Here is a 49,110-nt window from a genome sequence, read left to right on the forward strand (position 1 = left end):
AGGAAAAACACCTCAAGTAATGATAACGGCAGTCTCACGAGAGCTATCCGGTTTTCTTTGGGCAGCGATGAATCTAGTAGCTTAGAGTTAGAATAATGTTTCATCAAATGGTTTTATTCGTTAGAGAAGATGTACGATAAAGGAGGAATACTTGTTGACTCAGTGTTGAAGCAAATTTGAATTTCAAATTTGACCTTCGTTTTTAGACTAAGAACAGCTCCCGATGTATAGATTATCCTGCGGTATCCAACCCGCGAATATCAGTCTGATCAATCGTCGCGAATGCTTTTCTCTAACGAGTTAAACTATTTGATGATAAAAATGCGAAAAAATATTTACGGCTCGGTTGGGTGCGCCATATCAGAGTTTGTCCCAAAACCTCGAAGGAAAATTTGCGGGAGTTCCCACGTTTCAAGTGGTTAGGCTTTAGCGGTTAAGAATTCCTAGATTTTACGAATGAGTTCAAATTTTACGGTGGTCTTCCCTTCTAACCCTTAACAAACTAATCACTAGTACCTTACAACGGGAGAGGCCTATGAAAATAGGACTCACGAGCGTAATCGTTCAAGATCCGATTGCGGCTTTTCGATTTTATACGGAAGTCCTGGGTTTTCAAAAAAACTTTTTATCCCCGAAGCCAATTTAGCGATCATCGTATCTTTCGGAGTGAAGGACATTCATAAAGAATACGAACGTCTCAAAAATTTGGGAGTTGTTTTCAGAAAGGAACCCGCAAAATCCGAGACGGGAATCGAAACGGTCTTCGAAGATACTTGCGGAAATTTGATTCAGATTTATCAACTCGCTTAGATCGTCTATAAAATCCCAGGAATTGAAAAATATAAGAGTTAGGTTTTAGGAATTGGAATTTTACGGTAAAACACAAGAGGAAAAAAATGAAAACGTATATCGCAATGTTGAGAGGAATCAACGTAAGCGGACAGAAAAAAATCCTGATGAAAGACCTTTCCTCTCTCTTTATATCCCTGGGATTTACAAACGTAAAAACGTATATCCAAAGCGGAAACGTTTTGTTTCAGAGTAAAAATAAGAATGTGGAAGAACTCATTCTATCCATTGAGAAAAAAATCTTGGAGGTTTTCGGTTTCGAGGCGGCTGTGTTCATCAGAACCAAAGAAGAATTGAAATCCGTCCTTGGATCCAATCCTTTTCCTAAAAAAGATCCGAGCAGAATCTACGTTTCCTTTTTGAACGAATCCAAAAAAAATCCGGATATGACCGAAATCGAATCTGCAAAAGTAAAAGGGGAAGAATTGATCGTTCGGAACAGGGAAATCTATTTCTTTTCTCCGAAGGGTTACGGCGCCACAAAACTATCGAACAATTTTTTAGAAAAAAAACTGAATGTGGCGGCCACCACGAGAAACTGGAAAACGGTGGTTACGTTATGCGCTTTGGCGGATGAGCCGACAACAAAGTGATCCATTCAGGATCTTTAAAATACCGGAAATATTGCGAATTTACGGATGATATCTCCGTTGGAGGATGGAGCCGGTCAAATCGGAAGAGCATTTCCGATCGGTTGTTCCAAACTGTTCGTATTTTGAGATCGAATTCTATCCGGGTCTTGAGAATCTTTTCTATTTTTTGACATCATAATCCGTATGTTTTACTCGTAATATTTTCGACGTTTCCGGTCTCGCGTTCAAAAATATCGAATAAATGAATATTCTAAATTTATAACATTCTAATTTTAGTCGAAAATTCCCAGGTCCATTTTGGCGTCTTCGCTCGCCATTTCTCTCGGGTCCCATTTCGGAACCCATACGATTTCAACTTCCGCGTCGGTAATTCCTTCCACTCGAAGCGTGTGATCCTTGACCTGCTGTTTCATCTGAGGTCCGGCGGGACAGGCCATGGAAGTATAGGTCATATCGATCTTCGCTTTGGTTCCTTCGACCTTGATTCTATAAATGAGCCCGAGTTCGGCGATGGAGATTCCGATTTCGGGATCTTCCACTTTCTTGACTTCTTCGTAAATCCGTTCTTCCAATATGTTTGTCGGCGCCTCTAACATTTCCGTGCTCCTCCTTTGATCTCTTTCTTTACTTTCTCGATTATAAAACTCTTACGGGCTTTCGCAAGAATCTTACGGCCTCAATATTTCCGTAAAAGAAACTTCCGTTTACGAATGTGTTGTAAAGGCAGATTTATTTCTTCCTAAAACTTTTGCGGGAACTCCCGCGTTTTATGTCCCACGATCCGAATCTTTCCCCGCGGTAGGGATCAAAGCGGGGTCGACCCACTGCAAATTCGGAAAAAGTTTTTTCAACAGAGCGAACTCAGTGGGTAGACCGGAGCTGCGAGCCCGGTCCGCGCAGCGGAACCGCCCGAAATTTGTGGGAACTCCTATCCATTCGAAGCGTGGTAGTTCCCACAAAATTCTATTCAATTACGGTAAAATCCCGCTACTTTTCGATTCGAGAGAGCGCCCTTTCCAGAGTATTCCACGGAAGAACCGCACATTTGATCCTCGCCGGTATTTTCTTCACCGATTCCATCGATTCCAGATCCTCCAACTCTTCGCCGAATTTCGGGTCCTGGTTTTCCAGAAACATATTCTTAAAACGAGAAAGTATATTCGCCGCTTCGGAAACCGTTTTTCCATGAATCGACTCCGCCATCATGGAGCCGGAGGCTTGAGAAATAGAACATCCCTTTCCCGTTACACGAACGTCCGCGATTTTATCTCCGTCGAGATTGATCGTCAGTTCGAGCTCGTCCCCGCAGAGAGGATTGATCCCGTGTTCCGACAGATCCGCGGGTTCGAGTTTGCCTCGAAATCTCGGATTTTGATAGTGATCCAGTATGACTTCTTTATAAAGACTATCGCTTAAGGACACGGGAGAAAATCTCCTTTACCTTAATTAGACCCTCGATCAATCGATCGATGTCGCCTTTCGTATTGTAAAGGTAGAGACTCGCGCGGCAAGTTCCCGGTATGTTCTTAAACGCCATAAAAGGTTGAGCGCAATGATGTCCGACCCGAATCGCAATTCCCTCTTCGTCCAGAATTGTTCCGACGTCGTGCGGATGTACTCCCGGAAAGTTGAAGGAAATCACTCCTCCCCGTTTGGATAGATCCCTCGTTCCGTAGAGTTCCAATCCGCCGAAATCATCCAATCGATCGAGTGCGTAAGCGAGAAGTTCCACTTCGTGATTTCTAATTTCCTGCATTCCAATCGTTTCGAGATATTCGATCGCAGACTCGAAACCGATCACTCCCGCGATGTTAGGAGTTCCCGCTTCGAGTTTGGAAGGAAGTTCCGCATACGTGGAGCTTTCCTTATAAACCTGAGCGATCATATCTCCTCCGCCCATCCAAGGAGGCATCTCTTCTAAAATTTCTTCTTTCGCGTAAAGAACCCCGACTCCGGTGGGACCAAGCATCTTATGCGCGGAAAATACGTAGAAATCATAATCCATTTCCTTCATATTCACCGGGAGATGACAGACCCCCTGAGCCCCGTCCACAAGAACCTTAGCCCCTACTTCTTTCGCCCTTTTTTGAATCGGTCCAAGATCGTGGATGGTTCCGGTCACGTTGGACATCTGAGCAACGGCGACTAACTTTGTCTTAGTCGTAATGATCTCATCCAAATTAGTAAGATCTAAAGTGCTGTCTTCGTTCAAAGGAATGAATTTAAATACCGCTTTTTTTTCCTGAGCCAACATCTGCCAAGGTACGATGTTGGAATGGTGTTCGAGTTCGTTCAAAACGATCTCGTCCCCTTCTTTGACTTGAGTCCTTCCCCAAGTCTGAGCGACTAAGTTGATCGACTCGGTCGCGTTTCTCGTAAAGATACAAACCTTCGCGCACTGGGCTCCGATAAATCGGGAAAGATGAATTCTACTGAGTTCGTATTTTTCCGTGGCTTTTTGAGAAAGATAATAAATCCCACGATGTATGTTTGCGTTTTCTTCTCTATAATACTTTTCGATTCTATCGATGACCGTAAAAGGTTTTTGAGAACTAGCCGCGCTGTCCAAAAAGACGAGCGGTTTTCCGTTCATCATCGTTCCCAAAATCGGGAAATCGGTTCTGATTCTTTCGGCTGAGAAGCTCATATATGTCAATCCTCCAAGTCCACTTCGACGGAGTCACCTACGATTCTCACGGGATAAACCGGGAGATCTTCCACGGCGGGCATACAAAGAGCCTTTCCGGTTTTGACGGAAAACTGCGCCTCGTGCCTCGGGCAGGTGATTACGTCCCCGCACAATTTTCCTTCGGAAATGGCTTCTCCGTCGTGTGTACAGACGTCTTCGAATGCGTAAAGGAACCCATCCAAACTCGTGATCCCAATTCGATTATATCGCGTTTCAATTACTTTGACCTTCCCGTTTTCGATTTCGGAAAGATTTGCGAGTTTACGAAAGCTCATACCGGACCCTCCACCTTACGGGCGATGAGTTCGAACAGTTCTTCTCGGATGGAATCCGATTCGATTTCTCCGATCACTTGACCTAAAAATCCGTCCACGATCATCCTTCTCGCCTCGTCCTCGTCGATTCCTCTCGACGCTAGATAAAACAACTGCTCTTCGTCGATCTCTCCGACCGTTGCCCCGTGCTCACACTTTACGTTTTCTGCATATACTTCCAGCTTTGGAATCGACTCCGCCCTTGCAAAACGACCCAAAAGAAGGTTGTTGTTGATCTGAATCGCATTCACGTGTTTGCAAGTGTTCGGAATATGAAGATTTCCCGTAAAGATATGATGCGCCTTATCTTTCAGCGCGCTTCGATAAAGAATGGAACTTTCGGTATTACTTTCCCTATGAACGATCTTCACTTCCGAATCCTGAAATTCCCTTTCGGACATCGGAGCCAAACCGATCACTCTCGCTCTCGCTCCTTTTCCGGAAAGTTCTACGTTCAAAAGATTTTTGCCCTTGTAACCGCCGGGAGTGATCTTTGCTATTTTTACGTCCGAGTCTTCTTTTTGATCGGAGAATAAATTCTGAAAATGAAATACGGAAGAACCGAAGGACTCGATTCCCACATAAGAAACTCCGGATCCGGCTCCCGTGTAAATCGCGGTAAGGCCTTGGAAGAGTTTGAAGTCTTTCTCTTCCGGACATTCGTAACGTTCGGCGATAAACGCCTTGCTGTGATTTCCGATTTTTACGACAAGGATAGGGAGAATTTTATTTCCCTTCTCAAGCCGAAACTTGATTTCGATTTCTTCCCTGAGAATGAGATCGTTTTCCACTTCGAGATAAATTCCGTGGGTGAAGTTGGAAAGGCTGTAAAGAGTAAACCATTCTTCATTCCGTTTTTGGAATATACTTTCGAGGTCGTTTAAAAAGGATTCGAGTTCTTTTCCCGAAAGGGATTCCGCCCTTTGGAGTTTGACGCCGTTGGGAACCTTGCAAGAAACCGCGTCGGCGCCGGGGGATTCGGTAAATTCTTCCGGATGAAAATTAGAAAGAGGGATTTTTCTCCAGGATTCGTTTTCCGATCCCGGAATTTTCAGAGTTCTGAATTTTGCAAAGACCTTGGCGCGGAAATCCTTCAGAGCCTGGGGTTCCTTTCTTTGAGAAATCAATTTCTCAAATTGAGTTTCCAAGGACACTTGTTGTTTAGTCTCCGGATTCTGCAAGGATCCAGTCATATCCTTTCTCTTCCAATTCCAGCGCGAGTTCTCTGGTTCCGGTTTTTAAAATTTTTCCTTTTGCAAATACGTGTACGAAATCGGGCGTTATGTAGTTTAGCATTCTTTGATAGTGTGTGATGAGAAGAATGGAACGTTCGGGAGTTTTATTTCTGCTGATTCCTTCGCTTACGATTCGAAGCGCGTCGATATCCAATCCGGAATCCGTTTCGTCCAATACGGCAAGTTTGGGTTTGAGTAGACTCATCTGGAGAATTTCGTTTCGTTTTTTTTCCCCCCCTGAAAATCCGTCGTTCACATAACGAGAAATAAACGATTCCGGAATGTCGAGCGCAGCCATGGATTCTTTGAGCTCTTTTCTAAATTCTTTGACCGGTAGTTCCTTTCCTCTTACGGATTTTACGATGGTCTTTAAAAAATTTCCGATCGTAACTCCGGGAATGCTCGTAGGATATTGAAAGCAGAGAAAAATCCCGAGTCTGGCTCGTTCGTCCGTCGGTAGATTTAAAATGGATTTTCCCTCGAATAGAATATCTCCCGACAATACTTGGTATTTCGGATGACCCATAATGACGTTGGAAAGCGTGCTTTTTCCGGACCCGTTCGGCCCCATGATGGCGTGAACTTCTCCGGGTCGAATCGTGAGATTGACTCCTTTTACGATTTCTTTGATTTCTCCGGAATCCCCGACTTGAATTCCCGCCCGGAGATCCTGGATTTTTAAAATCTCGGCCACAAAAGCACCTTTGTCAGTGAATATTTGAGATTGCGATTCTTTTCCGAACGACTACAAAGTTATTTGTTATCTTTCAGTCCCAAGGTCGGCTTTCGACCGGAAAACCGTCCCAGATTCTTTCCTCTCACCCCTATTCTACCAGTGTTTTTTTTTGTAAGGAGAGATCAATAGCAAAGGGAGTTCCCGCGTTTCAATAGAAAAAGGACAAAGCATTTCCCGAACCGGACTCTAAAACCGATCCATTCACAAATTTGAATCTTGACGATCCATTTCTTTTCTTCTAAAATCTTTACGGAGCGAAAAGTATGAAAAATAAATGGGTAGTAGTCGCAAATCGGTCCGAAGCAAAAATTTTCGAGTATAAAGGATCTCGGAAAGGCCTGGAACTACTGGAAAGTATCGAAAATCCAAAAGGCAGAATGAAAAATCGAGAATTGATCCTCGGTTCTTCCGGTCGTGGAAAACACGAAAAGGCGCAAAGAACCGCTTTTGACACGGAGTCCGTTCAGGAACCGAAACGAAGAGTTGCGGAATCTTTTGCCGGCCAAATTTCGGACGTAATCTCTCAAGGGCGGAAGTCCAATCGTTTTCTCAGTCTTGTTCTCATTTCAGAACCCGGATTTCTCGGAATGCTCTTGGATAAGATGGATCGAAAATCCCAGTCCATGATTTTTCATAAGATGGGAAAGGATATCCCTACGATGAACAATCGAGCGATCCTCTCCCACCTTCGAGGAGTTCTCATATAGAATATTCTTACCAAAGATCCATACATAGTCGTCCCATAAGCATTTTCTTGAAATGGGACTTAATCTGTGGGAACTCCCATTCTAATGGATAGTGATCAGGAAATAGTCATAACCTTACCCACAAGTACGTGGATCTCAAGATAAATCTGTCGGAATTACGACAAATCTTCTGTGAAACTTACGCCCTGCAACGCGATCCGTAGAGAGCGTTGCATTGAGTTTCCCCTAATTTTGGGTGGTGGGGCGAATAAACTCTATTTCGCTCTCTACGGGTCGCGAAATTGGTGGAAAGGCTCGGGAGGCTTTTCTCTATCAGAAAATCATACTTTTTGCAATTAAAAAGCTCCATTCTTGTCGGAACACTTGAAAAATGTGCGTTTTTGATCCTTCTTATTCCAAAAACCTTCTTAACTTGTGGGTAAGGTTATGGGAAATAGTGGATAGGTGTTTTGTTATAAAAGCAAGAACTCCCGAATTACGGAAAAACACCCTATCCACTGACCCCTATCCACTGACTCCTAGTACCCTGACATCTGACCTCCTATTCACTGATTCCTAGTACCCTGACATCTGACCTCCTATTCACTGATTCCTAGTACCCTGACATCTGACCTCCTATCCACTGATTCCTAGTACCCTGACATCTGACCCCTATCCACTGATTCCTAGTACCCTGACATCTGACCCCTATTCACTGATTCCTAAAACGTGGAATTGATTCTGCAAAGAATCGGACCATTTCCTTAGGAAAGAAATAGACAGAATCCTCCTCTTTCAATTATTTAGAGCTTGTCCAAAATCACAAAAATGTGGGAACTCCCATTCTAGTGGATAGTGATTAGGAAATAGTGGATAGGTGTTTTGTTGTAAAAGCAAGAACTCCCGAATTACAGAAAAACATCCTGACATCTGACCCCTATTCACCTGATTCCTAAAACGTGGGAACTCCCATTCTAGTGGATAGTGATCAGGAAAAAGTGGATAGGTGTTTTGTTGTAAAAGCAAGAACTCCCGCGTTTTCTTTTTGGATTTTTGGAAAAGCTCTAAATTTTTTGATTTCATATTCAATCAATTGAATATTCGGAGATTCGAATGGCCAAAGCACAATACGTCCTCTCCATCGACAGCGGGGGAAGCGGAATACGCGCGTTTTTACTGGATCGAAAAGGTAAAATCGTAGAAAGACAATATGAAAAAACCCCTCCGAACATTCCGATTGCGGGAGCCTTGGAACACGATCCGGAAGTATTATGGAAAGCCCTTCTATCCCTTTTGAAAAAAATCCAAAAGGATCAACAAGTCGTAAAAGAAATCGCCGCATTAGGAATTTGTAATCAACGAGGTTCGTTTCTTCTTTGGGAAAAATCCACGGGTAAACCCCTAACTCCTTTGATCAGTTGGGCGGATGTTCGTTCTCATAAAACGGCCGAAGCCATGAATCGGAATCCGATCTGGCAAATCATTCGTTTTGTTTCCACGATTGTCGGAAGATTGACCAATCATCCGATGATGATCGCCACTTCCATGCTCAAATTTACCACCGATCACGCCACTTGCCGATTGAAATGGGTTTTAGACGAAAATCCGGAACTGAAACAAAGATGCAAAAAGGGAGAAGTCCTTTTCGGCACATTGGACACTTGGTTCATTTATAAACTTAACGGAGGCAAACGACATCTTACCGATTCGTCTAACGCGGTCGCAACGGGGATGTTCAATCCTTTTCAGTTGATCTGGAATCAACCGATCCTTACGATTTTCGGCATTCCTTCCAATCTGTTTCCGGAAGTAAAGGACAGTAACGGAGACTTCGGTCATTGTTTGCCCGAGTTTCTCGGAGGACATTCGATCCCGATTCGAGCATCGATCGGCGATCAGATGGCCGCTCTTTTCGGTCATTGTTGTTTTGAACCGGGCGAGGTCAAAATCTCCCAAGGATCCGGAGCCTTTGTGGATATCAACATCGGTCCCAAGGCGAAACTTTCCAGACGCGGTCTATTCCCTATGATCGCTTGGAGAATCGACGGTAAAACCACGTACATGTTGGAAGGTTACGTTGCGACCGCCGGAACTCTCATCGACTGGTTGGGTAAGGGAATCGGACTTTCGGATACGCCGAAGGTTTTGAACGAACTTGCGGCTCAAGCGGACGATACGGAAGGAGTTGTTTTTATTCCGACTCCAACGGGCGCTCGTTTTCCTTACTTCAATCCTCGCGCAAAAGCTTCCGTGATCGGTCTATCCCTTGCTTCTCATAGAAGACACGTCGCGAGAGCCGTTCTGGAAGGGATCTCTCTCAGTCTTTATGAAATCTTGGAAGGAATCCAACAGGATACAAAGGTCAAAATCAAGGAGATCAAAGTGGACGGAGGAGTTTCTCAGTCCGATATTCTGCTTCAATGCCTTTCGAATTTTTCGGACGTAAGAGTGGATCGCGCTCCCGAACCGGATATGACCGCGACGGGTGCGGCCTATCTCGCGGGTTTATCCGTCGGCTTTTGGAAGAACTTAGAAGAATTGAAAAGTTTACAGAAAGGTTATAAGTCTTTCGAGCCCAAGATGGACTCGGCCCAAAGAGTTCAAAAGATTGAACGATGGAAGAAGGCGGTTGCCGCCACTCTTTCCATCGAATGAAGAGTTATTATCCGAACTTACGTTAAGAAGAATAACGCGAGTTCGGTGTAAAAAAATTTGGGCGAATCCCTCGCCGGTATTATCTTACGGGAAAAACCGGCGAGGGACCGCGCTTGAACTCAATGTTGCTCCTGCGGTCGCAACATAATGCTCCAATCGCTTTCGCGTGGGTTATACCGAACAACTTAAGGGACCGCTAAAAACCCGCATTTTTTGAAAATCTCTATTAGAGCTTGTCCCAAAACTTGAAAATGTGGGAACTCCTACGTTTTTAAACGAACGGTAAACTCCGTGCCGTTATGGATAAAATCGGAAAGATTTTAACCCCTAAAATCTGATCCTTATAACGTGGGAACTCCAGCAAATTTTCACTGGAGGTTTTGGGACAAGCTCTTAGAATGTTTTAGAAGGCGTTTTGCGCTGATTCAAATATCGAAACGAAAGTTTTTAGAGGTTCTCTGAAGAATAAAAAAACTTTCGCCTCATTTCGAGGAACCCTTCGAGGATTTTTTAGAGCGGATTTGAATGCCCAACGTTTTTAAACTCGCCTGCATCGCGTCTCTAAAACCGGGATATAAATTCAAAACATTAAAAAAATCCTCCTTACTGAGCGTATAAAGTTCGGAGATCCCGACCGAACGAACCGTCGCCGATCTTCTTTCTTCCGTAACCAAGGCCAATTCTCCGAAAAACTTTCCCTCGGAAAGAACGGCGATGACTTCCGAATCGTTTTTAGAAAGAATCTCGACCGACCCTTCGGTTAGGATATAAAGATTATCGCCTATATCCCCTTTTCGGAATAGGATGTCCCCCGGAAGAAAGATATGATGTTTTAAGGAAAACACGAGAGTTGTAACGAGAGCGGCCTCCGCACCTTTCAAAAAGGGAACCTTTTCGAGCAATTCCCGATGCAGATGAATTTTGACTTCTCTTTGTAAAGAAAGAGGGAGATCGCTTAAAAGTTCCTTCTCGTTTTCGCCGAGCCCCCTTTCCATGATATACATGTAATAGTCTCGGATTTTTCTTCGGATGAAATAGGGCAGATTCCTCGCCTTTAGATAAGAATCCACTTGAGACATTCGTTTGAGCTGAGCCGCGCGGACTAAATCAAGATTTCCTAATATACTCGCGATGTTACCGATGACAGTCGCGTAAACCGCGGCCCCCAACATCATCACGAGAATGACGTAAATCCTTTGATTGGTGGTTACGGGTAAAACGTCTCCGTAACCCACCGTTGCCAGAGTCATCACCGACCAATAAAGAGCTTTGACGTATTCGTCCCAACCGGTTTTTGCGGAGTCGAGTTCGTCCATATACAACCAACCCACGGCGCACCAGTGAGCGACGACGCTGATCCAAAATCCGAGTAGGACCAATCGTAACACTCCGGGTGCGGGTTTGAAAGCGAGGTTGAGTCTGTGTAATATCGCGGGAACTCTAACGACCTTTACGATTCGAGTGATTCCGAAAAAAAGAAATAAATACGGATGATAAGAAAGATCCATTCCTAAAATTTTCTGAGCCGCAAGTTCAAACGGAAACGCGGCGATAAAATCGAAAAAGAACCAAGTCTTGAGATAACGGAGAATATTTTCCCTTCGGATATAAACCCGTTTACCTTTTACGAACTCCGGCGAAAAGATATAAAACAGGATGTCTCCGAAGTAAAGAAAATCCACGAGAATATAAAGACCGTTTACCGCAAATCCCTGTTCGTACGACAAAACGATCCTCAAGGGAGATTCAACGGATGCGTAAAGAATACATACGAAAATTACGATGTCCCAAAGGATTCGCATTCGACTGTCCGGATGAAACAGACTCATTCGGTTCGCTCCATTTTTTTGGAAAAGAGAATATCCTATCTCGAAGTTTTAGAAAGAATTTATTTTTTAGTTTGTGCTAAAACGGCGGAACCGAACGGATTTTGATTTTTTAAACCGAAAACTTTTCCATCAGACGTTTAATCTTATCCGATTGTTCGTCGATCAGTTTTGCACCCGAGTTGATTTCCTGAGAACCCGAAGAAATCAAACCCGCGCCCTGTAAAAGATCCTGAATCGAATGAGTGATGGAACTGTATGCGCTTTTATTTTCCAAAGAAGAATGTTCCAAATTCGTAATATTCGAAGCGATCTCGTGCATCTTGCGTGTATAAAGATTCAAACCCGATTCCTGAGTTCTCATGTCCTCCAGCAGATGCATGCTAAAACGCGCCATGTTGGAGGCATTCTCCTGGATCATCGTAAAAAAATCCGAAAATTGACGCATCTCACCGTTTCCGGATTCGATACTCGCTCTCGTAAATTCGATCAGATCCGTAATCTCTCTTGTGTTTCTCATCGTATGATCGGCGAGTTGCGAGATCTCGTCCGCGACGATCGAAAATCCCCTACCCTGTTCTCCGGCTCTCGCGGCCTCGATCGCAGCGTTGAGAGCAAGCATGTTCGTGCGGGTGGAAATATCTCCGATCTTCACGAGAGATTCGTTGATCTTTTGAACGGTACGTTTCACTTCTAAAAACGATTTCTGAACCCCGTCCACCTTCTCCCTTCCTTTCAACGCGGTTTCGGAGGATTCTTTCGCCTTCAACGTCAAAGAGTTCAAAGACTCGGTCACCGTAATCAAGGAGGAAAGATTTTTCTGGATTTCCTTTTCCAAGTTTCGAAGATGTTCGGCGGAAGTAAGGATGATGGAAGTATTCGTCTCCGCTAACAGACTCAGACGATCGATATGATCGGCCACTTTCTGGGAATCGTCCGCCTGGGTTTCCGAAGTGGAAATAAATTCTTTCGAAACCTTGTAAAATTCCTTGCTCGCCTTTTGGGAATTCTCGACCGAAATTCTAGCTTCGACGATGATTTCTCGAAGGGACGTTTCCATCTTTTTTAAGAATTCCAAAAGTTCTCCCATTTCGTCAAAACGATCGATCTCGATCCGATTGTTCAAATTTCCGTTTTGAATTTCGGACGCAAAGTGAATCGCCTTTTTGAGAGGAAACATCACGGATCGGATGATGGATCTGGAAAATAAAATTCCCGCGATCAAAGAAAGAAAAGAAAGAGCGCAGATCATATATAAGGAAAACGTAAGTTGGGATTCCGCGATATCCTCGCTCTTGCGGGAATGGGAGGCTTCTAATTCGATCAAAACCTTGATCGTTTTTCGAAGGGAAGCGTTCAAAGGATTGATTCCGCGGACGTACAAAATCTGAGCTTCTTGCCTTTTATTTTCCTTACCCAAAAGATGAATCGTTTCCGCGTATTGGGAAAGATTCTCCAACCCCTCTTCGAAAATTTTCAAGTTTTCAAGTTCGTTCGCTTCCAAAGAAAATTCCCGAAACTTCGCGTTATTCTTCTTTATTTCATCCAAAAGGGTACGCACTTTCTTGTATTCCTCTTCGGAAAGAAGCGCGTCGATCGTGGATACTTTGGAGGAAAGAGTCAGCTCCGCAAGAATCAACTTTTCCAAAGTCAAGTTCATCAATTGAAATTTAGGTTGCGAATTTTCGATCATCGATCGAATCGTTTTCCGATACACGAAAGTATTATAAACTATCAGAGCGGAAGAAAGGATAAATACACCGATGATGGCTCCGAAGCTGAAGCGCAATCTTGTTTTAATACTGATATTACCGAGTAGATTCACTGTCTAAATTTGCGGAAACGTCTTGCCGACTATTTTGATTTCGAAAGAAAATTGATGTAAGAGATCACGTCCTTGATTTGTTCTTCGGACAATTCTTCCTTCCAGGGAGGCATAAACGGGGAACGATTTACGCCGATTCCCCCTTTTTTGATAATTTCTTCCTTTTGTACGTCGGTCAGCTTAGTGATCGTAAGATTTGCCGGAGGTGGAACCTTTCCCGTAGCGAGGCGGCCTTTTCCGTCCGCGGCCTCTCCGTGACAAAGTACACAATAAGTGCGGAACACGATACTTCCCCGAACCGCGGATTTTTCCATGGAATCGAGAGCCGTCAAAGAAAACGCAGACGCCGAAAAAAGAAAAAGAATTATAAATTTTGAATATTCTTTCATTATTGTACGTCTATCGTCATTTTCATTTCGGGATGTATCGCACACTGAACGGTGATCTTACCGGACTTTTCGAACTTTACCTTTTGCGTTTTTCCCTGAGAATACGAACCTAAATCGAAAATTTTTGCGGGAGACAGAGAATAGACGTTGTGATAAAAAGTGTCGTAATTGGGAAAACTCACCACGTCTCCGACCTTGATTTTTAAGGATTCCACCGTAAAACCCTTATTCTTTTGACCCACTTCGTGTTCCGCCGCCGAAACGTTTCCGCCGCAAAAAACGAGAAAAATAAAAACCGCCACAAACCGAATTAACATTCAATACTCCTAATTTATGAATTTATGATAAACTTATCTCGGAAATTCCGGAATTGTAATCGGGACCATTTTGCCGCTTAAGGATCTCATAAACTCGACGAGATCCGTCTTTTCCTGAGCGGAAAGTTTGAGAGCGGCCATGTTCGGATCCAAGTTGTTTTTTTCGTCCCCACCACGATCGTAATGTTCGACGACTTCTTCCAAAGTTGCGTAACTTCCGTCGTGCATATACGGGCCCGTTAAAGCGACATCCCGCAAACCCGGAGTTTTGAAAGCCCCTTTCATGGATTTTACCGGCACGATTTTAAATCTTCCGACTTCCTTGGAGGAGTTTTTCAAACCGATATTGTGAAATCCGTTGTCCGAAAAACGTTCGCCTTGATGACACGCGGAACAATTCGCTTTTCCGTTAAAAACGGAAAAACCCCTCTGCGCCGATTCCGAAATCGCGGTTTTATCCCCTTTTTTCCAACGATCAAACGAAGATTCCGTAGAAAGGATCGTTCTTTCAAAACTCGCGATGGCCTTTCCGATCGTTACCGCGTTTATGTCCTCGTTCGGGTACGCCTTGGAGAACAATTCCTTGTATCCGCGAATATTCTTTAATTCTAATATAAGTTCGTCCATCTCCTGATTCATTTCGTCGGGAGACGAAATCGGACCCAACGCCTGCGCTTCCAGATCGTCCGCTCTTCCGTCCCAGAACATTTTATTTCCGTACGCTCCGTTGAGAATCGTGGGAGTATTTTTTCCCAAAACCTTCATATTGTGTCCGATCGCGGTTTTCAACCCATCCCCCCAAGCGAGACCGGGATTATGGCAAGTGGCGCAACTGATCCAATTGGAACCGGAAAGAATCGGATCGAAAAATAATGTTTTTCCCAGCAGGATTCGCTCCGGAGTCGGAGAATTATCGGGAGGAAAAGGATAGGCGATCGTTTCTACCTTTTTCGTTTCACTTTCCTTACGAACGAGTTCTTTGTTTTCGTCCTTACAGGATGAAATGGAAAATAAGTTGAAAATTAAAAATACAATCCAAAGAATTCGAAACAAATCGGCCCCCTTTTATACGTTTCCACTTTTATCAATTTACAATATTCTAATAGTCCCCGCTTATCCACTTAGTTTATAACTTAAAATATTAATTATTATAATCCGAGGCTTGTAAAACGAATATCGTGCAAATTTATGACCGAACGATTAGGAAAAAACTTATTTTTAACGGTATCCATTGGAATTCTAAAAATCGAGTATTAGGGTTCAGTGGTTAGAATTCAGGGTTCAGGGGGATTTTCCTAACAGAGCAATTAGACTTTATCAAAGGTTAATTTCCTTATTCTGTAAATTAACTATCCACTGATCTCTAAACACTGACTCCTAAAACCCTAACATCAGATCCAAAACGATTTTTCCGTCCACTTCTCCGATGATCGGATTCATCGCCCTTTCGGGGTGAGGCATCATTCCCGCGACCTTGAAATTTTTGGACGTGATACCCGCAATCGCTTCCAGAGAACCGTTCGGATTTTCCCCGAAGTAACGAAATAAAATTCTCTCTTCGTCTTCGAGTTGTTTGATAACGTCGGATGTCGCATAATAACAGCCGTCAGCGTGAGCGATGGGAATTTTCAATTCTTTCGCGGAGTCCAAGGAGGCGGTGACGGGATTGTTCGCGGAGCCTTTTTTCAAGGTCACTGTTTTGCAGATGTATTTGAGAGTTTTATTTCTTGTGAGAGCTCCGGGTAGGAACTCCGCTTCCGTGAGAATTTGAAAGCCGTTGCAGATCCCGAAAAGTTTTCCGCCCTTGTCGACGTGCTCCTTCACCGATTTCATCACCGGGGAAAAACCCGCCATCGCTCCGGAACGAAGATAGTCTCCGTAAGAAAAACCGCCCGGAAGAATCACCAGTTCGTATTTTTTATCGAACTGATCCCTGTGCCATACTTGGTCCACTTCCGCATCGTATTGATCTTTTAAGACGCGACGGATATCCGCGTCGCAATTGGAACCCGGAAAGGTGACTACCGCGACTTTCATATTTTTTGAATATTCGCAGAATATGTTTCTATAACGTGATTGACGAGAATCTTATCGCAAAGCCTTTCCACGTCCTTCTTTGCCGACTCTTCGTCGGGAGCGTCTATCTTGAGTTCGATATACTTGCCGACTCTCACGTCTTGCACCGATTTTTCTCCGACTTCGGAAAGGACTTTTTTTACCGTACTTCCTTGCGGATCTAAGACGGAGTCTTTAAGGACTACTTGGATTTTTGCGATGTACATGAAAGAATGAGATCCTCTATCTTCTGGTATTTTTCTCTCAGCTCTTGGATAAGTTCCGCCGGGAGATCGGGCGCGGGTGGCATCTTGTTCCAGTTCGTCGTTTCGAGATAATTCCGAAGGATCTGCTTGTCCAAACTCGGTGGAGAAATTCCGACGGAGTAAGTATCCGCAGACCAATACCGGGAAGAATCCGGAGTCAGAAGTTCGTCGATCAGAATGACTTGTCCGTCCAAAATCCCAAACTCGAATTTGGTGTCACAAAGAATGACTCCCGCCCTATCTACCACTTCGGAGGCGCGCAAGAAAATGGAAATCGATTTTTCTTTCAGAATCCCGAACAGTTCCCTTCCGATCCGATTCTCCATTTCCTTTTCGGAGACGTTCTCGTCGTGGCCTTGATCGTTTTTTACCGCGGGAGTAAAAACGGGTTCCGGAAGTTTTTCAGATTCTTTCAAACCCGCCGAAAGTTTTACACCCGCGAGAGTTCCCGCATCCTTGTATTCCTTCCAACCGGAACCGGAGATATAACCTCGAACCACACATTCGTAATCGATTCTTTTGCACTTCTTGACGAGAACCGACCTGCCTTCCAGGTCGGGATGATTTTGAAACGGAGAAGGAAAATCTTTCACATCCGTCTCCAAAATATGATTGGGAATGTCTTTGAAAAATTCGAACCAAGAAACGGAGATCCGATTCAGAACTTTTCCTTTGTTCGGCACGGCTTGCGGAAAAACGACGTCGAACGCGGAGATACGATCCGAAGAGGAAAGAATCAATCGATCTCCTAAATCGTAGATGTCCCTGACTTTCCCTCTGTAGGAAGGATTCGGCAAATTCATAATTTCAAAACCATCATAGCGATATCGTCGTCATTCGTACCTCTGTCCGAATGAGCAAGAATGGATTCCATCATAGAAACGAGGATATCTCCTCCTTTGGAAACTCCATCCTTAAAGATGCTCATCAGCTTTTCTTCTCCGAGAATATTCATACTCTTGTCGGCGATCTCGGTCGCTCCATCCGTATAAAGAAGAAGATAAGAACCTTTCTCGAATTGAATGGATTTGAATTCTTCCTTTACGTTGATTTCGATCGGAATGATCAGAGGTCCCATACCGGGAAGAGTCGTAACCTCTCCGTTTTGATAGAGCATCGGAGAAGGATGACCTCCGTTCGAATATTCGAAACTCAGATCCTTGTTTAAGATTCCGTAAAAGAACGTGATCGAAAATTCGTCGGGAAGAATTTTCTCAAGATTATGACGAAGGGTCCGCACCTTCTCCTGCAAACTCTGATCCGGAGAAAGACTGGAGACCTGCATCTTGAGCATCGCAGCGAGTAAGGCCGCGGAAGGACCGTGACCGGAACAGTCCGCGATAAAAATATGAAGAGAATCGTTTTCGATCCAAGCGTCCGTGTAATCCCCTCCGATCTGCATCAGAGGTTGAAAGATCGTACTCAGACCCACCCCGTTCCATTCCAATTCTTTTTCGGGGAGAAGTTCCTGTTGAACTTTTCTCGCCATGATCAATTCCCTTTCGTAATTTTTTTTCTGCTCTAAAACCTCGTCCTGAAGAATTTTAATCCGAATGCAGGCGCGGATCTTGGCGAGCAATTCCCTCGGTTGAAACGGTTTGTTGATGAAGTCGTCCCCGCCGTGGGAAATCGCTTCGTCGAAACCGACTTCGCGGTTGATCCCCGTGATAAAAAGAATGGGAAGAAGTTTGAATCTTTCGATTTCCCTCAGTTCTCTGCAAAACGAAAAACCGTCTTGGTCCGGCATACTTACGTCCAACAAAAGTACGTCCACTCGATTGGTAAGAAGCACGTTACGCGCATCGGCGGCCGACTCCGCCGTAAAAACCTGAAAGCCCAAAGGTTTGAGGGTATGTACGATCAGCTTGAGGTTGATCTCCGAATCGTCGACAGCAAGCACCGTATAAAGACTGTAATTCGCAGCGGAGGACAATTTTTTACCCTTCCCTTTCCGGTAAACTTTCGCGTAGATCTTCGATCTTGGACAAACGATAAGCGAAACGGAACAATACCAAAAATAGAACGTGATACGCGAGGACTCCCATCCAAAAACTCAGACGAATGTCCGAATCCATTCCTCCTTTTCCGAGGATCGACTCCGGATGATTTCCGGGATTGTCCATCCAGCGAATCGCGCCCCAAGTGACGACAGCGTTCACCGCGCATAAAATACTCAAGAAGGCCGAAAAAACTTTTTTCTTGGAAACATCCGTAATCAATATTCGAAAAACAAAATATGCAATTAAACTGATAAACAAAACGGTAAAAGACTGAAGCCTCGCGTCCGTTTTATCCCAGGAGACGCCCCAGGCGCTGAGCGCCCAAATTCTTCCGGAAAAAATGACTCCCACCGCAAACAAAAGAGCGATCTGATTCGCGGAAAGGGAAAGCAAGTCCCATTTGGATTCTTTTCGAATCAGATAAAGAACCGCAAAAACGAGGGAAAAGATCGGGCCGTAAAGGGCCACCCAGGCGACCGGAACGTGAAAGTAAAAGATTCTGTGGGCGGTTCCTTGTTGTAAAATCACATTCGGAAAATTGAGTGAAAATAGAACTACGACCGGAAAACCGATCAAAAAAACCGCGGATAAAATCCAGTCCCAAACGGGATGAGCGATTCGGATTTTCATAAGAAATAGAGTATTCACGGGATTGTCGGTGGAATCAAGAAAGATTCTTCGGTTCTTCAGGGTTCGTCGCCGGAAAGTTCCAAAAGTAGAATTCCGATTCCCGCGTAAAAAACGCAAAACGAAAGTAAGATGAAAAGTCCCGGAACCGGATCGAAAACCGGAAGCCGCTCCAACTTTCTCTCCGCCTCCATTCCGAAAAGTAAAACCGGAACCGTAAACGGGATCATCAAAAGCGGAAGCAGAATCTCCTTCAGTCTGGAAGAATCGCTGATATGACTCAAGGCCACTCCCAAAAAAGAAATACAAAGAACCCCCGGCAAAAGAAAAATCAGATTGATCGTAAGATCTTTCCAACCCAAAGGGAAGGCCTGAAAAAAAACGGATAATAAAATCATTAAGTAGACCGCGGCGATCGTAAGCCCCGAAAAAACGGCGAAAGACTTGGAAAGAAAACGCATCCATGTCGGAAGAAAAAGGGAGCCGATTCTCCCTCCCCCGCTTTCCCGTTCCTCCCAAGCCGATTGACCGATAAAAACGTAAGAGGTAAGAAACAAAACGGACCATTTGATTCCGATCAGGGTCTGACGATCGAGTTTGCCGGTTTGTTCCAACGCATAATTAAAAATGAATACGATCGAGGTGATCAAAACGAGAACGGAAAGGATTCCGTTGATCGCCCTTCCCAATAACAGAAATTCCTTATGAAGCAGGGAGAACAGAAGTTTCAAGATTTCCCTCCTTTAAAGTCAGGGTTTTCGTCCCGCGAGAAAAAGGAATTCCGGGATCGTGAGTTACCATCAGCACCGCGGAGTTTTGTGAGAAATCCTCCAAAAGACGAATTGCGGTTTCAAGTCCCGACCGATCCAAAGCCGTAAACGGTTCGTCCAAAAGAATCAATTCCCCGCCGGTCAAAAGCGCTCGGACCAGAGCCGACTTTTGTTTCATTCCTCGGGAGAACGTGAAGATCGGATCTTCTTTCCGAGACCAGAGTTTGAAAGACCTGAGCAGGGTTTCCAGTTTTTCCTTCGGATATTCCGTCTTTGCGATGGAAAGAAAATAACGAAGATTTTCCTCGAGACTGAGAGAAGTATAAAGTCCGAGTTCGTGGCCTAAATAAGAAATCCGCGGAGTTTGCGGCTCCGAAAATGTAAAAAAATCCTTATGATGTTCGTGATTGAGAATCGCCCTGAGAAGAGTGGATTTTCCGGCGCCGTTGTCTCCTCGAAGAAGAGCGAGTTCTCCCCGAAAAAGAGAAAATGAGATCTGCTTGAGAATCCTTTTTTTTCCGATAGAATAAGATAGATCTTTGCAGACGAAAAGCGCTTGTTCATTGAATGGCAAAACGATTCCTCTTTGAATGCCAAGGTCTCCTTGGAAACGGAATTTACAATGCGTTTTTTTAGATGTCAGTGTTAGTGGATAGTCATAACCAACCTCACAAGTTGAGAAGGATTTTGGAAGAAAAAGGATCAAAAACGCACGTTTCAAGTGGAGTGGTTTAGGGATTAGGACTTTACATACGATGAAACGCAAGCGTTTCAAGTGGCGAGAGGTTAGGTTTTAGGACTTTATATGCAATAAAATGCGAGTGTTCCGACAAGAATTGAGCTTTTTACTTGCAAAAAGTATGATTTTCTGATAAAGAAAAGTCTCCCGAGTCTTCCCACCACCCACCCCGCCACCCAAAATTAGGGAGGGGCTGATCTTTTCACGGAGGGTTGTCGTAATTCCGACAAATTTATTTTGAGATTTAAGTACTTGTGGGGTTGGTCAGATTTCAGTGGTAAGAATCGCTCGTATAAACTCACTACGTTTTTTTTATGTCTGAAAATTCTTTACCATTCCGCGCTTTCGCACCGCTGGAATATCTTTTTTTATTTTTCCTTACTCCTTTTTATTTTTGTCAATCGCACAACCGAGGCGCAGCTCCGGATCGGAGATCAATATTATTCCGGTTTACTCTGGGGCAAAAATGAAATTCTTTCTCCGTCATACTACAACGACGGTTCTTTTTTAAGAACGGATCAGGACTTCATTTTGGCGGCGGGAAGAAATTGGAAAGGAGATCCTCCTCCTTCCCGGGGAAGTTTTATTTTCGAAGGAAAAGAAATTCTCAACTGCGGCCTTTTTAACAACGAAGCCGTTTCTCTTTTGGAAAAGGGAACGTCGGAAGAACGACAAAAAGCGATCTCCATACTCGAAGAAGGAACCCGTTTCGATCCCAAATTTTTTCCGTTTCGATACAACTTAGGCAGAGCCTATCACTTGGAAAAAAAGTATCAGAAGTCGATTACACAATTCGAATACGCCAGCGCGGAAATTCCGGAATATTACAGAACCTATATCCATCTGGGAACGTTGTATGAAATTATTAGGGAACCGATCAACGCCGCGATTCTATGGAAAAAGGCGGTTTCGCTTAACGAGTTCCATACGGAAGCGCTTTTGCTTTTGGCCGATCACTACATCCGAACCGATCTCAAAAATCGCGCGCTTCTTTATATTAAAAAAGCCGCAAGTATCGACGAACAAAGTCCCGATGCGAGAATGGGAAAAGCGAGAATCGAACTTCTTTCCTCCAAGGATCTCTACGCTTACAGGATTTTTAAGAACACGGAACTCGTGGACGATTTGGGACAAAAAAAACAATATAATAAGAAGTTTCATTTCTTCTACGCCGAAACGGCTAGCAAGGTAGGCGATTATGTCACGGCTGCGGATCAATACGAACAACTTTTGAAATATCCGAACGATCCGTTTTTCTCCGAATTTTCTTATAAGGTGATCGAAAGAAGGAGAGACCTTGCGAAACGTTTCGCCGAAATCAAGTCCCTGGAAGAAGAAAACAAAAACGAGTGAAAAAGGTTTGCATTTTTCAATTTTCTTTCGTTATCTTGAACCTGGAGGAATTTATGAAAAAAATCACCTGGCTCACAATCCTGTTTATCCTCCTTAACGTTCCTGCGTTCGCGCAGGCTAAAGAGAAAGGACAGGAAGACCTGAGTCGTTCCGATGTATTTTCCGAACATGGGAGTTCCTACACAAAATCCCTTCAGAAAATCGTCAGAGATCTGGAAAGCACGATCAACGAGAGGCTTACGGATTTGGAGAAGAAACATTCTCTTCTCGTAATTCTGAGACCGGAACTGGAAAAGGTGCAGACAATCGTCACGGAAGACATTCCTTTTACTTTCGACGAAGGGTATGAGAGTAACTTACTCAAGTATGTTCGTTTCAAGTTTGAGGCCGGCAAAATCAAGGAAGTTGAACTTGCCTCTGAGAAAAAAAGAATTCAATACGAATTCGCTTTTGAAAATAAAAGACTGATTTTTTCTCCTCCGGACGTGTTGGCATCTCAGCTCAAACTCGAAAGATTCGACAAAATAGAGAACACCAAAGTGGGCGATATCTCCCTGGAAAATCAGATCAAAGCTTTGAGACTTTTAGAATCAAGCCTAAGATCTTCAATCTACCGGATTGATATTATGATCGCTTTGTATAAAGACAAAAAAGACAGAAAAAATCTCTATCAGATCGATATCTGATCAAACGCGGAGGGAGCTCAGGTCGGTCGCACGAATGAGTTCCCCCGTAAAAGAACTCTTATAGTTCGTCAAAACCTCTTCCGTTTTCCCAAAATCCAATAATTTACCTTCTTCTAATATTCCGATTTGATCGCAGAATTTTTTGGCCGTTCTAAAGCTGTGGGTAATGAGAAGGATCGTGATCTTTTTTTCCCTCGAAATCCTTTTTAAAAGAAACAAAACCTCGTTCAAAAGAATCGGATCCAAGGCGCCTAACGCCTCGTCCAATAAAAGGATCTTAGGTTCGGTGAGTAACGCGCGAAGAATCGCCGCTCTTTGAAGTTCTCCGCCGGAAAAAGAAAGGACGTTTCGATTCAGATTCTTATCCGACAACTGAAACGATTGCAGCAGGTCTTGAAAAGAGCCTTCTCCCCTCTTTGCGATTTCTCCTCCTAAAATTCGAAGCGGTTCCCGAAGCGCCTTTTCCAAAGACCAAGTCGGATTAAAACTTCCGACTGGATCTTGAAAGACGGGTTGTAACTCATGGACCGGAATCTTTTTTCGGTCCTTTCCGAAAATGAAAATCGATCCGCTTTGTTTTGAATTTTTAACTGCGGGAACTCCTAATATCGCGCGGAAAAGGGATGTTTTCCCGGAGCCCGAACGTCCGAGAATTCCCAAAATCGTTCCGGGTTCGACTTCAAACGAAACCGAATCCAAAATCGTCCTCCGATCCAGTTGAAGACTGAGTCTTCGAATTTCTAAGGCTTTGTGGAGATCCGACATTTTTTCCAATTTGAGACGATGCGATTTTTAAAACAAGAATTAAGGTTTCGAGATCGACTAAGGTTTTAAAGCCGACGCTAAGGTTTTCTTGCGATCGCGATGTACGCCTCCGAGGAAAGTGAAATCGGCAGCCGGGTCAACCGCTCGCTTAAATGATCGAACATGATCCTTTTCTTTTCATCCCAGAGAGTGTCTTCCATCTTACTTCTCATCAGTTGGAGCGGCGCGCTCCCTTCGATCATCGTATTCAAAAATTCTTTCACATCCGTTATTTCCATAGAATTGGAAAAAGCGAGGATTTCGATTTCTTCAAAACCCGCGGAACTTAAGTGATCCTTAAAGTAGTCCGGATTTTCAAAACTTGATATATTGGTTTGCGGCTCGGGGATATCCGGATTTGCCTTACGGAGAGCGCCGAATAAACATTGCATCAGCGGAGAATTGGCGATAGGAGCCCAACTGGAAATTGCGACCTTACCTCCGGGTTTCAAAACTCGATGGATTTCTTTCAGGCCCTGCAATTTATCCGGAAAAAACATCAAACCGAACATGGAAAATGCGGCGTCAAAACGATTTCCTTCAAACTCCAACTTTTGACCGTCCATCAAAAGAGGAAAAACATTCCGTATCTTTGCCGCCTTCATTCCACTTTTCAATTGTTCGATCATAGGCGCCGAAAAATCGATCGCGTAGACTTCCTTTACGTTTTTTGAAAGTGGAATCGAAAGAGTTCCCGGACCGGCGGCAACGTCAAGAACGACGTCGCTCGATTTCGGATTCAACAGTTCCATCGCCTTTAAAGAATAAACCTCTAAGAACTGTTTGGTGAATTTCGTACATCCTTCTGCGACCAAGGACCAAGGTTCTACGGATGATAATGGATTGGACATAATTCCTACTCTCTCGCAGATACTTCCAATATTACCAGCAAAATCCGGGATTTTTGTGGGAACTCCTGCGTTTTCGATGTCAGTGGATTAGGGGTTGAGTTAGGGGTTAAGACTTTACAATAGTTTGATATTCTCTATAAGGCGATCCGAGCGAATTTTACTTGGCGCCGAAAGCGACCAATAACGAATCCGGATATTTCCAGGGTCTTTTTTTGGAAAAATCAAACAAGATACAGTTCGAAACGGATTCGCAGGCGATCTTACCATCCGATTTTCGAACGAGTTTTTGAAAGATTTTGCAACGAGAACCTTGCAGTTCTCCGAAACTGGTTACGACGGTAATCGATTCCGGATATCGAATTTCGGATTTGTAATCCGTCTCCGACCGAAGAATCATCGGGCCGATCCCTTCTTCTTTCATTTTTGAAAAACTCAAACCGGCTTCTTCCAGCGCCACCATTCTCCCTTCATGAAGAAAAACCTGAAAATTTCCGACATTCAGATGTCCATTGGGATCGCATTGACTCCAAAGAACGGGGATTTCATACGTAAATTCCTTCCATTGTGAATTCATGAATTGCCTCGCTTCTAAGATGTTAATCGACAATCCGGCAAGCGGGGGGACAATCAATAATTTGCAATGGGAGTTATTCATCAACGTAAGAAAGTTTGGGCGAATTCACAATAGCTTTCGCATTGGTTATCCCGAAATTTGCGGGAACTACCGCGTTTTTTTAAACGAACAGTAAAACCCGGATCTCTTCCGAACCGCCAAGGATTTCGAGGTGGACGTTTTGACTTTTTCGGATATATTTTCTAAATTCGCCACCTTTTGATCGATTCTCGCAAACCTTTTGTACAAAAAGGGGCTTGACAGAAAATTGAGAATGAGCTAATTTAACCTTTAGGTTAATTAACCATATGGTTCAACAAGAAGCAGAAACAGACCACCTCAGCCTTACTTTTGCGGCTTTAGCGGACCCGACCCGTCGCAAAATTCTGGCAACTCTTCGATATGGAAAGGTCAGCGTAAAGCAGCTTGCGGAACCCTTTGCAATGAGTCTCCCTGCGATCACAAAACATCTCAAGGTGTTGGAAAGAGCCGGGCTCATTTCCCGAGGTCGAGAAGCTCAGTGGAGACCATCCCGACTGGAAGCGGGGCCTTTGAAAGAGGCGGCGGACTGGATCGACGAATATCGACAGATTTGGGAAGCAAGACTCGATCGTCTCGACGAGTATTTGCGGGAACTCCAGCAAAATCAAACCAAACAAACAAGGAAAACGGAACATGAATCAGGAAAAAATTAAAATCATCAGCTATTGGATCGTAACCGCTTTGACTGCGGCAAATTACGCGTTTGCCAGTTACGCTTACTTAAGCCGCGGACCGGAAGTTATCGCGGGCATGACCCAGCTCGGCTATCCGATGTATTTTGTGAGCCTTCTCGGGGTTTGGAAACTACTCGGCGCGATCGCGATCACGGTTCCTCGTTTTCCTCTTCTGAAAGAATGGGCTTACGCGGGAATGTTTTTTAATCTCACGGCTGCGACCGTCTCGACCGTGGCCGCCGGAATGGAAACGATTCACGCGATTTTTCCTATGATCGCTCTCGTTTTCGTGGCCTTATCTTGGGCTTTACGTCCTGCAAGCAGAAGATTGGAGGGGATTTGGCATCTATAAGAAAATTCAAATTTAGGAATATTCTTCTTTAATAAAGCGAATGTCCGATGTTTCGAAATCGAAAAAGAAAAGAGGTAGGAAAATAAAATGACGAATGTAAATCAAACGAACGAAGAATTGGTCATCACTCGAATTTTCAACGCGCCGCGAGAAACGGTCTTCGAAGCTTGGACGATTCCGGAACAGATCGTACGATGGTGGGGGCCGAAGGATTTCACATCCCCGGTCTGCAAGATCGATTTTCGAGTGGACGGCAAATATCTATTCTGCATGCGTTCCCCGGACGGACAGGAGTTTTGGTCCACAGGCGTTTATAAGGAAATCGTAAAACCTGAAAAAATCGTTCAAACGGATAGTTTTGCGGACAAAGACGGCAATACCGTTCCCGCCTCCGAATACGGAATTCAAGGTTCTTGGCCCGAATCTCTTTTAGTGACTCTTATTTTCGAAGACCATCAAGGAAAAACGAAATTGACCCTACGTCATTCGGGAATTCCCTCCGGCGAGATAAGAGATATGACGAACGTCAGTTGGAACGAATCTCTCGACAAACTGGAAGGGATCTTAAAGTAGTCGATACGAATAAAATTTGTCCGACTTTAAAAGGAACCTCTAAAAACTTTCGTCTCGATATTTGGATAAGCGCAAAACGCTATTCTTAAGCATTCTATAATATAGATTTTGCAAAAATGCAGGTTTTTAGAGGTTCTCCTAAGAACTATAAAAATAGAGCGCCTAAACGGGGGATTTGTTTTCAAATTGATGATACTCGATTTTATAAGGAGAAGTCATCCGTCCGGAAAAACTCGTTTATAAACACGGCTCCGATATGGAAGATCATCCGGGGGATTTTCACGTAACCGTTCTCTTTTCGGAACAAAACGGGAAAACCGCGCTGGATATGACTATGCTTTTTAAAACGGCGGAACAACGCAACGAAACCGTCGAAAAATACGGGGCCGTCGAAGGTCTCAATCAAACTATGGATCGTCTGGTCGAATACTTGGCAAAACAAAAAAAAGGTTAAAAACTATATTAGGAGAATCTTATGTCTAAATTTAAAACGATCGTTCTTGCATCGATCGGATTACTCGTCGTTTTCGTCGCGGGTGTACTCGCGGTCGCCTCCACAAAACCGAACACGTTTCGTTACGAAAGAACCCTAAGCATGAACGCGGAACCCGAAAGAATCTTCGCGCTGCTCAACGACTATCATAACTGGCCTTCTTGGTCTCCTTGGGAAAAGTTGGATCCAGGTATGAAAAGATCTTATAGCGGCTCCTCCTCTGGTTTGGGTTCCGTTTACGAATGGGAAGGAAACAGCGAAGTGGGAAAGGGTCGTATGGAGATCATCGAATCGAAATCTCCCTCTACGATTAAGATGCGGTTGGACTTTCTTTCTCCCTTTGAAGCGCATAACACCGCCGAGTTCACTTTTGCGGTTAAAGACGGCAAAACTCACGTGACCTGGGCGATGTACGGTCCGAACGAACTCATTTCCAAAGTGATGGGACTTTTCTGCGATATGGATCAGATGATCGGAAAGGACTTCGAAACCGGTTTGAACAATATCAAATCGACCGTGGATGGAAAATAAAAATGACCGAAAAAAACAATCCCGCTACCGTTCCAGAGTTTACCATATCACGAGTTTTGAATGCTCCGCGCAAACTCGTATGGAAGGCTTGGACGGAATCCAAACTTTGAATATTCAAATTGGATGTCGGATCGGCTCTTAAGCCGATCCAAAGGAGAAATTTCATGAACCGTCAAGAGAATAATACAACCGCGATTTCCGATCAAGAAGTCGTAAGCGTTCGTGTTGTAAACGCGCCTAAAGAGCTCGCTTTCAAAGCGTGGACCGATCCGCAACATCTGCAACTCTGGTGGGGACCGAAAGGTTTTACGAATACGTTCCACGAGTTCGATTTAAAACCCGGAGGCAACTGGCGTTTTACAATGCACGGCCCCGACGGAACGGATTACCCAAATCACAGCGTTTTTGTAGAAATCTTAAAACCGGAACGGCTCGTATTCGATCATATCTCGGGACACGTTTTTAGAGTCACCGCGACTTTCGAGGAAGAATCGCCTAATAAAACAAAGGTGACTTTCCGCATGTTTTTCGAATCTCTTCAAGATTTCGAACGATCCAAAAAGTATGTGATAGAAGGAAACGAACAAAACTTCGACAAACTGGAAGCCGAACTGAAAAGGATGCGGGAACTCTAAAAACAAATAAATCCACGGATCGACATTGAAAATATCCGTATGGTCCCGCGGAAGGGATCGGAGTGGAAATACTGCAATGCAACATGCTCCTAATAAAATTCCAATCGTTTCGATCGAATTTCATGTTGCTTTGCAGATTGAAACGAAGAGCCCGGTCCGGCTTTGGGCAAAGCCCAAGGCCGGAGCCGCCCCGCCCCTTTAAAAAATAATCCGAATTCACTTTCATCGGTCCCTTTTTTGTCCGGGGTCCATCGTATCCTTACATTCAGATTGAGAGGTTAACTACATGCAAACTATGAATTCTGAATGGATGGACGATAGGATCGATGCGATCGCGGAAATTCTCGCCGATAAACTGATCGAAGAAATCCGCAAAAGAGCCTTGGAAAAAGAAGCGCTTCGTCGCAAATCCGAAGCCGCATAACGCGAAAAAACGAAGAACTCGTTTTTTGAAACAATCAGGAGGAAAGAAAATGGCGGAATACGCACTCAAAGAAAAAAAAGGAAGTCTCTTTAGCAACGCGTCCAAGGAAAAAGAAACCCAACCGGATTACACCGGTAAGGTGCTTCTGGAAGGTAAAACGTATCGACTGGCGGGTTGGATCCGCAAATCCGCTACGGGTAAGAATTATCTTTCTTTAAGTATTTCGGAACCGAACCTGGAAAAAAAATCGGAAGGAAGTTCGGTTGTAACGGTAACGGACGGTAACGACTTTACGGACATCGAAGAAGACTTTCCGTTTTGAAGATTGTAAATTTCGGTTTACGACCCGGGCCTAAGTGGAAAAGAATCAAAGATTCCTATGAACTTGTGTGGAACAAACTGCCCGCAAAGTTGAAGAAGGAAAATTGATTTTTCGGATTTTTATACGGAAGACAACTTTGTTAAGCGAACTCAACTGTTTCGGAGAATATTGACCATGGAGTAGAGACCGTTCCTTCTCGACATCGAAAGATGTTTGTCGAGTCCGATCTCCTTTAGAAATTCGAGAGAAGCGTTTTTCATCTCTTCCCGAGTACGTCCCGAAAAAACACGAATGAGAAGCGCGATCATTCCTCGGGTTATCGCCGAATCGCTGTCCGCTTGGAATTCGATTCTGCCGTTTTTTTCTTCGGAAACGATCCAAACCCGGGACTGACATCCGGGAACCAAACGTTCGGGAGTTTTTTCGGAATCGGGAATTTCTCCGAGTTCGTCGCCCATTTCGATTAGAAGTTGATATCGTTCCTGCCAGTCCGTACATTCCGAAAATTCGGACACGATTTCTTTCTGAACTTCCGCAACACTGCTCATGATTTCCATTTCCAACTTTTTCTCATTTCTCTCGTAAGCAATCAGAAAACGCAAACTAACGTCTTAAGCTCCTTATCTCGTTTGTTAGACGAATTCGATTTTACAAAAATGTGTTTTCGGAAAGTCCGTCTTAAAATTAGTTTCTCTTAAAACGAAAGGAAAATACAAAGGTGTGGAGAAAATATATTCATGAAAGTTTATGAACTTCAAAATCAATTCGGTCTGGAAAACTTAAAAATCTCCGAACGTCCCGATCCAATTCCGGGGCCGGGAGAAGTGCTCGTTCGTTTTAGGGCGGCATCCTTAAATTACAGAGATTATCTGATGGCGATAGGTAAATACAATCCGAAACAAAAACTTCCCTTGATCCCGCTTTCCGACGGTGCGGGAGAAGTAGCGCAAGTGGGTCCGGGTGTGACAAAGTGGAAGGCGGGTGACAAGGTTTGTGCGAACTTCGCCCAAAGCTGGTTTGACGGCGCGCCGGAAAGGGATATGCTGAAAAATACTCTCGGCGGTCCGTTAGACGGAACTCTTTGCGAATATAGAATTTTCGGAGAACAAGGTTTGGTTCCTATGCCCGAAAATCTTTCCTTTGCACAAGCCTCCACCCTTCCTTGCGCCGCCTTGACCGCATACACCGCAATCGTAACCCACGGAAACATTCAACCCGGAGCAACCGTCGTCGTTCAGGGAACCGGAGGCGTTTCCATCTTTGCATTACAATTTGCTAAAATGATGGGATGTAGAGTGATCGCGACCTCTTCCAGCCAGGATAAACTCGCCAAAGTAAAGGCCCTGGGCGCGGACGAAGTCATCAACTACAACGAAAAAACGAATTGGGACAGAGAGGTTCGTAAAATGACGGACATGAAGGGCGCCGATCTTATCATCGAAGTAGGAGGCGCCGGTACTTTACAAAAATCGATTTCCAGTACGAAACCTTGGGGAACAATCGCTTTGATCGGAGTTTTAGCGGGTGGGGAAAGCAATAACTTATCCTTATTTCCGATTCTTATGCAGGGAATCAGAATCCAAGGAATCATCGTGGGAAGCAAAAGAAACTTTGAAGATATGAATCAAGCGATCGACACGAATAAGATCCAACCGATCGTGGATCGCGTTTATTCCTTCGATGAGGTTCCTAAAGCTTTCGAAAGTCTGAAAGCCGGAAAACATTTCGGTAAGGTTTGTATCGAAATTTAATCCGAAGTCGCTTTTTGAAAGACGAAAGACATTTACTTCGATCCCTGACGACATCGATAGATCAACTTGCGACCTTGGAAAAGTTCTTATAATCGTTGCGTATCATCTTACGAAAGGGCGAGATTTGATTCTTCCGTGACGAATGAAATCGAGAGGATCGGAATTCAAAGTCGGGTGGTGACTGAGCGTAAGAGTCGTGTTCACCGGAAGACCGTAATTCTTATAAGAACCTTGTAATATAGAAATCATCTTGGTAAGCGCGTATTGTTTGACGATGGACGGAATCCATCCGGGAGTTTTTGCCGCAAACACATCGGGCGGAATTACCGGCTCCGATTACGAGAACGTCCTTACCTTTCCATTCGTTCGTAACACCTTTAAAATCGTGGGAATGTATAAACTTACCTCCGTTTCGAAAAAACCAGAAGTTTGAGGCCGTTCAAACGTTACCTGCGGAGTTCCCGCGTTTCGACAGTTGGAAGCGAGAGTTATTCCGTTATACAAAACTCCCGTTGATAACTTAAAAAACCGAAATATTCAACAAAAAGAATATAACCTTTCAATAATCCTCGTCCGACCAGCCCACGTCCTTCAAAAAGTCGTCGTAAGAACCGTCAAAAATTCGAATCGTATCCTTATCAAATACGATCAGCTTTGTCGCGACCGCTCGAAGATGAAGTTCGTCGTGAGTCACCATAATCACGGAACCGTCAAACTCGTCGATCGCTTCGATCAAAGAATCGCAGGACTGCATATCCAAATGGTTCGTGGGTTCGTCCAAATACAGAAGATGGCAAGGAGTGACTAAAATTTTCCCGAGGAGAACGCGGCTCTTTTCGCCGCCCGAAAGGACTTTGATTTTTTTCAGAGCCTGATCGTCCGAAAACATCAACCCCCCCGCAATGGTTCTCGCCTGCCATTCCGTGCAGGACTTATCGGAAATCATAATCTCCTCGGTTACGGTCGCGTTTTCATTGAGGTTGAGTTTATTGGTCTGACCGAAATAACCTTCCTTCAAAACGGGATGTTTTTTGATCGTTCCCTGAGAAGATTCGAGTTCACCCGCGAGAATTTTAAGAAGAGTCGATTTTCCTTTTCCGTTCTTACCGATGATACAAATTCTTTCCTTGGTTCCGACGCTGATGGAAAAATTTTCGATAAGATACGGCTCCTTACCGTCGTAGGAAAAGGAAAGATTTTCCACGGAAATCATCTGACTCGCGGCAAAGGGAGCGCTGTTGAAATACAATTCCAAATCCTCAATACGTTCCAACGCTTTCATCTCGCCCTGCTTTTCCAGTTTTTTGACTCTGGACTGAGCTCGACTCGCGAAACTCGCCTTCGCTTTAAATTTTGCGATGAAAATCTCTTCCTGTTTGCGTTTTTTGGCTTCATTCAAACGGGTCTTTTCGTAGATTTCTTCGGATTGATTGATCTGATTATAAAGTTTATCCGTGTCGCCCTGAACCTTGATCGCCTTGGTTCTATGAATCGCGATCGTATGAGTGACCACCGCGTCCATAAAACCTCTATCATGAGTTACTAATATGATTTCACCTTCCCATTCCCGTAGAAATTCTTCGAGCCAACGGATCGTAACGATATCGAGATAATTGTTCGGCTCGTCGAGCATCAACATATCTGGAGCCGATACGAGGAGTTTTGCGAGATTCATCCGGATTTGATAACCGCCGGAAAATTCGTTCGGATTTCTTTCCATGTCCCGTTCGGAAAATCCCAAACCGGAAAGAATTTTTTCCACCTGCCAGGTTTCGTATTCCTCCCCTTCGGGAAGACCGAGAGCGCATTCCTCCAAAACCGTAGGTTTGGTAAAATGAAGGTGTTGTTGAAGATGGCCGATTTTATAACCCTTAGGAACGGAAATCGAACCGGAGTCGGCTTCCACGTTGCCGAGAATCATCTGAAACAACGTGGACTTTCCGTGACCGTTCCGACCCACAAGGCCGATCTTCTCTCCTCGGTTGACGCTCAAATGTAAATCGTCGAAAAGGACTTTGGTTGTGAATGCCTTATTTAGGCCGGAAATTTTAATCATCTGAAATAGGAATCCTTACAGTTATGTCCAAGGTTTTAAAACGTGCTAGGATTTCACTCAAAATTGAGAGCGGATCGGTTCCGAAAAAGAAAATAGAATCCGATATATATTCATTATTTGTAATGTACTATCCGTAAAATGGGACCGATTTTATATTCCAAACTTTAGAACTTTCCGCTTCCAAAGATACATTTTAGGACGAGTTCAGCCAAAAGCCGCGAAGCGGGAAACTCAATGTTTCTCCCAACGAAATTGGGAAACCGCGCTTTCAACTTCAATCGCTTCCGCATTGGTAACGCCGAACTTACATTAAAAAAACGCTTTAAGCCGTGGAGGCGGTTTTTCATGAGACTGGCGTTTATCCGCCGTTAGGTGTTGTAATGTCCGATCCTATTTTTACGCTTGCGACCGCATTCGGAATCCTAAGCGGTTACGTTGCCTTGCGGTTGAGCGGGCGCGAAAATTTTCGAAATGCGTTCGAACTAAAACTTCGTCTTGTTAAACGATTGTCGATTGTTAAACGACTTCGGAAGGATCCCAACAAGTTCGGAAATTTTCATCGAGAGAATTCAGAGTTTTCATATCCTCTTTGGTAATCTCGAAATCGAAAACTTTCGAATTTTCGACGATCCTTTCCTTTTTTGTAGATTTCGGAATCACCACGATCTTTTGTTCGATCGCCCAACGAATCAAAATCTGCGCCGGTGTTTTTTCGTATTTCTCCGCGATGTTTACGATCTTCGGATCGTCCACTTTTTGTCCGTGAGCGAGAGGACTATAAGCCTCGAGTTGAATCTTATGTTTTTTACAATATTCTAATAGATCGATCTGGTTTAAAAACGGATGAAACTCCACCTGATTGACTGCGGGTGTGATTTGGGAATTTTTTAACAACTCCGTTAGATGAGAAATCGTGTAGTTACTGACTCCGATCGATCTGCAAAGTTTATCGTGATACGCTTTTTCCAGTTCTTTCCAAGAATCGGTCCTTATGGAAGTCACCGGAAAATGAACGAGATAAAGATCCACTTGATCGATTCCTAATTTTTCGAGACTCGTTTCGAGCGCCTTTCTCGTTTTGTCCGATCCTTGATCCGCGTTCCAGAGTTTTGTAGTGATGAAAATTTCCTTTCTCGGAATCCCGCTTTCGCGTATCGCTTTTCCCACGTCTTCTTCGTTGGAATAAATTTTTGCGGTATCGATATGCCGATAACCCGCTTCCAAGGCGTCTAAGACGGCCTCCTTACATTCTTTACCGGATTTGGTTTTCCAAACTCCAAGTCCCAAGATCGGCATTAAAATTCCGTTATTGAGCGTAACCGCTTGATTGAGAGCATTTTTAGTCATAAAATTTCCTTTAACTCGCGTTAGGCGATTAACTCAACCTTTTGAGAGAAACTCCCAGGGAATAAACGGCGACCGCGAGAACGATGTGGAAAATATCGACGTTCAAAATCGGCCCCCTGGAACCGGTGGTTCCGATGGCAAGACCCGCAAGAATAAAAAGAATCGCTCCTAAAATTCCGTAAAGAGCCGCAACCTTCGTCGTTCCCGAATTTTTTCGAATACAAACGAGAATCGCCGTAACCATCGCCGCTCCACCTAAAACCGTGGACAAAAGCGGAAACGGAAAAACGTATCCGAAAATCACATAAAGGATCAGTAATACTCCCGCGATCGGATAAAAAGTATTCCTTTCCAACTTTTTGATTCCGATATGAAAAAAACCGATTCCGATCAACGGCACGCCTACAAAAGAAGCAAGCCCCACACAAAAACGATAGATCGGATCCAAGAGTTCGATTCCGAAAAAATGAATCGTTCCCAAACCAGCGGAAATTCCTATCGTAAGAAATCCTACAAAGCCGGAGGTTCTGGAATAAGAAGCCGCATTTCTGATTTGAATCGCGGCGAAAACGGATACGAGACTTAAGATGAAATCGGAAAAAACAGTACTCAATTGCATGGTGGATGATAGTTCTTAAAGAAATAAATTTTGCAATTCTTTACTTTCAATAATTCGAAAAAAGATCGAATTCGATTCGAAAACTTTTTCGTCCCGAATCGGTTTCATCGATTGGGACCTTCGGGTTCAAAAACACTAAGGTTCGATCCATTCCCCGAGAACCCAAAAGTTTTAGAAAAGACTATAATAATTTTTGAATATGAATTCGTTTTACGCTCTTGATAGGCTCTGCGATTTTTTGTTTTACGGATTCGATTAACCGGGAATCAGTTCCTGCGAAACGTTTTGTTCGACCCGGAAATTTCGAACGAGAGAGTTGAGAATCCCCGCGAGTTGTTTTAAAAAATCGCCCGTCGCGGTTAATTCTTCCGATTGTGCCGAAATTTCATGAAACGCCGCGTTGATAAGATCCACCGATTCGTAAAGGTTACCGATCTCCGAAAATCTTTGTTCTATATCGGTCATGATGATCTCGCTCTGATTCGTGATGGAAGTGTTCAATCGATTTAAACTTTCTATCAGACGAGAATGATGGGAACCGCTTTCACGTATCGTTATCTGAGTCTCCGCCAAAAATCTAAATTCTTCCGTTAAATTTTTGAAAAACTCCACCGTGTTTTGGACGGTGCTCTTTCCGCGCGAAACCGTGGATTGGATCTCCCCTAAAATTTCCGACGCTTTTTTGGTGCTCTCTTGTGTGTTTGACGCGAGCTTATTGATCTCTTCCGCAACCACGCCGAATCCTTTTCCCGCCGATCCGGAGCGAGCGGCTTCTATGGATGCGTTGATGGAAAGTATTCCCAACTTTGCCGATATGTCGTTGAGAAGTTTTACGAGACCTTCCACTTTTTTTGCGGAAGATCCGATGTCGTTGATATCGGATTCAAGATGATTGAGTTCTTTTCTACTTAAGTCTATCGTCTTAACCGATTCTTCGGATTTTTCCGAGCTATGTTTCAAGTCGGAATCGAACTTTTGAAATCCGAATACGAGTTCGTTTAACAATTTCTTTGCGTTCGTTTCGATTTCTTTCTGTTCCGAAGCGGAGGACGAAATTCTTTGAAACGACTCCCGAAAAGAATCGAATATGGAAGTGACTTCTTCGAGGTTTGCGGCTTGCTCCTGAATTCCGTAACTCATCTTTCCCCAAGCGGTGGAAATTTCGGACGCGGAACTTTCCAGTTCGGTCGACTTTTCTTTGATCGTATAAATCATTTGTCCCAAATTGGCGAGATAACGATTCATCAAAAACGCGATCGCCCCCGCTTCCGTTCCCGTGTCCACGTGGATCTTGCGAGTCAAGTCTCCTCCGCCTTTGGAAAGATCTTTGAGAGAATGGATGAGATCGATCCAACTGGAACCGGCGCCGTGTTCGGTAACGTTAAGTCCTTTTTCTTCGTACTCTTCCTTGACGCGAATTCCGATCGTAAATTTCAAAAGCAAAAATAGAATCAATCCCAATCCGAAGGCCCAGAGGCAACAGATTAAAACTCCGACAAACTGAGGAAACATTCGAATATCTTGATTTTCTGATAAAGCCGGAAGCAATAAAGTGCCTAAAATCCCGCAGACTCCGTGAACCGGAAACGCTCCGACTACGTCGTCCAGTTTTAGGATTTTTTCCAATGTCCAAGCCGCAATCACGACCGAAACCCCCGCTACCGAGCCGATAATCAGAGCGGCATAAGGTTGAAGCGCGTGGCAACCCGCGGTTACCGCCACCAAACCGCCCAAAACCCCGTTCATACAATCTTCCACCGAAGCGACCCTATAAAAAATCCAGGAAAGTGTGATCGCAAGAATTCCTCCGGCGCTTCCGGCAAGGCTCGTGTTCAGAATGATCAAAGGAACTCCGTCCGTAAACGAAAGAGCGCTTCCTCCGTTAAACCCGAACCAACCGAACCAAAGGATAAAAACGCCCAAGACCGAAAAGGTAAGATTGTGTCCGTGGATTTTTCTCGGAGTTCCGTCTTCCTTGAATTTATCCTTTCTCGGACCTAAAACGATCACTCCGGCCAAAGCGATCCAACCGCCTAACGAGTGTACTACGGTGGATCCCGCAAAGTCCACAAATCCGACTTTGGCGATCCATCCTCCTCCCCAAGTCCAATGACCGAAAACAGGATAGATTACGATGGAAACCACGATTGACACGATTAAATATGCAGAAAACTTAATGCGTTCCGCGACCGCGCCGGAAACGATCGTTGCCGCCGTTCCCATAAACGCGACTTGAAACAGAAAAAACGCGAAGTCCTTTCCCGTTTTTAAACCCTCCAAAAAGAAATGATTCGTACCGATCCATCCTTCCTGAGAAAAGCCGAACATCAAAGCGAAACCCACGCTGAAGAACGCGATTGTTCCGACGATATAATCCATGAGATTTTTCACCGCGACGTTGATCGTGTTTTTCAGTCTGGAAAGTCCGGTTTCCAACATGAGAAATCCAGCCTGCATAAAAAAGACCAATGCGGCGCAGAGGATGAGCCAGGCCGGATCGACGGTTTTGGATAATTCCAGAGCGGGTGATTCGGATAAAAGGGGAAGATTGATTCCTAAAAAAAGTATCAAAACGATTCGGTTTGTATGGAGGTGTCGATTGAAAATCCTTCCCAAATGCCTAAAACGCGGGAACTCCGCGAAAAAACGGTTCGGAACGGCAAAATTAATTAAAGGCGACGGTTTCTGTGGGAACTCCTGCGTTTTTTCTTGAAAGGTTTTGGAACGGGCTCTTAAGTTTTTCATAAAATTTTCAAATAAATTCATGTTTTACGATTCCTCGGACTCTTACGCACGGCTTTTCGAATGAACCGGGTTTCAATAAGTTTCCCAATTATAAGTTCATTCTAAAATAAGTTCTTTCCAATAACGAAAAAGCGAAAGAATTTTATTTTAACGTGTGCTCGAACTTTCGGTAAATTTTCGAAAGCCCTCGTCTTATTTTTGCTTCGCAAAGAACCCGGAATGATTTTGTAATCAACGATTTAATCTTTGAATCGAAAATTTTTAGGATTTAACCGCAAAAGGGGCGAAAGTTGCTCTTAGACTAATCGGATTTAAGTAGGAGTTCCCGCATTTTACGAAAAGAACTTTGATTTCGTAGGAGTTCCCACATTTTACGGCTGAAAATAAGTGAAAAGAAGAATCCAATCCGCGCCCTGCCTGTCGAACCAGCCTTCCTCCGGATAAAAAGTTCCATCCGCCTGATCCAAAACCTCTTTCATATAGGGTTCGCCTGGATCAAAATCCTTACCGTCAAGATAAATCGAACCTCCCCATTTTTTCTTGGCTTGCGTATGAGAATAAACCCCCCGCAAAGATTCCACACGTTCGTTGTTCAAAGGAATCTTATATTTTTCGGAAAGTTCTTTTACGAGCCTAACGACCGCTTTCGTTTGTTCTCGATTCGCTAAAAGCATTTCCGTATCCTTGCCGACAATTTCCACTTGGAAGCAGTTCGCGTTCGTTCCCGTAGCCGCCGCGGCCGAATCCAGAATGGAATCCAAAAGTTGATAGATTTTTCCGTCTTGATCCGCAAGAAACGTCGCGGATAAATTACGTTTTTCTAATACTTCCAGCGTCCTTTGATAATCCGGAATTGCCGTGTAGTGTAAAACGATACAATCGGGGCGGATCGATCCTCGATGATTGTAACGAAGCCTTCTTTCTTCGGGGGTCTTTCCGTCGGCGGTTTTTTCGACGGAATTCAATTCCACGATCGGAGCGGGGGTCGCACCTCGGCCTCGGTCGTACGTTTGAACGATTTTTTTACCGGATAAATCCGTGAACTTTTCCTTACGAATCACCCAGCCGGAAACGAATCTATCCTTCCATTCCGTTTCGGGAAAAAATTTTCCTTGGAGCCTGGACAAAACAGAAGAAAGAACTTTTTCACTTCCGCATTCTCCCGTATCCAGAAAACGGCCGAACTTCTTCTTACTCTGAGTATGCGTAAAAATCCCCTTCCCCGAAGCGATATCGTAGTTATTTAGAGGAATTGAATATTCTTTCGAAAGACTTTGAATCAATTCCGTCAGCGCCTTCAACTGAATCTCGTTTTTTAAAACGGAATCGTTTGCTCCCTCCCAGGAGACATGGATCGTAGTTTCATCCATTCCCGGAGCGGCCTTATAAAAAATTTTGGAGGGTTCTTCCACCCCGTAAACGCTTCCGTTTTCAAGAACGATAAAGTGAACCATCCATCCGGAAGATTTGCTTTTGTCCAAGTATTCTTCCGCTTTCAAACCGGAAGTGTGATGTAAAAGAATCGATTTCACCTGAAGGGAACGGCGTTTTTTACCGATCTCATCCAGGGACTCTTTGCCGATTCCTAAAGTCAAAAGGGGAAGGATATTATCCGAACGTTCCGCAACCGTCCTTTTCGACGAAAAGGAACAACTCAGTATGAGGACAAATAAGATTAATTTGGAACGAATCGAAAGCATCATAAAGCGCCGACCTTGTCGCGAAGACGAGTGAGATCCTCTCTTAATTTTTCGAGAGTTCTCGAAAGTTTCCTGTGACGATTGATAAGATCCGAATATTCGGAAATTTTAAAGTTATTTACGTTCCTTTTTTTATCCTCCTCTTGTTCCGGAGCCGAAGGAATCCCCTTAAAAACCTCCGAGGAAGATTCGAATTCCCGAATCAGTTTCAAATACTCCGCCGAACAAGCGGAGAAAAATTCGGGAGAAAGATTCTTTTGGGAAGATTCCATCCGTTTACCAAGCGCGTCCGTGGCGGTTTTTAGAAATGCAAAAAGGGACTGATTATCCCGAACCACTTCGTTTAGGGATTCTTGAAGATGAATTTCCGTTTTACTTTTGGAATGAAGAATTCCTCTTTTAGCCTTCCAATAGATCAGATAGATGAGAACGGCGGATACGATAAAAATAAATGAAAATAGGAAGAAGGTTCTTTTTTCGTAAATCCATTCCAAAGTCTCCCATTGGAACAAATCCGGAGCGTAGGCCGCCATCGCCAAAGCGGTCAACATAATAAAGGTGAAAGAATAAAAGAAAATACGGACTGCCATTCGGTTTCATGACAGATTCTCAGGCTGGACTTGTCAAGGAACCTTCTTGTCGTAAGAAAACCGGCACGAAAATTTAAGATCGTCTCTTATCGATTCCGATAATGAAAGGGATGGAAAAATCCTCTTCAAAAACGTTTTCCGAATCCAAGGTCGTAAATTTCGGGCTTTATAAAATCAAAAAAACTCTGAAAGAAGAGGGTTTTGAAGTCGTGGAAAAACCCGACGGAAAAATTTCACTCGTGATCCGAGTGGGAAAAGAAAAACAAAGATAAAAGGGAATTTCCCCCGGTCCATTTATGCAGCTTGTCGATCCATTCAGAACTTTTTCTATTTTTGATCAATCTTTCACGCCTTTTTAAAACTATTCGACTCCTCATCTAATATTTTTGTGTTAAAGACGTATATCAAACTTTCGTTGAGTATTTAATTAGCGTAAATTCCTCTTAAGAAAGTTAGGGCGAATCCAGCCTTGGCTTTGCCAAGTGCCGGACCGCGCTTTCTGCTCCAATCAACAAATTGACGATTTATTTGAAAAACGAAATTCGTTCGTCATTCCAATTTGTTGATTCCGCTTCAATCGCTTTCGCATGGGCTATACCGAACTCCCGTTAATTATCTGCACTGAAGTTCCCTATGACGGATTCTTTTTGTAATCAAAGGCCTTTTAAAATGAGCTTTGCATTCGTTCTCCTATGAAATCAGTCAAATGAAAATCATTTATCTCGAGATAAAGTCATTAAAATATAATTTGGTAGTCTTTGTAAGGCATTAAGAATAAAAATAAACTAAATTATTTTATATAAATTACTAATATACCGAATCTTAATATATGGAAAATGATTTCGACTTGTATGATCGAGTTGGCGACTGGACTGAGTTAAAATTAGAAATAGTCAAAAAATACGCGGAAAGCTTTCAGGGTGCCTTGAAAAATTCAAATTTTAAAACCATTTATATTGATGGATTTTGTAATTCCGGGGAGGCAATTTCGTAGAAAACTTCAGAGAAAATCGATGGTAGTGCTTTGAGAGCTCTGAAGGTTACGCCACCGTTTTATGAATATCATTTTGTGGATCTTGAGGAAAAACGAGTTCATCATTTACAGAGCCTTGTGAGCTCAGAAGTTAATGCACATTTTCATATTGGAAACTCTAATGAAGTTCTTCCGTCAAAAGTATTTCCAAAATTTCATTATGATAGGTATGAAAGAATATTTTGTCTTTTGGATCCTTATAAACTAACTTTGGATTGGGATGTCGTTAGAGCCGCCGGAAAAAGCAAAATAACAGATGTGTTGATTAATTTTCCAGTGCTTGATATGAATCGAAACGTTTTATGGAGCAACAGCGAGGGTATATCCGGTAACAATCGAGAAAAGATGAATCGATTTTGGGGAAATGATTCTTGGAAAGAAATTGTATATTCAGAAGAAAACGATCTTTTTGGGCCCGTTACGGTAAAAAATGAAAAGCCAATGCATAAAATTCTGGAAGCATACTCTAATCGATTAAAAACGATTGCAGGTTTTGCAGAAGTGGCTAAGCCTTTGCCGATGAGGAATAGTGTAAACGCTATTGTGTATTATTTGATATTTGCCACGCAGAAGTCGCTTGCAATCAAAATTATTAACTCTATTATGAAAAAATACCGAAAATAAATTTATGGGCGCTAAATCGAATATAGAATGGACACAAGCTACATGGAATCCGGTAACTGGATGTACAAAAATAAGCGCGGGTTGTGCAAATTGTTATGCTGAGTCTCTGACAAGGCGATTTGAAAAAGATTGGGGAAAATTTTCCGAAGTAAAAACCCATCCATTTCGTTTATCTATTCCCAAAAAAAAGAAAAACTCTACGATTTTTTTTGTAAATTCGATGAGCGATTTATTTCATAAAGATGTCCCAAATGAATTTATTTTAGAAATCTTTAAAGTGATGAGAGAAAACCCTCAACATACTTTTCAGATTTTAACTAAAAGGCCTGAACGGCTTATTGCTATGCATAAAGAATTAATTTGGACTCCTAATATATGGATGGGGGTTTCCGTTGAAAATAGAAAAGTATATTCAAGAATTGATTTTCTCCGTAAGACGGACGCAATGATTAAATTTCTTTCCGTAGAGCCTTTGTTAGAAAGTGTTGCTGATATTAACGTAACAGGATTGAATTGGGTTATTGTAGGCGGCGAATCGGGCCTAAAGGCAAGACCTTTACAAAAAAAATGGGTCGTTGAAGTGCTACGTATCTGTAAAAAAGAAAAAGTCGCTTTTTTCTTTAAACAATGGGGAGGAAAAAACAAAAAACTCGCCGGAAGACTTTTGAATGGAAGAGAATATAATGAGATGCCGGTAATTCCTAAAATTAAGAAAGCCATTTAAGAAACGCTTTTTGATTTTAGGAATTGAGTAATTCAAAACTTTCTTTTCTTTTAAATTTATACATCGAATGCCTGATAAAATATTTTTTTATAAGCTACATCAGAACTTTAAAATATTCTTATATTTCTTCCAACAACTTACATCGCGTCCGGATCCGCATCCGGAAGTTCCACCTCTTCCCTTTTGGGTTCCGGTTTTAAGAATTCCCCGCATTTCTGCGAAAGTTGTTCGTGAATTTTCCATTTGTCTCCGGCGAGAGGCATCACTCTCAGATAAATCCTATAATTACGGATTGCACCTTTGCAGTAACCGCCTTTGAGATACAATTGACCGAGAAGTTTTCTTGCCGCCGGATGTGCGGGTTCCAACTCGATCACTTGATTGGCAAGTCTCACGGCCTTATCCGGATTGTTCACGGCGAGTTTTCTCGCTTCCTCCCAAGCGGAAGCGGTCTCTTTATCGTACTTTCGATAAAGATCCGTGTTCCCCATCTGAAACAAACGAAAGATGATCGCGTCCTCTTTACCGTTCTGACAAATTCCGTACCAAACGTCCTCCTCCCTTTCGGTGATTCGATTGGCTCGGATCCCGGCAAGCCTGGAACCGTCGATACAACCCGTGGCTTCGAAAAGGTCCTTCATCGCTTGCGGAGAAGTAGCGAGGACTCTTCTGGCTCTGTTTTCAAAAGTTGCGATCTCGTCTTCGGGAAGAGAATCTTCCGGGTTCGGAACGTCTTGTAAACCGGACAAAACTCTCAATTTGATATTGGATTCCAAGACCCAATCGGGTAGATTGAGAGATTTTAAAAACGCGTCTTCTTTCGGAAAGATCCTTCGATAGAAGGAACATCCCGAAAGAAAAAGAAGAATGCAGAGTATTAAGACGAAACGGTTGGAATAAGAACCGAAATAGAAACGGAACTCACGAAACAATCTGTCCGAAAAGAAACGTTGAACTTGGCCTTTTTGATAACCTAAAATTAAGTTCTGAAACACGCCGTAGGAGAAAAACGATCCTGAGAGGACTTTTTGATTTGCCACAATAGGTAACGTATGATTTCTCAACAATAGAATCAATCAGGAATCTATGATCCAAGAACTCAAAGCAGATCTAAACGGAAAGGGACAAAAACACTGCATTATCGTGTCCCGTTTCAACGAATTTATCACGGAAAGCCTTTTGAAAGGGGCACTTGAGTCGTTTCGCATGCACGGGGTGGAAGACTTGACCGTGGTCCGAGTTCCCGGCGCTTATGAAATGCCGGTCGTAGTCTCTAAGGCGGCCGCTTCTAAAAAATACAATTCCATCGTTTGTTTAGGCGCCGTGATCCGAGGTGCAACCGCCCATTTTGATTTTGTTGCGGGAGAATCCGCAAAGATCGGATCCATCGGAGTTCAATATTCCATTCCGGTTATTTTTGGAGTTTTGACCACCGATACGATCGAACAAGCGATCGAAAGAGCGGGAACCAAGGCCGGCAACAAGGGAGCGGAAGCCGCAGCCACGGCAGTGGAAATGGTGAACCTTCTTTCCCTTCTTTAAATGTCAGCCAGACGCACTTCCAGAGAAATCGCCGTCATGGCGCTTTACCAATTGGAACTTACCAAACCCCTTCTCAAAGAGGTTCTCAAATTCAAATGGTACGATAAAAAAATCGAACCCGAAGAAAGGGATTTCGCCCTTTCCATCGTAAATGGGGTTGTGAAAAATCAGGAACAGATCGATACTCTGATCAAGAAGTATTCCAAAAATTGGGACTTTTCAAGAATCAGCGTCGTAAACAAGGCCATCCTTCGTTTGTCCGTATACGCTTTGTTATATACCTGGGAAGTTCCGAAGAACGTTACGATCGACGAAGCGGTGGAGCTTACGAAAGAATTTGAAAGCGAAGAATCCGCTCGGTTCGTGAACGGAATCCTGGACGCAATTCTCAAAAACGAAATCAAATCCGATGGATAAAGAAATCCGAAAAAACAGGTTGTTCTTAGAAGGGATCGAAGAAAAAGAACTCTATTTCCCGGAAGACAAAGAACCCGTTCGGATCCGCAGATCATACAATAAACTTCTAATATTCTGGATTTTGACTGGAGTTCTCGTATTAGGAGGACTCGGTTTCGCCGTTTATCATCAATTTTTCCGGAAGTCGACTCCCGATTCCGAATTTGCAAACTCCTTCAACAAGGATCTGGTTCAGAATAAGTCGGACATCAATCGTCTATTGGAAAGACCTTATCTGCCGGACGGAAACGCAAATCCGGCGCTCACGAAATGTATCAATCTTTATAAGGAAAGATTTACCAGACAAGCATTCGATACTTGTAATGAGTTTTTGGATTCCACGGGAACTCAGGAAGAGAAGTCGATCGCGCTTACCGTCCTCGGAGTGATTCACGACGAAAGCGGACGTTATCCGCAATCGATCGAAAGACTTCAGAAAGCGGTTCAATACGATCCTAAAAATTTTTACGCTTACTACAATCTCACCCTCGCCTACAAACACGCCGGAAGATTTGCGGACGCGAGAATGGCGGCCCTCAAGGCAAAGGAAATCGCGCCTAACGATCCAAGAGTTTCGCTCCTCGCCGGAAATTTATTCAACGAGTTGAACGACCCGGACGCCGCGATCGACGCGTATAAGGAAGGATTGTCCGCTTCCCCGGACGACATGTATCTGACTTACAATCTCGCGGTCAGTTATTTTAAGAAGGGGGAAATTCCCCAAGCCGAGGAGGAATTTAAGAAAGTCGTAATAAAGTCCCCTTCGGGAAGACTCGCGGCCTTGTCTCATTCTTATCTGGGAAACATCGCCTACAACAAACAGGATTTTAAAAACGCCGAATATCATTTCCGTCAGGCGAGCAATCTTTCTCCGAACGAAGCGAAGTATCTTTATAACCTCGCGGTCGTTTTACAAAAAAACGGAAACAAGGAAGAGGCGCTTAAATATCTGGAACTCGCGAGAGACGCGGGTGCGAACGATCCCGAAATTTACAGATTGATCGCGGAAGGATTCTCCAATTTGAATCAGGGAGAAATGTCCATCTCCGCACTTCAGAAAAGTTTAAAGTACAATCCTACGGATTTGGATTCTCTCTTTCAACTTGCGGAGGCGTATTACAACAAAGGCGATCTTCTTGCCGCGGAAGAAACGTATCGAAGAATCGTTTCCTCCACGCCTGGAGATAGTTTTACGGAGACTGCGCTTATCAACTTGGGAGTGGTTCTGGATCAGATGGAACGATATGGGGAAGCGATCACCGCGCTTAACCGGGTCATAGAACTCAATCCTAAAAACGCAAAGGCGTATCATACATTAGGACTTGTTTATAAACATTCCGGTAACGGAACCCTCGCCATAGAAAACTGGAGAAAATCCTCGGCGATCGAACCCGAAAACGTACAAAGCCGGGAGGCCCTCGGAGATTATCTCCTCGAAAATAAGTTCTTCCGGGAAGCGGTGGAAGAATATACGGGAGTGGTAAAACACAAAAACGACGCGTATAAAATCCATCTCAAAATGGCCGAAGCTTATATGGGAATGCAGGACGATTCCAACGCGGAAAAAATCCTTTTGAAAGTTTTGAACGCTTCCAAAGACGGAGCGGATCTGAAAAACGCCCACAAAAAACTCGCGCTTTTATACAATAAATCCAAGGACCCGGATCTGAAAAACAGGGCCAAGGACGAAGCCTTCCGCTCCGCGCACATGGACCCGGACGATATGGAAGGCCGATTAGTACTTGCAAAAATCCTAATAGACTCCAATTCCATCCTCGATCGGGAAAAGGCTATCGACGAGTTGACTGCGATCGTACGTTCCGACGTAAGACCCAAAACCGCGGCGACCGCATACAATTACCTCGGAATCTGTTTTTATAAAAACGGAGAATTCAAAAGGGCCGTTCGAGCGTTTCAGAGTTCGATCGACTTGGATCCTTCCTTGTCAGAAGCGTACGAAAATAAACGCGCCGCATCCGCAGCCTTGGAAGAATCCACACGCAGGGAGGGATTTTTCTGAAACATTTCTTTTTAAACGTTTTCATTCCGTTCTTTCTCATCTCTTCGATCGCAGCCGCCGAAACTCCAAAAGACGAATTTAAGGAAAAGGTAATGAAGCCGCAAGCTTCTGCGATTTCCGAAATTCGAAACAAAAACCGATTGGATCTCGTAAAGGAACTTCCTTCTATTTTTCAAAACGAATCGGTGGATGAAAAAGTCCAATACGCGATCCTAAAACTTTTTTCCGAGTTGGACGATCTCGACGTTCTCGCACCCAATTGGGTCGGCGTTTTGGACTTAGTCTTTCAAAAGACGACTAACGTGACTTTGAAGAAGGAAATCCTTCTATTGGCCGAAAAGAAAAGGGAAAAACGGCTCATCTATTCGGTGATCGCCGCCTTTAACGATCCAGAAACTTCGGTGAGAACCTTGAGTTATCGTTTGATGCATTTGTTAAAGGACGATCGGGCCTTGCCGATTTTACTCGACATGTCCTTATCCAAGGATCCGGTGCAAAGGATGTATTTTTTGGAATCCTCTTTGATCATCAAGGACGAAAGGATTCAAAATCAAATTCATAAACTGGCAAACGACGAAAGTTCGGGTGTGAGAAAAAAATATCTCATCGCGATCAATCGTCTCGGAATGTCCGAAAAATTTTCCCAGTTTCAAAAATCGGCGACGAACGATCCGGACGACGACGTGAGAATGGTCGCATTGGAAATCCTGAAAAATAAAAAGAGCCGCCAACATATTTCCCTGTTTTACAAAGGATTGACTGATCCCAATCCGGACATTCGAAGAATTTCTCTGGAGGCTTTACTCGTCTTCCAAGACAAACAGGGGGCCAAGACGATCTCCGATCAATTGACAAAGGAAGAAAATACGTTTCTCAAAACGAGAATGATCGATCTCTTATTGGATCTCGGAAGCCATGGGGGCGGACAAGGAATCCTTGCCGTGTTGACTAACGCAGAGGAAGCGGAACTTAGAACGAAGGCCGCTTACGCAGTTGGGAAACTCGGAGCCAATACGAGCACGGTCGAACTCACGAAAATTCTTTCCGAAGAAAAAGAGAATAACGTCAAATGGCAGTTGATCCGTTCCTTGGGAGAACTGAAAGATAAGAATGCCGTGCCAGCGTTACTCGTGCTTGCCAGAAATCAAAAAGAAAAATTGAATCTGAGAATCGAAGCGGTCGTCACGATTCGAACGATCAACGATCCGGATAGCCTCCCTTCCATCTTTGAGGCTTACGTTTCCGAAAACGAAAAAACCCTTCGTACAGAATTGGAAAACACGATCCGCGAAATTTTGAACCTGAAGTTTCCGCCTAAGGTTCCTTAAGTCGGCAAACTTTTGAATTTCATTTCGCACGGTCTAACGTGAGTTCTTCAGTCAAGAAATTAAAAAAAATCGGTCTTTGCGGGAGTTCCCACGTACTAGGGGTCAGTGGATAGAAATTCAGATGTCAGGTTAAAATCTTTCCGATTTTATCCATAACGGCACGGAGTTTACCGTTCGTTTAAAACGTGGGAGTTCCCACGTACTAGGGTCAGTGGATAGAAATTCAGATGTCAGGTTAAAATCTTTCCGATTTTATCCGTATTTTGCACTTCCGAAAGGAATGATTGAAAAATACCATTCGGTCCGACCCTCGTCGGAAAAACGTCCAAGCGCAAAACCTTCGGCGTTTGTATCGTAGGAATCGACGATATTTCCCTGTATTTTTTCATCATCGACACAAGGATCCGAAACTTCCTTGTCGTCAATCACTACATCCGTTCTCAATGACACCAAGCTTTTCGAAATTCGAAAAGGTTTGAAAAATTCCAGTTGTTGAAGTTGCCGCAAAGTTCCCGAATAATAGACAAAAGTTTTATTCTTGATTTGGTTTAAATTTAAATCCATCCGGAGAATCGATAAGGAGCCGTAACGAAGGCAACAGCAAGACGGGGTTTTTACTACGATGGTTGTAGATTTTTGAGAAGTTTAAAATCGATCTTGGCCTCTATGTTTTGCCAAGATACTTTATGATCCTTTCGGACATGTTTTAAAATTTCGTTCGTCAGATCCGAATCCAATTTCAAACTTTCACCGAACGACGAACTCGAAAAGAGAATGAAAAGAGTTATGATCCTAAACATGGAAAAATACATATTATAAACTCCTTTACGGATAACACATACGATTTCTGCGTTTTACAATTCGGTCGAGATTTTTGGGATAGGGCACTGTTATTCAAGATTCCTTTTTGATAAAGTAAAATATCCTGAGTTCGGTATAACAAATGCGAAAGCGATTGAAGCGGAAATACTGCAATGCAACATGACTCTGATATGGCGCACCCAACCGAGCCGTAAATATTTTTTCGCATTTTTATCATCAAATAGTTTAACTCGTTAGAGAAAAGCATTCGCGACGATTGATCAGACTGATATTCGCGGGTTGGATACCGCAGGATAATCTATACATCGGGAGCTGTTCTTAGTCTAAAAACGAAGGTCAAATTTGAAATTCAAATTTGCTTCAACACTGAGTCAACAAGTATTCCTCCTTTATCGTACATCTTCTCTAACGAATAAAACCATTTGATGAAACATTATTCTAACTCTAAGCTACTAGATTCATCGCTGCCCAAAGAAAACCGGATAGCTCTCGTGAGACTGCCGTTATCATTACTTGAGGTGTTTTTCCTCTTTGCTGCATATTACGAAACTTCTTGTGTAATCTTAAGGAAGCTTTTTCTGCTAAAGCAACGACTAACGCAGGTTGTCCGACCCTCCTTGCAGTTACGATCTTACTACCTGTTCCGGGAAAGCGATGCTGCCAAGCAGCTTCCGTCAAAATCCTTCTAAGTCTGGGACTTCCCGTTTTTGTAATCCCCGTTTGTTTTCTTTTGGAACCGCTGGAATATTCTCCAGGAACCAGCCCAAGAAAGCTCATGAAAGAACCGGCTGTTTTAAATCTCTTAAAGTCACATACCTCACAAAGTAAA

Annotated in this window: 53 protein-coding genes and 3 pseudogenes; 23 read left to right on the forward strand and 33 right to left on the reverse strand. The window is 43.6% G+C overall.

The window, feature by feature from the left end:
• Positions 1 to 535 precede the first annotated feature (535 nt).
• The 3 genes from LEP1GSC194_RS23245 (at position 536) to LEP1GSC194_RS17130 (ending at position 1,442) form a co-directional block, all read left to right on the forward strand.
• On the forward strand, positions 536 to 646 hold the full coding sequence (locus LEP1GSC194_RS23245) for a VOC family protein (protein ID WP_231384474.1): 111 nt from the start codon (positions 536 to 538) through the stop codon (positions 644 to 646).
• A 20-nt stretch (positions 647 to 666) separates the two neighbouring features.
• Entirely contained in the window at positions 667 to 810 is a 144-nt protein-coding gene (locus LEP1GSC194_RS23250; RefSeq protein WP_020774812.1) for a VOC family protein, read from the forward strand.
• 86 nt (positions 811 to 896) lie between these two features.
• Positions 897 to 1,442, forward strand: coding sequence for a DUF1697 domain-containing protein (locus LEP1GSC194_RS17130; RefSeq protein ID WP_020774783.1), 546 nt, complete (start codon positions 897 to 899; stop codon positions 1,440 to 1,442).
• Positions 1,443 to 1,714: 272 nt separating this feature from the next.
• On the opposite strand, the gene LEP1GSC194_RS17135 is transcribed toward LEP1GSC194_RS17130, so the two are convergent.
• The 6 genes from LEP1GSC194_RS17135 to sufC all read right to left on the reverse strand — a co-directional run bounded on the left by LEP1GSC194_RS17135 (position 1,715) and on the right by sufC (position 6,374).
• On the reverse strand, positions 1,715 to 2,038 hold the full coding sequence (locus LEP1GSC194_RS17135) for a metal-sulfur cluster assembly factor (protein ID WP_020774790.1): 324 nt from the start codon (positions 2,036 to 2,038) through the stop codon (positions 1,715 to 1,717).
• Positions 2,039 to 2,429: 391 nt separating this feature from the next.
• The gene (gene sufU / locus LEP1GSC194_RS17140; RefSeq protein WP_020774798.1) at positions 2,430 to 2,864 is read right to left on the reverse strand and encodes a Fe-S cluster assembly sulfur transfer protein SufU; all 435 of its coding nucleotides are present in this window, start codon (positions 2,862 to 2,864) and stop codon (positions 2,430 to 2,432) included.
• Positions 2,848 to 4,089 (reverse strand): cysteine desulfurase, encoded by a 1,242-nt coding sequence (locus tag LEP1GSC194_RS17145; RefSeq protein WP_020774763.1) that lies wholly within the window; start codon positions 4,087 to 4,089, stop codon positions 2,848 to 2,850. Before LEP1GSC194_RS17145 ends, sufU begins: the two co-directional genes overlap by 17 nt.
• Before the next feature lie 5 nt (positions 4,090 to 4,094).
• Positions 4,095 to 4,406, reverse strand: coding sequence for a non-heme iron oxygenase ferredoxin subunit (locus tag LEP1GSC194_RS17150; protein ID WP_017807832.1), 312 nt, complete (start codon positions 4,404 to 4,406; stop codon positions 4,095 to 4,097).
• Positions 4,403 to 5,638, reverse strand: a complete 1,236-nt coding sequence (gene sufD / locus LEP1GSC194_RS17155) for a Fe-S cluster assembly protein SufD (protein ID WP_173644589.1) — start codon at positions 5,636 to 5,638, stop codon at positions 4,403 to 4,405. Before sufD ends, LEP1GSC194_RS17150 begins: the two co-directional genes overlap by 4 nt.
• Positions 5,607 to 6,374: a Fe-S cluster assembly ATPase SufC gene (gene sufC, locus LEP1GSC194_RS17160; RefSeq protein ID WP_020774788.1), complete on the reverse strand. Its 768-nt coding sequence runs from the start codon at positions 6,372 to 6,374 to the stop codon at positions 5,607 to 5,609. The genes sufD and sufC overlap by 32 nt, the downstream gene beginning before the upstream one ends.
• Before the next feature lie 305 nt (positions 6,375 to 6,679).
• Between sufC and LEP1GSC194_RS17165 the strand changes: the two genes are divergently transcribed.
• Together LEP1GSC194_RS17165 and LEP1GSC194_RS17170 are read left to right on the forward strand one after the other, a co-directional pair.
• Positions 6,680 to 7,123 carry a host attachment protein gene (locus tag LEP1GSC194_RS17165; RefSeq protein ID WP_020774782.1) on the forward strand — a complete coding sequence of 148 codons (444 nt, stop codon included), beginning with the start codon at positions 6,680 to 6,682 and terminating at the stop codon, positions 7,121 to 7,123.
• Positions 7,124 to 8,215: 1,092 nt separating this feature from the next.
• Complete coding sequence (locus LEP1GSC194_RS17170; RefSeq protein ID WP_020774804.1) at positions 8,216 to 9,757, forward strand: glycerol kinase 5; 1,542 nt, start codon at positions 8,216 to 8,218, stop codon at positions 9,755 to 9,757.
• 482 nt (positions 9,758 to 10,239) lie between these two features.
• On the opposite strand, the gene LEP1GSC194_RS17175 is transcribed toward LEP1GSC194_RS17170, so the two are convergent.
• The 12 genes from LEP1GSC194_RS17175 to LEP1GSC194_RS17230 form a co-directional block, all read right to left on the reverse strand.
• Positions 10,240 to 11,559, reverse strand: a complete 1,320-nt coding sequence (locus LEP1GSC194_RS17175; RefSeq protein WP_036043563.1) for a cyclic nucleotide-binding domain-containing protein — start codon at positions 11,557 to 11,559, stop codon at positions 10,240 to 10,242.
• Between the two features lie 136 nt (positions 11,560 to 11,695).
• Positions 11,696 to 13,408 (reverse strand): methyl-accepting chemotaxis protein, encoded by a 1,713-nt coding sequence (locus LEP1GSC194_RS17180; RefSeq protein WP_020774807.1) that lies wholly within the window; start codon positions 13,406 to 13,408, stop codon positions 11,696 to 11,698.
• A 29-nt stretch (positions 13,409 to 13,437) separates the two neighbouring features.
• On the reverse strand, positions 13,438 to 13,797 hold the full coding sequence (locus LEP1GSC194_RS17185) for a c-type cytochrome (RefSeq protein ID WP_020774802.1): 360 nt from the start codon (positions 13,795 to 13,797) through the stop codon (positions 13,438 to 13,440).
• Entirely contained in the window at positions 13,797 to 14,114 is a 318-nt protein-coding gene (locus LEP1GSC194_RS17190; RefSeq protein ID WP_020774779.1) for a methylamine utilization protein, read from the reverse strand. Before LEP1GSC194_RS17190 ends, LEP1GSC194_RS17185 begins: the two co-directional genes overlap by 1 nt.
• 33 nt (positions 14,115 to 14,147) lie before the next feature.
• On the reverse strand, positions 14,148 to 15,167 hold the full coding sequence (locus tag LEP1GSC194_RS17195) for a cytochrome-c peroxidase (RefSeq protein WP_020774768.1): 1,020 nt from the start codon (positions 15,165 to 15,167) through the stop codon (positions 14,148 to 14,150).
• 324 nt (positions 15,168 to 15,491) lie between these two features.
• Positions 15,492 to 16,151, reverse strand: coding sequence for a phosphoribosylformylglycinamidine synthase subunit PurQ (gene purQ, locus LEP1GSC194_RS17200; protein WP_017809147.1), 660 nt, complete (start codon positions 16,149 to 16,151; stop codon positions 15,492 to 15,494).
• Positions 16,148 to 16,396, reverse strand: coding sequence for a phosphoribosylformylglycinamidine synthase subunit PurS (gene purS, locus LEP1GSC194_RS17205; RefSeq protein WP_020774760.1), 249 nt, complete (start codon positions 16,394 to 16,396; stop codon positions 16,148 to 16,150). The genes purQ and purS overlap by 4 nt, the downstream gene beginning before the upstream one ends.
• Positions 16,372 to 17,238: a phosphoribosylaminoimidazolesuccinocarboxamide synthase gene (locus tag LEP1GSC194_RS17210; protein ID WP_020774775.1), complete on the reverse strand. Its 867-nt coding sequence runs from the start codon at positions 17,236 to 17,238 to the stop codon at positions 16,372 to 16,374. Before LEP1GSC194_RS17210 ends, purS begins: the two co-directional genes overlap by 25 nt.
• Positions 17,235 to 18,368 (reverse strand): PP2C family protein-serine/threonine phosphatase, encoded by a 1,134-nt coding sequence (locus LEP1GSC194_RS17215; protein ID WP_020774766.1) that lies wholly within the window; start codon positions 18,366 to 18,368, stop codon positions 17,235 to 17,237. The genes LEP1GSC194_RS17210 and LEP1GSC194_RS17215 overlap by 4 nt, the downstream gene beginning before the upstream one ends.
• Before the next feature lie 4 nt (positions 18,369 to 18,372).
• Positions 18,373 to 19,065 (reverse strand): cytochrome c biogenesis protein CcsA, encoded by a 693-nt coding sequence (gene ccsA / locus LEP1GSC194_RS17220; protein WP_020774767.1) that lies wholly within the window; start codon positions 19,063 to 19,065, stop codon positions 18,373 to 18,375.
• A 56-nt stretch (positions 19,066 to 19,121) separates the two neighbouring features.
• Positions 19,122 to 19,793, reverse strand: a complete 672-nt coding sequence (locus LEP1GSC194_RS17225; protein ID WP_020774771.1) for a heme exporter protein CcmB — start codon at positions 19,791 to 19,793, stop codon at positions 19,122 to 19,124.
• Positions 19,765 to 20,406 carry an ABC transporter ATP-binding protein gene (locus tag LEP1GSC194_RS17230; protein WP_017808208.1) on the reverse strand — a complete coding sequence of 214 codons (642 nt, stop codon included), beginning with the start codon at positions 20,404 to 20,406 and terminating at the stop codon, positions 19,765 to 19,767. Before LEP1GSC194_RS17230 ends, LEP1GSC194_RS17225 begins: the two co-directional genes overlap by 29 nt.
• Positions 20,407 to 20,889: 483 nt before the next feature.
• Between LEP1GSC194_RS17230 and LEP1GSC194_RS17235 the strand changes: the two genes are divergently transcribed.
• Both LEP1GSC194_RS17235 and LEP1GSC194_RS17240 read left to right on the forward strand, forming a co-directional pair.
• Positions 20,890 to 21,924, forward strand: coding sequence for a tetratricopeptide repeat protein (locus LEP1GSC194_RS17235; RefSeq protein ID WP_051185234.1), 1,035 nt, complete (start codon positions 20,890 to 20,892; stop codon positions 21,922 to 21,924).
• Entirely contained in the window at positions 21,921 to 22,610 is a 690-nt protein-coding gene (locus tag LEP1GSC194_RS17240; RefSeq protein ID WP_020774776.1) for a hypothetical protein, read from the forward strand. Before LEP1GSC194_RS17235 ends, LEP1GSC194_RS17240 begins: the two co-directional genes overlap by 4 nt.
• Here LEP1GSC194_RS17240 and LEP1GSC194_RS17245 read toward each other — a convergent pair whose 3' ends face one another.
• The 3 genes from LEP1GSC194_RS17245 to LEP1GSC194_RS17255 all read right to left on the reverse strand — a co-directional run bounded on the left by LEP1GSC194_RS17245 (position 22,611) and on the right by LEP1GSC194_RS17255 (position 24,839).
• Positions 22,611 to 23,375: an ABC transporter ATP-binding protein gene (locus tag LEP1GSC194_RS17245; RefSeq protein WP_020774796.1), complete on the reverse strand. Its 765-nt coding sequence runs from the start codon at positions 23,373 to 23,375 to the stop codon at positions 22,611 to 22,613.
• Between the two features lie 77 nt (positions 23,376 to 23,452).
• Positions 23,453 to 24,265: a class I SAM-dependent methyltransferase gene (locus LEP1GSC194_RS17250; protein WP_020774770.1), complete on the reverse strand. Its 813-nt coding sequence runs from the start codon at positions 24,263 to 24,265 to the stop codon at positions 23,453 to 23,455.
• 157 nt (positions 24,266 to 24,422) lie between these two features.
• A complete protein-coding gene (locus tag LEP1GSC194_RS17255) occupies positions 24,423 to 24,839 on the reverse strand; it encodes an acyl-CoA thioesterase (RefSeq protein ID WP_020774792.1) in 417 nt (138 codons plus the stop codon).
• A 347-nt stretch (positions 24,840 to 25,186) separates the two neighbouring features.
• Here LEP1GSC194_RS17255 and LEP1GSC194_RS17260 point away from each other — a divergent pair, with 347 nt between their 5' ends.
• From LEP1GSC194_RS17260 to LEP1GSC194_RS17295, 8 genes and pseudogenes are all read left to right on the forward strand, one after another.
• Positions 25,187 to 25,573, forward strand: coding sequence for an ArsR/SmtB family transcription factor (locus tag LEP1GSC194_RS17260; RefSeq protein ID WP_021064330.1), 387 nt, complete (start codon positions 25,187 to 25,189; stop codon positions 25,571 to 25,573).
• Positions 25,554 to 25,946, forward strand: coding sequence for a DoxX family protein (locus LEP1GSC194_RS17265; RefSeq protein ID WP_020774764.1), 393 nt, complete (start codon positions 25,554 to 25,556; stop codon positions 25,944 to 25,946). The genes LEP1GSC194_RS17260 and LEP1GSC194_RS17265 overlap by 20 nt, the downstream gene beginning before the upstream one ends.
• 87 nt (positions 25,947 to 26,033) lie before the next feature.
• Positions 26,034 to 26,519: an SRPBCC domain-containing protein gene (locus LEP1GSC194_RS17270; RefSeq protein WP_020774806.1), complete on the forward strand. Its 486-nt coding sequence runs from the start codon at positions 26,034 to 26,036 to the stop codon at positions 26,517 to 26,519.
• Positions 26,520 to 26,730: 211 nt separating this feature from the next.
• Positions 26,731 to 26,973 (forward strand): annotated as a pseudogene (locus tag LEP1GSC194_RS17275) (SRPBCC domain-containing protein); the annotation flags it as partial.
• 21 nt (positions 26,974 to 26,994) lie between these two features.
• Complete coding sequence (locus LEP1GSC194_RS17280; RefSeq protein WP_020774778.1) at positions 26,995 to 27,543, forward strand: SRPBCC family protein; 549 nt, start codon at positions 26,995 to 26,997, stop codon at positions 27,541 to 27,543.
• A gap of 164 nt (positions 27,544 to 27,707) precedes the next feature.
• Complete coding sequence (locus LEP1GSC194_RS17290) at positions 27,708 to 28,178, forward strand: SRPBCC family protein (protein WP_020774774.1); 471 nt, start codon at positions 27,708 to 27,710, stop codon at positions 28,176 to 28,178.
• A gap of 295 nt (positions 28,179 to 28,473) precedes the next feature.
• On the forward strand, positions 28,474 to 28,602 hold the full coding sequence (locus LEP1GSC194_RS23380; protein WP_268766539.1) for a hypothetical protein: 129 nt from the start codon (positions 28,474 to 28,476) through the stop codon (positions 28,600 to 28,602).
• A gap of 49 nt (positions 28,603 to 28,651) precedes the next feature.
• Complete coding sequence (locus tag LEP1GSC194_RS17295) at positions 28,652 to 28,924, forward strand: DUF736 family protein (protein ID WP_020774809.1); 273 nt, start codon at positions 28,652 to 28,654, stop codon at positions 28,922 to 28,924.
• A 149-nt stretch (positions 28,925 to 29,073) separates the two neighbouring features.
• Here the strand turns inward: LEP1GSC194_RS17295 and LEP1GSC194_RS17300 are convergent, their stop codons facing one another.
• Complete coding sequence (locus tag LEP1GSC194_RS17300) at positions 29,074 to 29,472, reverse strand: SufE family protein (RefSeq protein ID WP_036043582.1); 399 nt, start codon at positions 29,470 to 29,472, stop codon at positions 29,074 to 29,076.
• 189 nt (positions 29,473 to 29,661) lie between these two features.
• Here LEP1GSC194_RS17300 and LEP1GSC194_RS17305 point away from each other — a divergent pair, with 189 nt between their 5' ends.
• On the forward strand, positions 29,662 to 30,675 hold the full coding sequence (locus LEP1GSC194_RS17305; RefSeq protein WP_020774787.1) for a zinc-dependent alcohol dehydrogenase family protein: 1,014 nt from the start codon (positions 29,662 to 29,664) through the stop codon (positions 30,673 to 30,675).
• 105 nt (positions 30,676 to 30,780) lie between these two features.
• Here the strand turns inward: LEP1GSC194_RS17305 and LEP1GSC194_RS21715 are convergent.
• The 7 genes and pseudogenes from LEP1GSC194_RS21715 to LEP1GSC194_RS17340 form a co-directional block, all read right to left on the reverse strand.
• A pseudogene (locus LEP1GSC194_RS21715) lies at positions 30,781 to 31,081 on the reverse strand (monooxygenase); the annotation flags it as partial.
• Between the two features lie 153 nt (positions 31,082 to 31,234).
• On the reverse strand, positions 31,235 to 32,731 hold the full coding sequence (locus LEP1GSC194_RS17315; protein ID WP_020774785.1) for an ABC-F family ATP-binding cassette domain-containing protein: 1,497 nt from the start codon (positions 32,729 to 32,731) through the stop codon (positions 31,235 to 31,237).
• Positions 32,732 to 33,247: 516 nt separating this feature from the next.
• The gene (locus tag LEP1GSC194_RS17320; RefSeq protein ID WP_020774810.1) at positions 33,248 to 34,078 is read right to left on the reverse strand and encodes an aldo/keto reductase; all 831 of its coding nucleotides are present in this window, start codon (positions 34,076 to 34,078) and stop codon (positions 33,248 to 33,250) included.
• Between the two features lie 28 nt (positions 34,079 to 34,106).
• The gene (locus tag LEP1GSC194_RS17325; protein WP_020774805.1) at positions 34,107 to 34,697 is read right to left on the reverse strand and encodes a DUF6962 family protein; all 591 of its coding nucleotides are present in this window, start codon (positions 34,695 to 34,697) and stop codon (positions 34,107 to 34,109) included.
• Between the two features lie 255 nt (positions 34,698 to 34,952).
• On the reverse strand, positions 34,953 to 37,463 hold the full coding sequence (amt, locus tag LEP1GSC194_RS17330; RefSeq protein ID WP_020774808.1) for an ammonium transporter: 2,511 nt from the start codon (positions 37,461 to 37,463) through the stop codon (positions 34,953 to 34,955).
• A gap of 350 nt (positions 37,464 to 37,813) precedes the next feature.
• Positions 37,814 to 39,145, reverse strand: a complete 1,332-nt coding sequence (locus tag LEP1GSC194_RS17335) for a peptidoglycan recognition protein family protein (protein WP_036043569.1) — start codon at positions 39,143 to 39,145, stop codon at positions 37,814 to 37,816.
• Positions 39,142 to 39,732, reverse strand: coding sequence for a hypothetical protein (locus tag LEP1GSC194_RS17340; protein ID WP_017809345.1), 591 nt, complete (start codon positions 39,730 to 39,732; stop codon positions 39,142 to 39,144). The genes LEP1GSC194_RS17335 and LEP1GSC194_RS17340 overlap by 4 nt, the downstream gene beginning before the upstream one ends.
• Positions 39,733 to 39,842: 110 nt before the next feature.
• On the opposite strand from LEP1GSC194_RS17340, the gene LEP1GSC194_RS22750 reads away from it, so the two are divergent.
• The 3 genes and pseudogenes from LEP1GSC194_RS22750 (at position 39,843) to LEP1GSC194_RS17350 (ending at position 42,113) form a co-directional block, all read left to right on the forward strand.
• The gene (locus LEP1GSC194_RS22750; protein ID WP_020774791.1) at positions 39,843 to 40,004 is read left to right on the forward strand and encodes a hypothetical protein; all 162 of its coding nucleotides are present in this window, start codon (positions 39,843 to 39,845) and stop codon (positions 40,002 to 40,004) included.
• Between the two features lie 557 nt (positions 40,005 to 40,561).
• Positions 40,562 to 41,389, forward strand: a pseudogene (locus LEP1GSC194_RS17345) (three-Cys-motif partner protein TcmP).
• Positions 41,390 to 41,393: 4 nt separating this feature from the next.
• Positions 41,394 to 42,113, forward strand: a complete 720-nt coding sequence (locus tag LEP1GSC194_RS17350; protein ID WP_017809407.1) for a DUF5131 family protein — start codon at positions 41,394 to 41,396, stop codon at positions 42,111 to 42,113.
• Between the two features lie 137 nt (positions 42,114 to 42,250).
• Here the strand turns inward: LEP1GSC194_RS17350 and LEP1GSC194_RS17355 are convergent, their stop codons facing one another.
• Entirely contained in the window at positions 42,251 to 43,153 is a 903-nt protein-coding gene (locus LEP1GSC194_RS17355) for a tetratricopeptide repeat protein (RefSeq protein ID WP_020774784.1), read from the reverse strand.
• A 46-nt stretch (positions 43,154 to 43,199) separates the two neighbouring features.
• On the opposite strand from LEP1GSC194_RS17355, the gene ribH reads away from it, so the two are divergent.
• From ribH to LEP1GSC194_RS17375, 4 genes are all read left to right on the forward strand, one after another.
• Positions 43,200 to 43,655, forward strand: coding sequence for a 6,7-dimethyl-8-ribityllumazine synthase (gene ribH / locus LEP1GSC194_RS17360; protein WP_020774761.1), 456 nt, complete (start codon positions 43,200 to 43,202; stop codon positions 43,653 to 43,655).
• Positions 43,656 to 44,072, forward strand: coding sequence for a transcription antitermination factor NusB (gene nusB / locus LEP1GSC194_RS17365; RefSeq protein WP_017808471.1), 417 nt, complete (start codon positions 43,656 to 43,658; stop codon positions 44,070 to 44,072). It abuts the gene before it with no gap.
• Positions 44,065 to 46,131 carry a tetratricopeptide repeat protein gene (locus LEP1GSC194_RS17370; protein WP_020774797.1) on the forward strand — a complete coding sequence of 689 codons (2,067 nt, stop codon included), beginning with the start codon at positions 44,065 to 44,067 and terminating at the stop codon, positions 46,129 to 46,131. Before nusB ends, LEP1GSC194_RS17370 begins: the two co-directional genes overlap by 8 nt.
• A gap of 92 nt (positions 46,132 to 46,223) precedes the next feature.
• Positions 46,224 to 47,459: a HEAT repeat domain-containing protein gene (locus tag LEP1GSC194_RS17375; RefSeq protein WP_020774759.1), complete on the forward strand. Its 1,236-nt coding sequence runs from the start codon at positions 46,224 to 46,226 to the stop codon at positions 47,457 to 47,459.
• A gap of 252 nt (positions 47,460 to 47,711) precedes the next feature.
• Here the strand turns inward: LEP1GSC194_RS17375 and LEP1GSC194_RS22420 are convergent, their stop codons facing one another.
• From LEP1GSC194_RS22420 to LEP1GSC194_RS17390, 3 genes are all read right to left on the reverse strand, one after another.
• On the reverse strand, positions 47,712 to 47,903 hold the full coding sequence (locus LEP1GSC194_RS22420) for a hypothetical protein (RefSeq protein WP_156458461.1): 192 nt from the start codon (positions 47,901 to 47,903) through the stop codon (positions 47,712 to 47,714).
• A 173-nt stretch (positions 47,904 to 48,076) separates the two neighbouring features.
• Positions 48,077 to 48,271, reverse strand: a complete 195-nt coding sequence (locus LEP1GSC194_RS17385; protein ID WP_017808590.1) for a hypothetical protein — start codon at positions 48,269 to 48,271, stop codon at positions 48,077 to 48,079.
• Between the two features lie 454 nt (positions 48,272 to 48,725).
• Positions 48,726 to 49,110: transposase (locus LEP1GSC194_RS17390; RefSeq protein WP_036040695.1), on the reverse strand; the 385-nt coding region annotated here is incomplete at its 5' end.

This window comes from Leptospira alstonii serovar Sichuan str. 79601 (assembly GCF_000347175.1).
Classification (GTDB): Bacteria; Spirochaetota; Leptospiria; order Leptospirales; family Leptospiraceae; genus Leptospira; species Leptospira alstonii.

Excerpts from the sequence above, each read along its gene's own strand:
- LEP1GSC194_RS17130 (WP_020774783.1), top strand. The coding sequence starts at position 897 with ATGAAAACGTATATCGCAATGTTGAGAGGAATCAACGTAAGCGGACAG.
- LEP1GSC194_RS17210 (WP_020774775.1), bottom strand. The coding sequence starts at position 17,238 with ATGAATTTGCCGAATCCTTCCTACAGAGGGAAAGTCAGGGACATCTAC.
- sufD (WP_173644589.1), bottom strand. The coding sequence starts at position 5,638 with ATGACTGGATCCTTGCAGAATCCGGAGACTAAACAACAAGTGTCCTTG.
- LEP1GSC194_RS17175 (WP_036043563.1), bottom strand. The coding sequence starts at position 11,559 with ATGCGAATCCTTTGGGACATCGTAATTTTCGTATGTATTCTTTACGCA.
- LEP1GSC194_RS23245 (WP_231384474.1), top strand. The coding sequence starts at position 536 with ATGAAAATAGGACTCACGAGCGTAATCGTTCAAGATCCGATTGCGGCT.
- LEP1GSC194_RS17250 (WP_020774770.1), bottom strand. The coding sequence starts at position 24,265 with ATGTCCAATCCATTATCATCCGTAGAACCTTGGTCCTTGGTCGCAGAA.
- LEP1GSC194_RS17255 (WP_020774792.1), bottom strand. The coding sequence starts at position 24,839 with ATGAATTCACAATGGAAGGAATTTACGTATGAAATCCCCGTTCTTTGG.
- LEP1GSC194_RS23380 (WP_268766539.1), top strand. The coding sequence starts at position 28,474 with ATGAATTCTGAATGGATGGACGATAGGATCGATGCGATCGCGGAAATT.
- ccsA (WP_020774767.1), bottom strand. The coding sequence starts at position 19,065 with ATGAAAATCCGAATCGCTCATCCCGTTTGGGACTGGATTTTATCCGCG.
- LEP1GSC194_RS17260 (WP_021064330.1), top strand. The coding sequence starts at position 25,187 with ATGGTTCAACAAGAAGCAGAAACAGACCACCTCAGCCTTACTTTTGCG.
- LEP1GSC194_RS17325 (WP_020774805.1), bottom strand. The coding sequence starts at position 34,697 with ATGCAATTGAGTACTGTTTTTTCCGATTTCATCTTAAGTCTCGTATCC.
- LEP1GSC194_RS17185 (WP_020774802.1), bottom strand. The coding sequence starts at position 13,797 with ATGAAAGAATATTCAAAATTTATAATTCTTTTTCTTTTTTCGGCGTCT.
- LEP1GSC194_RS17335 (WP_036043569.1), bottom strand. The coding sequence starts at position 39,145 with ATGATGCTTTCGATTCGTTCCAAATTAATCTTATTTGTCCTCATACTG.
- purS (WP_020774760.1), bottom strand. The coding sequence starts at position 16,396 with ATGTACATCGCAAAAATCCAAGTAGTCCTTAAAGACTCCGTCTTAGAT.
- LEP1GSC194_RS17245 (WP_020774796.1), bottom strand. The coding sequence starts at position 23,375 with ATGTCGGATCTCCACAAAGCCTTAGAAATTCGAAGACTCAGTCTTCAA.
- LEP1GSC194_RS17270 (WP_020774806.1), top strand. The coding sequence starts at position 26,034 with ATGACGAATGTAAATCAAACGAACGAAGAATTGGTCATCACTCGAATT.
- LEP1GSC194_RS17305 (WP_020774787.1), top strand. The coding sequence starts at position 29,662 with ATGAAAGTTTATGAACTTCAAAATCAATTCGGTCTGGAAAACTTAAAA.
- LEP1GSC194_RS17280 (WP_020774778.1), top strand. The coding sequence starts at position 26,995 with ATGTCTAAATTTAAAACGATCGTTCTTGCATCGATCGGATTACTCGTC.
- LEP1GSC194_RS17150 (WP_017807832.1), bottom strand. The coding sequence starts at position 4,406 with ATGAGCTTTCGTAAACTCGCAAATCTTTCCGAAATCGAAAACGGGAAG.
- amt (WP_020774808.1), bottom strand. The coding sequence starts at position 37,463 with ATGAATTTATTTGAAAATTTTATGAAAAACTTAAGAGCCCGTTCCAAA.
- nusB (WP_017808471.1), top strand. The coding sequence starts at position 43,656 with ATGTCAGCCAGACGCACTTCCAGAGAAATCGCCGTCATGGCGCTTTAC.
- LEP1GSC194_RS17135 (WP_020774790.1), bottom strand. The coding sequence starts at position 2,038 with ATGTTAGAGGCGCCGACAAACATATTGGAAGAACGGATTTACGAAGAA.
- LEP1GSC194_RS17290 (WP_020774774.1), top strand. The coding sequence starts at position 27,708 with ATGAACCGTCAAGAGAATAATACAACCGCGATTTCCGATCAAGAAGTC.
- LEP1GSC194_RS17265 (WP_020774764.1), top strand. The coding sequence starts at position 25,554 with ATGAATCAGGAAAAAATTAAAATCATCAGCTATTGGATCGTAACCGCT.
- LEP1GSC194_RS17295 (WP_020774809.1), top strand. The coding sequence starts at position 28,652 with ATGGCGGAATACGCACTCAAAGAAAAAAAAGGAAGTCTCTTTAGCAAC.
- LEP1GSC194_RS17375 (WP_020774759.1), top strand. The coding sequence starts at position 46,224 with ATGAAGCCGCAAGCTTCTGCGATTTCCGAAATTCGAAACAAAAACCGA.
- ribH (WP_020774761.1), top strand. The coding sequence starts at position 43,200 with ATGATCCAAGAACTCAAAGCAGATCTAAACGGAAAGGGACAAAAACAC.
- LEP1GSC194_RS17300 (WP_036043582.1), bottom strand. The coding sequence starts at position 29,472 with ATGAGCAGTGTTGCGGAAGTTCAGAAAGAAATCGTGTCCGAATTTTCG.
- LEP1GSC194_RS17190 (WP_020774779.1), bottom strand. The coding sequence starts at position 14,114 with ATGTTAATTCGGTTTGTGGCGGTTTTTATTTTTCTCGTTTTTTGCGGC.
- LEP1GSC194_RS17350 (WP_017809407.1), top strand. The coding sequence starts at position 41,394 with ATGGGCGCTAAATCGAATATAGAATGGACACAAGCTACATGGAATCCG.
- LEP1GSC194_RS22750 (WP_020774791.1), top strand. The coding sequence starts at position 39,843 with ATGGAAAAATCCTCTTCAAAAACGTTTTCCGAATCCAAGGTCGTAAAT.
- LEP1GSC194_RS17165 (WP_020774782.1), top strand. The coding sequence starts at position 6,680 with ATGAAAAATAAATGGGTAGTAGTCGCAAATCGGTCCGAAGCAAAAATT.
- LEP1GSC194_RS17315 (WP_020774785.1), bottom strand. The coding sequence starts at position 32,731 with ATGATTAAAATTTCCGGCCTAAATAAGGCATTCACAACCAAAGTCCTT.
- LEP1GSC194_RS17370 (WP_020774797.1), top strand. The coding sequence starts at position 44,065 with ATGGATAAAGAAATCCGAAAAAACAGGTTGTTCTTAGAAGGGATCGAA.
- LEP1GSC194_RS17170 (WP_020774804.1), top strand. The coding sequence starts at position 8,216 with ATGGCCAAAGCACAATACGTCCTCTCCATCGACAGCGGGGGAAGCGGA.
- LEP1GSC194_RS17145 (WP_020774763.1), bottom strand. The coding sequence starts at position 4,089 with ATGAGCTTCTCAGCCGAAAGAATCAGAACCGATTTCCCGATTTTGGGA.
- purQ (WP_017809147.1), bottom strand. The coding sequence starts at position 16,151 with ATGAAAGTCGCGGTAGTCACCTTTCCGGGTTCCAATTGCGACGCGGAT.
- LEP1GSC194_RS17340 (WP_017809345.1), bottom strand. The coding sequence starts at position 39,732 with ATGGCAGTCCGTATTTTCTTTTATTCTTTCACCTTTATTATGTTGACC.
- LEP1GSC194_RS17385 (WP_017808590.1), bottom strand. The coding sequence starts at position 48,271 with ATGTATTTTTCCATGTTTAGGATCATAACTCTTTTCATTCTCTTTTCG.
- LEP1GSC194_RS17320 (WP_020774810.1), bottom strand. The coding sequence starts at position 34,078 with ATGACTAAAAATGCTCTCAATCAAGCGGTTACGCTCAATAACGGAATT.